Source organism: Streptomyces sp. NPDC058373, assembly GCF_042723275.1.
In the GTDB taxonomy this organism is placed as follows: Bacteria; Actinomycetota; Actinomycetes; order Streptomycetales; family Streptomycetaceae; genus Streptomyces.
In genome coordinates this window covers 1-41,560 of the sequence record NZ_JBHXJE010000053.1, presented here as the reverse complement: position 1 = coordinate 41,560, position 41,560 = coordinate 1, and the positions used below count along the sequence as shown (strand labels likewise).

Genomic DNA, 41,560 nt, shown 5'->3' with positions numbered 1-41,560 from the left:
CCTCTCCAAGCGCCGCGACCCCCGGGGTCCGCCTCACACGCGGGGGGGTGGGCGGGGGGCACCCGAATGGCGGTGGGGGCCGAGGCTGTTGAGCCTCGGCCCGCACCGCCTTCGGGCGGATGCCCCGGTGCCGGGCGTCCGGGTCAGCCCTCCAGGAAGGCCGTCAGGGCGTTGGCCAGAAGGAACGGGTCATCGGCTCCGCACAGCTCGCGGGCGCTGTGCATGGAGAGGATGGCGACGCCGATGTCGACCGTCTTGATGCCGTGGCGGGCGGCGGTGATCGGGCCGATCGTCGTGCCGCAGGGCATCGCGTTGTTGGAGACGAAGTTCTGGAAGGGCACGCCGGCCTTCTCGCAGGCCTCGGCGAAGACCGCCCGGCCCGAACCGTCCGTCGCGTAGCGCATGTTGACGTTGACCTTGAGGATCGGTCCGCCGTTGGCGCGCGGGTGGTGGGTCGGGTCGTGGCGCTCCGGGTAGTTCGGGTGGACCGCGTGGCCGGTGTCCGAGGAGAGGCAGATGGTCCCGGCGAGGGCGCGGGCGCGGTCCTCGGGGGAGCCGCCCCGGGCGAAGACCGAGCGCTCCAGTACGGAGCCGAGGAGCGGGCCGTCGGCGCCGGTGTCGGACTGCGAGCCGTTCTCCTCGTGGTCGAAGGCGGCCAGCACCGGGATGTACGGCAGCTCTCCGGTGGCGGCGGCGGCCGCGAGCGCGGCGGTGCCGGCGTGCACGGAGAGGAGGTTGTCCATCCGGGGCCCGGCGGCCAGTTCGCGGTCGCGGCCGAGGTATGCGGGGGCTTCCACCGGGTGCGGCATGAGGTCCCAGCCGACCACGTCGGCGGCGTCGACTCCGGCCTCCTCGGCGACGAAGGCGATGAGGTCGCCCTCCTCGACCTCCCCGAGGCCCCAGATCGGCTGCATGTGCTTCTGGCGGTCCAGCTTCAGACCGTCGTTGGCACTGCGGTCCAGGTGGATGGCGAGCTGCGGGACGCGCAGCAGCGGCCGGTCGATGTTGACCAGGACGTCCCGGCCGTCCTTGAGCGTGATCCGCCCGGCGAGGCCGAGGTCCCGGTCGAGCCAGGTGTTGAGCAGCGTGCCGCCGTAGAGCTCCACGGCGACCTGCCGCCAGCCCGCCGCACCGGTGTCCGGCAGCGGCTTGACCCGCAGGTTCGGGGAGTCGGTGTGCGCGCCGACGATCCGGAAGGGGGTGTGGGGCTCGGCGCCCTCCGGGACGAACCAGGCGATGAGGGCGCCGCCCCGCAGGACGTACTTGCCGCCGCTGGTCCCGTCCCAGGCGTCGGTCTCCTCGACCTTGCGGAAACCGGCCTTCTCCAGCCGCTCGGCCGCGTTGGCCACCGCGTGGTACGGGGACGGGCTCGCCGCCAGGTAGGTGAGGAGGTCGTCGGTGTGGCCGCGGTCGAAGCGGGCGGGTCTGCTCATACGTCCAGCCTAACCAGCCGTCTCGCCCTGTGGACCGGGGGCGGCGGAGACCAGGCGAGTTCGGCGGGAAGCGCCATGAAGAGTGAGGAAAGGCCTTTTGGGGCGCTTGAGCGGCCCTTGGGTGTACGGCCTCTCTCGGGATGTTTCACGTGAAACATCGCACCGAGTACGCGAGGAGGCGAGCGATCGTGAAACGGCATGTTTCACGTGAAACATGCCGGGTGGCCGCAGGCAGGGGGCCGCCCGCCGATGACCGGGGCGGCGGAGTATTGCCACCTCCGCGCCGGGGCCGTGTACCGCCGTGTGCGCCTCGGTCAAGTCGATGCTCACTCCCGGGTGTTCACCCGCCTGCCCCGGCGTTGTCAGTACCCCGTGCAAGCATCGCGGCAGGCGCGTGGGGCCGGGAAGGTCGGGGGTCCGGCCCGGTCCCGCGCGCTGTCGGCCCACCACCGGAGGCGGGCCGGCGGTGACCGCCGACCGAGGGGGGACCAGGTGACCTCGCAGACCTACCATTCCGCGTACACCGCCCGTGAGCCCGGCGCTGTCCGGGCTCTGCCCGAGAGCTCCCGGAGGCGGCCGCCCGCCTCCCGCCACCGTGTGGCACCGGAGCGCTCCCCCTCGGACCCCGGCGCCGTGGTCCCGCAGCAGGCGGGCCCGCCGCCCGGCCCCGCCTGCCCGGCCTGCGGGGCGCCCGGTGCGCGCTGGCACGGCCCGCTGGAGCTGCCGCTCTGCCCCAGTTGCACGGGCGCGGCCTCCCCGGCGCCGGCCGGTGACCCGGTCCGGCTGGGCGATCTGCTGCCGGTGACCACCGCGACGCTGGTCCGTGCCGAGCACGGCCAGCCGCTCGCCGAGCGCCCGAAGGTGCCCTCCCCGGGCGAGGGCAAGCCGATGACGTGCCGGTACTGTTTCGCCCCCGGCCGCTGGCACACCACGGTCGGCGGTGCCTGGATACCGATGGAGCCCGACCCCTTCCCCGCCTACCGCGTCCCGCCCCGGCACCGGTGGCGGATCGCCCCGGACGGCACGGCGCTCCCGCTGGGCCGCGCGGTCCCGGCGGACACCTGCCGGGTCAGCCACTTCTCGGTCTGCCCGGCCCGCCCGGCCCCCCTGGAGTCCCCAGAGCTGATGGCCCGCCGGCGCGCCCACGGCGGACGGGGCTGACCCCGTACGACGCGTGCGCCCGACCCGTACGGCCCGTACGACGGGACCGGTACCAGCCGTACGACCGGTGCGCCCGTACGAGCAGAGGCGGTTCGCGGCCCGGGGTCCAGGGGCTGAGGGCCCGGGCCCAGGGGATCAAGGGACCAGGATGACCTTTCCCGTGGTCCGGCGGGCCGCCATCTCCGCGTGGGCGTGGGCCGCGTCGCTGAGGGCGAAGGTCTGGTAAGCGGCCTCCAGGCGGCCGTCGGCGCCGGCTTCCAGGGCCCGGGTGCGGGAGAGGCGGCGGTCGGTGGGCTGGGCGGCCCACCGCTGGATGGCCGGGACGACCGTCACCGAGCGGGCGGCGGCCTCGTCCGGGTCGGGGGCGAACCATGCGCCGGAGGACGAGCCGATGGTCACCAGCCGCCCGCCGTCGGCCATCAGTCCGTACGCCTCGGCGGCCTTCTCCCCGCCGACCCCGTCGAGGACGGCGGTGACGGGCCGGCCGGTGCCGAAGTGGGCGCGGACGGCCTCGCTCCACCCCGGCTGGTCGTAGTCGACGGCGAGGTCGGCGCCGAGGCCGCGTACCGTCTCGGTCTTGGCGGGGCCCCCGGCCGCGCCGATCGCGGTGGTGCCGAGCCGGCGGACGTAGGGGATGGCGAGGCGGCCGATGCCACCGGCGGCCGAGAGGACCAGCAGGACGTCGTCGGCGACGGGTTCGAGCTGGTCGAGGAAGTCCAGGGTGATGGCGCCGGTGCCGATGAGGGTGACGGCGGCCTCGTAGCCGATGGACTCCGGCAGTGGGTGGAGCTCGGAGACGGGCGAGGTGACCACCGAGGCGTAGCCGCCGGGGCTGGGGGAGCGGGTGACGACGCGCCGCCCGAGCCACTCGGAGCCGACGCCGTCGCCGACCGCGTCGACCGTGCCCGCCGTCTCGCTGCCCATGATCGCGGGCAGCTCGGGAGCGGGCGGCATGCCCTCGGCGCCCCCGGCCCGCAGGAGGCCCTCGATGAAGTGGACGCCGGACGCCCGTACGGCGATCCGTACCTCTCCCGGGCCCGGTAGGGGGTCGGGCATCTCCTCGTACCGCAGCACCTCGGGTCCGCCGTACTCGCGTATGACCACTGCCTTCATCGTGCTGTCCCCTCGTCCGTCCGGGCGTGCGTCGGGTCTGCGACCGGTCTGTGGCGGTCGTCCCGGTACTCACCCTCGGACCTCAAGCGGAGTTCAGGTCAAGGGCCGCAGGTGTGCGCGGTGGTGGGGGGCGCGCAGAAGGGCGCGAAAACGGTCCGGAGCGGGGGCGGCGGGCGGATACCGTCCTTCCATGCCGCAGCTCATCGCTCCCTCCCCCACCCTGCACGCCTCCTGGCTGGCCGCCCGCGCCGAGTGGGAGGCGCTCGGCGCCCAGGACGGGGCCGGGCTGCACCTCGTACCGGACCAGGGGCTGGAGACGGCGGAGGGGTTCCGGCTGTGGACGGAGACCCTGCGGGAGCAGGAGACCAACCCGGTCGGCGGCTACGTGCCCGCCACCCACCGGTGGATCGTGGAGGACGGAACCTTCCTCGGCGCCATCGACCTGCGCCACCGGCTCAACGGCTTCCTCTTCGACGCGGGCGGCCACATCGGCTACTCGGTCCGCCCCTCGGCGCGCGGCCGGGGCTTCGCCACCTGGGCGCTGGGCGAGATGCTGAAGGAGGCCAGGGAGCGCGGGATCGACCACGTACTGATCACCTGCGACGAGGACAACGAGGCCTCGGCGCGGGTCGCCGAGCACCACGGCGCGGTGCTGGAGGACATCCGGGACACGGTGCTGGGCCGCAAGTGCCGGTTCTGGATCGACCTCGCCGGCTGAGAGCCTCGACGGCTGAGAGGCACGGCTCGCGGGGCCCGGACAGGACGAAGGCCCGCCCCCCGGAAGGAGCGGGCCTGTCACACCCGGTACTGCTACGACCCGGCGCGGGCCGTGAGGCGGCGGATCAGAAGGACGCCTCGTCCAGCTCCATGACGTCCAGGTCGACGGCCTCGGCGAGGGCGCGGGCCTGGGCGACGCCGGGCAGGACGTTGGCGGCGAAGAACTTCGCGGCCGCGATCTTGCCCTCGTAGAACGCCTTGTCCTTGGCGGAGGCGGTCTCCAGCGCGGCGGCGGCCACGGCGGCCGACTTGACCAGCAGGTAGCCGACGACGACGTCACCGGAGGCCTGGAGCAGGCGCGTGGTGTTCAGGCCGACCTTGTAGATCGCCTTGACGTCCTTCTCGGTGCCGGCGAGGTCGGTCAGCATGACGCCGACCAGCGCCTCCAGCTCCACGGCGGCCTTGGCGAGCTGCTCGCGGGCACCGGCGAGCGCCTCGCCACCGGTGGCCTCGGCGAGAAAGCCCTTGATCTCACCGGCGAGGGTGTTCAGGGCGGCGCCCTGGTTGCGGACGATCTTCCGGAAGAAGAAGTCCTGGCCCTGGATCGCGGTGGTGCCCTCGTAGAGGGTGTCGATCTTGGCGTCGCGGATGTACTGCTCGATCGGGTACTCCTGCAGGTACCCGGAGCCGCCGAAGGTCTGCAGCGACTGCGCGAGCTGCTCGTACGACTTCTCCGAGCCGTAGCCCTTCACGATGGGCAGGAGCAGGTCGTTCATGGCGTGGTCGGCCGTGGCGTCCTCGCCCGCGGTCTCCTTCGCCTGGATGGTGTCCTGCACCGAGGCGGTGTAGAGCACCAGCGAGCGCATGCCCTCGGCGTACGCCTTCTGCGTCATGAGGGAGCGGCGCACGTCGGGGTGGTGGGTGATGGTGACCTTGGGCGCGGTCTTGTCCATGAACTGCGCGAGGTCCGGGCCCTGCACGCGCTCCTTGGCGTACTCCAGGGCGTTGAGGTAGCCGGTGGAGAGGGTGGCGATCGCCTTCGTGCCGACCATCATGCGGGCGAACTCGATGATGCGGAACATCTGGCGGATGCCGTCGTGCTTGTCGCCGATGAGCCAGCCCTTGGCGGGGTGCTTGTCGCCGAAGGTCATCTCGCACGTGTTGGAGGCCTTGAGGCCCATCTTGTGCTCGACGTTGGTGGCGTAGGCGCCGTTGCGCGCGCCGATCTCGCCGGTCTCCCAGTCGAACTCGTACTTCGGGACGAGGAAGAGCGAGAGGCCCTTGGTGCCCGGGCCGGCGCCCTCGGGGCGGGCGAGGACGTAGTGGAGGATGTTCTCCGACATGTCGTGCTCACCCGAGGTGATGAAGCGCTTCACGCCCTCGATGTGCCAGCTGCCGTCCGCCTGCTCGACGGCCTTGGTGCGGCCGGCGCCGACGTCCGAGCCGGCGTCCGGCTCGGTCAGGACCATCGTGGAGCCCCACTGGCGCTCGACGGCGATCTCGGCGGCCTTCTTCTGGACCTCGTTGCCCTCCTCGAAGAGGATGCCGGCGAAGGCGGGGCCGGAGGAGTACATCCAGATGGCCGGGTTGGCACCGAGGATCAGCTCGGCGTGGGCCCAGATGAGGGAGCGGGGCGCGGTGGTGCCGCCGATCTCCTCGGGAAGGCCCAGACGCCAGTACTCCGACTCCATGAAGGCCTTGTAGGACTTCTTGAAGGACTCGGGCAGCGGCGCGGTGTTCGTCTCGGGGTCGAAGACCGGCGGGTTGCGGTCCGCGTCCGCGAAGGAGTCGGCCAGGTCGTTCTCCGCGAGGCGGGCGACCTCCTCCAGGATGCTCTTGGCGGTGTCGACGTCCATCTCCGCGAACGGGCCCGTGCCGTACTGCTTGTCGCGACCGAGCACCTCGAAGAGGTTGAACTCGATGTCGCGGAGGTTCGACTTGTAGTGGCCCATGGCGCAAGGCTCCGTTTGGCTCGGGAGGCAAGATCCTCGATGCAATACCGGGTGGTAACTACCGATGATGCTACCCGTCAGTAATAAGAAGCAACCCCTAACCGCCCATCTGTGACTCGATACTCGTTACCCTTCTGAACATGTACGGCTACGACCAGAACGCGGGCGCCCAGCAGCACTACGCTCCGCCCCAGGCGGGCGGCTACGGCGACCCGCAGCAGGCCGGTGGGATCGGCGGGTACGGGCAGCCGCAGCAGCCGCTCTACCCGGAGCCGTCGCCGCCCTCGCTGGCCGAGGCCGTGCGCGCCTTCACCACCGGGGCGATGGGGGCGGAGGACTTCCAGCAGGTCTTCGCGACGTCGAAGGTGTACTGCCCTCGGGGGGACAACCCGGGGTTCCTCGCGCTGCACAACACCCAGCAGCCGGTCATCCCCATGTTCACCTCCCTGAAGGAACTCCGCAGGTACGCGGGGAAGGACTCCAAGTACTTCGTGATCACCGGGGCCGAGGTGATCGACCTGCTGCCGACGGGGTACGGGTTCGTCCTCGACATGGAGGGGGAGCACCGGATGGTGTTCGACGCCAAAGCCGTCGAGGAGATGGTGGACTTCGCCATGCGGCGGATGTACGGGTAGCGCTGCGCGCGGCTCCGTCTGCTTCCTTGCTTGCCCCTGCGGGGGCTGGGCTCAAACGCCGCCCGGGCTGGGGGTGCCCCTTGGGCGCGGCTTGCCGGGGCCTTGCTCGGCCTGCGGCCTCGCTCGTCCCCAAGCGCCGGACGGGCTGGGTGTCCTCATGCGCCGGACGGGCTGGTTTTCGGGCTGGGCATCGGTCTTCGGTGTCCGGCCCGCTCGGGTTTCTGGGGGTGTCCCCAAACGCCGGACGGGCTGGTGAAGGGGCTGGGCGGGGCGCTCGGGGGCGCCTGGTCGGTGCGGGCGGGGTGCCCGGTCGGAGGGGCGGGGGCGCCCGGTCTGGGTGGCGGGGTGCCCGGTCGGTACGGGTCGGGGGGCTTCGAGTGGGTGCGGGTGGGTGGGAATGGTTCCGGGCCCGGAGGGGTTGAGGCTGGCGAGTAGTTCATTCTTCAACTACTCTGAGGTCGGCCTAGGAGGTTCCCGAGATGCCCGCAGTGACTGTTGAGAATCCGCTGACCCTGCCGCGTGTGGTGGCTGGTGCCGATGCCGTGCAGCGGCCGGTGCTGGCTGTGACGACCGCGCCGAGCGGGTTCGAGGGGGAAGGGTTTCCGGTGCGCCGCGCGTTCGCCGGGATCAACTACAAGCACCTCGATCCGTTCATCATGATGGACCAGATGGGTGAGGTGGAGTACGCGGCGGGCGAGCCGAAGGGGACGCCTTGGCACCCCCACCGCGGTTTCGAGACGGTCACCTACATCATCGACGGGACCTTCATCCACCAGGACTCCAACGGCGGTGGCGGCACCATCACCAACGGCGACACCCAGTGGATGACCGCCGGGTCGGGGCTGCTGCACATCGAGACGCCGCCGGAGTCGCTGGTCATGTCGGGCGGGCTCTTCCACGGGCTCCAGCTCTGGGTCAACCTGCCGGCCAAGGACAAGATGAAGGACCCCCGCTACCAGGACATCCGCGGTGGCCAGGTCAAGCTGCTGACCACCGGTGACGGCGGCGCGCTGCTGCGCGTCATCGCGGGCGACTTCGACGGGCACGAGGGGCCGGGCATCACCCACACCCCGATCACCATGATCCACGCCTCCGTCCGCCCCGGCGCCGAGGTCACGCTGCCCTGGCGCGAGGAGTACAACGGCCTCGCGTACGTCCTCGCCGGGCGCGGCAGCGTCGGCGCCGACCAGCGCCCCGTCCACACCGGGCAGACGGCGGTCTTCGGCACCGGCTCGGCGCTGACCCTGCGGGCCGACGAGAGCCAGGACGCCCACACCCCCGACCTGGAGGTCGTCCTCCTCGGCGGCAAGCCGCTCCGCGAGCCGATGGCCCACTACGGCCCCTTCGTCATGAACACCCGCGCCGAACTCCAGCAGGCCTTCGAGGACTTCCAGGCGGGTCGCCTGGGCTCGGTACCGGCGGTCCACGGCATGTGATCCCGCCGGGCGCGACGGTGGCCGGGATCATCGGAGTGCTGCTCGCGGTGCCGGCCACCGCCGCCGCCTTCGGCATCGCGGCCGAGCTGCGCGAGCGGTACGCGGGCAACGGCGCGACGGACGCCTCGGCCGCGCAGAGCGGTCCCGCGGGGGAGCCCGGGGCCGTCTGATCCGCGCGCCGCGCCCTCAGAGATTCTCGGCGGCCTCCGCCATCCGGTCCAGGGCGGCCTCGTCGAGCTCCGGGATCTCGTCCTCCCCGGCGCCGTCGGAGCCGGGCTCGTGCTCGGCCATCTCGAACCAGATGCACTTGCCCGTGCCCTGCGGGTCGACGCCCCAGGAGTCGGCGAGCAGGTCGAGCAGGACCAGGCCGCGGCCGGAGGAGGCCAGCTCGCCGGGTGTCCGCTTGTGCGGCAGGTCGTCGCTGGGGTCGGAGACCTCGATGCGCAGGCGGCGGGAGCCGGGCGGGCCGAGGAGCTCGGCGGCGAGCAGCCCGTCGCCGTCGGTGTGCACCAGGACGTTGGTGAGCAGCTCGGAGAGGAGCAGCACGGCCGAGTCGGCCTGGTCCTCGTCGGACCAGTCGTGCAGGACGGCGCGCAACTGCTGGCGGGCCTCGGCGATCCGCTCCCCCTCGTCCTGCCGGATGGTGACGACGGTCCGCCGCCCGGCCGTGACGGGCCCGCCGGTGGCGTGCAGGTCGCGGTGCATGAGCAGCACCGCGATGTCGTCCTCCCGCCGGTCCACCAGCGGGCCCGGCCGGTGGTACGAGGGGGGGCCGTGGACGGCCTGTACGAGGCGGTCGGCGAGGTCTTCGAGGCCGTCGCCGCTGAGGGGATCGCGGGCCGGGCCCCGGACGCCGTCCGAACCGTCCGTACCCTCCTGGCCTCCCGTGGGAACGGAGGCGGGGGGCCGCTCCATGACCGCCCGGACCCGGTCGAAACCGGTGGCGAAGTCGTGGCCGCCCGTCTCGATCAGGCCGTCGGTGCAGAGCATGATCGTTTCCCCCGGTTCGAGGACGATCCGGGTGGTCGGGTAGTCGGCGTCCGGGTCGATGCCGAGCGGCAGGCCGCCGGTGGTGGGCCGCAGCAGGACGGTGCCGTCGGGCATCCGGATGACCGGGTCGGGGTGGCCGGCGCGGGCCACCTCCAGGACGCCGGTCGCCGGGTCGGCCTCGATGTACAGGCAGGTGGCGAAACGCCAGTCGGCGTACTCGTCCACCGGCAGGGCGCCGTCCTCGCCCTTGTTGCCGCCGCCCGAGGAGCCGTAGATCCGCGAGGTCATGATCCCGGAGAGGAAGCGGGTGGCACGGGCGAGGACCGCGTCGGGGCGGTGGCCCTCCGCGGCGTACGCGCGCAGGGCGATACGGAGCTGGCCCATCAGCCCCGCCGCGCGCACGTCGTGGCCCTGGACGTCGCCGATGACGAAGGCGTACCGGTGGTTGCCGCCGGTCTCCTCGCCGTGCCCGGCGCCGGGCAGCGGGATCATGTCGTACCAGTCGCCGCCGACCTGGAGGCCGCCGCCGGTCGGGACGTACCGGGCGGCGACGCTCATGCCGGGGATGGAGGGGCCCAGCGTCGGCAGCATGGTGCGCTGGAGGCCCTCGGTCAGCTCGCGGGCCGATTCGGCGGCGCCCGCGCGGGAGAGGGCCTGGGCGAGCATGCGGGCGACGGTGGTGAGGACGGAACGCTCGTCGGGGGTGAAGTAGACCCGGTAGGTGAAGGCGGCCATCCAGGCGCCGATGGTGCGGCCGCCCGCCACCAGGGGCAGGAACGCCCAGGACTGCCGGTTGAAGCGGCGGGCGAGGGGCCAGGTCAGCGGATAGCGCTCGCGGTACTCGCCGGGTGAGGAGAGGTAGACGGCGCGGCCGGTGCGGACCACGTCGGCGGCCGGGTACGGGGTCTCCAGGGACATGTCGACGAACGGTTTCTCGTCGCCGATCTGCTGGCCGTGGTGGCCGACCACGGTGAGCTGGCCGCCCTTGATGCCGAAGACGCCGAGGCCGTCGGGGGAGAAGCCCGGCATGGACAGGCCCGCGGCGACCCGCAGCACCTCGTCGGTGGAGCGGGCCTCCGCCAGGGCGCGGCCGGCGTCCAGCAGGAAGGCCTCGCGGGAGCGGCGCCAGTCGCCGGTGACGGCGGCGCGGGAGCCCGCCGGGGGCTCGCTGACCTCCTGGAGGGTGCCGGTCAGCAGGACGTCGCGGCGTTCCGGGCCGATCCGCTCCGGCTTGGAGCGGCTGCGTACGGTCCTGAGGACGCGGCCGTCGCCGTCCATCACGCGCAGGCGGACCTCGGCGAGGGTGCCTTCGGTGAGGGCGAGGGAGACGACGCCGTTGATCTCGTTCCAGTCGACCGGGTGGAAGCGGGCGCGGATGACCGTCTCGGGGAGGACCGCGGCCTCCTCGGGCAGGTTCAGGAGGCGTGCGGCTTCCGCGTCGACGGTGACGACGCCTCTCGCGTTGTCCCAGCGCCACAGGCCCGTGGCCACAGCGGCCAGGACGTCCCTCACGTCGGGGAGGGAATCCTCGGTGCGCATTGCCCCACTTTATTCCGCTGAGGCGGGGGCGCGAGCCGGGGTTTGCTCCGGGTGGGGCTGGGGGTCCCCCAGGTGGGCCTATCTTCCGCCGCCCGCGGCTTTCCTTGCCGCCCGCGGCCGGGGGTGCCTCAGGCGCCGGCTGGGCTGCCCTCCCGGCCGCGGCCCGGCTTTCCCGAGCCGGTCACTGATTGGCCTCAGGCGCCGGCCGGGCTGGGTATCGGGTGCGGTGCGTCTCGCCCGTGCCGGTCCAAGATGGCCTCAGGCGCTGGCCGGGCTGGGTTTTGTTGCCGGTGGCCTTGGGTGTCGGCCTTGCTGGGGTTTCGCGGTTGCCCCGGGTGCGGCCACACTCGCGCCACCCAGCGGACGTACAGCGAAATCCAAGCCCGGCCGGCGTTTGAGGCCGTCTTGGACCGGCGCGGTCGGGATGAGTCGCACGCACTCCAAGCCCGGCCGGCGTTTGAGGCCATCTGTGACCGGTACGGTCGGGATGAGTCGCACGCACTCCAAGCCCGGCCGGCGTTTGAGGCCATCTGTGACCGGTACGGTCGGGACGAGTCGCACGCACTCCAAGCCCGGCCGGCGCTTGAGGCCATCTTGGGCCGGCACAGGACAGCCGGGCCGCAGCTCACAAGCAGCCCGGCCGGCGCTTGAGGCCGGCAGGGGGGCCGAGGGAGGGCCCAGCCCAGCCCCACGGATATCCCAGCGAGGGGCCGAGCCCCGAGCGGTAACCTGGGACCCCGCAGCCCAACCCCCCGAAGACTGGATGAACGACGATGCACCGGTACAGGTCCCACACCTGCGGCGAGCTCCGCGCCTCTGACGTCGGCTCCGACGTCCGGCTGAGCGGCTGGCTGCACAATCGCCGAGACCTGGGCGGCATCCTCTTCATCGATCTGCGCGACCACTACGGCATCACGCAGCTCGTCGCCCGCCCGGGCACGCCCGCCGCCGAGCTCCTGGACAAGCTGTCCAAGGAGACCGTGGTCCGCGTCGACGGCCAGGTCGTCTCGCGCGGCGCCGAGAACGTCAACCCGGAGCTTCCCACCGGCGAGGTCGAGATCGAGGTCTCCGAGGTCGAGGTGCTCGGCGAGGCCGGCCCGCTCCCCTTCACCATCAACACCGAGGACGGGGTGAACGAGGAGCGCCGTCTGGAGTACCGCTTCCTCGACCTGCGCCGCGAGCGCATGCACCGCAACATCATGCTGCGCACCGCCGTGATCTCGGCGATCCGCCACAAGATGACGGCGCTCGGCTTCAACGAGATGGCGACCCCGATCCTCGCCGCCACCTCCCCCGAGGGCGCCCGCGACTTCGTCGTCCCCTCGCGCCTCAACCCGGGCAAGTTCTACGCGCTGCCGCAGGCCCCGCAGCAGTTCAAGCAGCTGCTGATGATCTCCGGCTTCGACCGGTACTTCCAGATCGCCCCCTGCTTCCGCGACGAGGACGCCCGTGCCGACCGCTCGCCGGGCGAGTTCTACCAGCTCGACGTCGAGATGAGCTTCGTCGAGCAGGAGGACGTCTTCCGTCCGATCGAGAAGCTGATGACGGAGCTGTTCACCGAGTTCGGCGGCGGCCGCGAGGTCACCTCCCCGTTCCCGCGCATCCCGTTCCGCGAGTCGATGCTGAAGTACGGCAACGACAAGCCGGACCTGCGCGCCCAGCTGGAACTGGTCGACCTCACCGACGTCTTCGCCGACTCCGGCTTCAAGGCGTTCGCGGGCAAGCACGTCCGCGCACTGCCGGTGCCGGACACCGCCGGGCAGTCCCGCAAGTTCTTCGACGGCCTCGGTGACTACGCCGTCGAGCAGGGCGCCAAGGGCCTCGCCTGGGTCCGCGTCGGCGACGACGGCGCCCTGAGCGGCCCGATCGCCAAGTTCCTCACCGAGGAGAACGTCGCGGTCCTCACCGAGCGTCTCGGCCTCAAGCCGGGCCACGCGGTCTTCTTCGGCGCGGGTGAGTTCGACGAGGTCTCCAAGATCATGTCGGCCGTCCGCGTGGAGGCCGCCAAGCGCTCCGGCCACTTCGAGGAGAACGTCTTCCGCTTCTGCTGGATCGTCGACTTCCCGATGTACGAGAAGGACGAGGAGACCGGCAAGACCGAGTTCTCCCACAACCCCTTCTCGATGCCCCAGGGCGGCATGAAGGACCTGGAGGAGAAGGACCCGCTTGACATCCTGGCGTGGCAGTACGACATCGTCTGCAACGGCATCGAGCTCTCCTCCGGCGCCATCCGGAACCACGAGCCCGACGTCATGCTGAAGGCCTTCGAGATCGCCGGTTACGAGCGCGAGACCGTCGAGCGCGAGTTCGCGGGCATGCTCCGCGCCTTCCGCCTCGGCGCCCCGCCGCACGGTGGCATCGCCCCCGGCGTCGACCGCATCGTGATGCTCCTCGCCGACGAGCCCAACATCCGCGAGACCATCTCCTTCCCGCTCAACGGCAACGCCCAGGACCTGATGATGGGCGCCCCGACCGAGCTGGAGGAGTCCCGCCTCCGCGAGCTGAACATCCAGCTCCGCAAGCCGGTCGCGGACAAGGACAAGGACAAGGACAAGTAGTCCGTCCGTCTGTACGGCGGCAGGGCCCGGCCTCCTCTCGGGGGGCCGGGCCCTGCGTCGTACGTACGGGGCGGCGGGCGCGGGTCGCGCCGGGGTCAGGCCGCCGGGGTGGGGCCGCCGCCCCGGGTGATGTGGTGGCAGGCCCGGCACTCCAGGCTGCCGTCGAGGGCGTCGTCCGTGGTCAGCAGGCGGGTCCGCTTCGAGCCGCAGTGCACGCACCGGCCGGGTGTGCCCCGGGCGATCCGGCGGGAGATGAGCCAGGCCGGGCCCCGGCTGTCGAGGCGGGCCAGCAGGACGACCCCGCCGACGACGAGGACGGCGAGGACGGCGACGGTGAGAACGGTGACCAACGGGACCTCGCGATGCGGAGAAGCCGGTGACGGGGCGGCCGGGGCCGCGGACGGCATCCTGTCAGCCCCGGAACTCCCTGGCCAGCATGGCGTAGACGTACTCGCTGCCCCAGGTGCCGGTGGCCGGGTTCACGTCGCTGTCGACCAGGTACGCCTCGCGTCGCATGCCGAGCCGTTCGCAGACCCGCCAGGAGGGCTTGTTCTCGGCGTCCAGCCGTGCGTGGACCCGGTGCACCTTGAGCGGGCCGAACGCCGCGGCCAGGACCGCCCGGGCCGCCTCGGTGGCGTATCCGTGCCCGGCGTACTCCGGGGCGAAGACCCAGCCGATCTCCGCCTGCGCGGCCTCGGCCGAGGTGAGCCGTAGCCCCGTCTCGCCGATCAGCTGCCCCCGCAGGCAGACGGCGAGGCCCAGATCGGCCCCCTCGGTGCCCCACTCCGGCGACTCCGTGCTGCGCGCGATCAGCCGCGCGCACCCGGCCCGGTCCAGCGGCGGCCGGTACAGGTACCGCGCCACATCCTCCCGCCGCTGGTAGGTGTGGACCGCGTCGGTGTCCTCCGCCCGCAACGGCCGCAGCACCAGCCGCTCGGTCCGTATCGGCATCTCCACGCGCACGCTCCCCTGCTCGGCCGGAACGGGAAGCTTAGGTGGGGGGAGGGGAGGGTGCGAGGCAATTGCGGCGTCGGCTCATGCCTCGTGCGCCGCCCCGATCTGCTCCTGGAGCCGGTGGCGCAGAGCGGTGGACGGCGGGTCCGGGAAGTCGGCGAGAAGGGCGACGGCTTCGGCGCGGTGCCGTCGGGCGTCCTCGGGACGGTCGTCGTCGGCCACTGCCTCGGCGAGGTGGACCAGCGCCTGGGCGAGGTCCCAGGGGTGGAGGGGGTCACGGAGGATGCGGGCGGCCGTGGTGTGGCAGCGACCGGTACAGCTCGGCGCGCGCTTCCAGACCGGCCGGAACCGCCGGGCCCGGCACACCGAGAGCCCGCAGGAACCGCTCCAGTACGGCCGCGGGTTCCTGGGGCGGCCCGGTGTCGTAGCCGCGCAGGTTGACGAACAACTGGCCGTCGGGGAAGTGGGGACTCACCTGGTGGGCGAGGCGGACGGCGAGCGAGGTCTTGCCGACCCCGGCGGTTCCGGCGATCACCACGACCGGCACGTGCTCGTGAGGGCTGCCGTCACCGCCCAGTACGGCTTCCAGCTCGGCGAGTTCGTCGGATCTGCCGACGAACCCGGAGACGCCGGAGGGAAGCTGGTGCGGCAGGGGGACCTCCCCGCTCACCGGGGCCGCCGCGTGGAAGTGCAGGTCACCGTGGACATGCCCGGCCTGCAGGACGTCACGCGCCGATCCCGACAAGTTCGACGACACGCGCCGGTCGGTAGCCCCGCCCCCCGACCTGCTGGATCGGTCATCCCCCACCACCCGTTTCCCCCTCCACGCCACCGGCGCCCAGCGCCGGGAGAGGAGCGGTACGCCCTTCACAGTTCCCCAACTTCACATACCTGGCCCCGCCTGTCACCACGGCCTCGGTCGGCGGCCCGGGCCGCGCCGGCTTTGGGGCGGCCCCGGCGGAGAGGACCCCTTTCCGGCGTGCTCCGGGGCCGGTCAGAGGATCGGCGGGCGCCCCAGCCGGGTCATGCGCCAGACGGTGCGCCAGGACATCGGGCCGCGGGGGCGGTGCCGTCTCGCGGACCAGCTCGGTCGCCTCGGCGGCGAGCCGGGTGTCCGGCAGGTGCACCCCCGCGACCTCCGGTTCGGCGTTCTCGTACCCGGCCATGGCGCACCGCTCACCCGCTGACGTACCCCCCCGCCGCGCGTCCAGTGGAGGGCGCCAAGGGGGAGCGCCGCGCGGGTGGCGCGAGCCCTGGGCGCGCCGGTCCGTCAGGCGGCGGGGCGGGTCAGCCGGGTCAGGACGCGGGAGCGCAGCAGTTCGTACTCCTCTCGCAGGCGGGCGAAGTGGGCCGGGCGGGGGACGGCTTCGCCGTCGGAGACGATCTCCTCGGGGGCGAACTGCTCGCGGGTCAGGTCGATCTCGACGCCCGCGCCGAGCCGGTTCCACCAGTGGAAGTCGGTCTGTACGCCGTCCACGCGGACCACGCCCCGGATCAGCTCGCCCCCGAGCAGGTCGTGCAGGACCATCGCGGTCACCCCGCACTGGTCGCGGGCCGGGTTGTCCGGGCTCCAGTGCGGGCGGTGGTTCGGGGTGGTGGTGTCCGCGCCCCAGCTCGCGCGGATGGCGGCCTCGATGTCGGTGAGGAGGAAGGGGCGCGGGTCGGCGGGCGGGGCCGAGGTGGTTGCGGCGGTCGGTGCGGGCTGGGTCTCCGGGGCGGTCGTCATGAGGCCGGAGTGTGGCAGGGGCCACTGACAGTCAGGGGCCGGGCGCGGACGAGGGTCCCGCCTGCCCGTGGGCGGAGGGTCGGCGTCCGGTGGACGGGGATTTTGGCGCATCATCCAAGGTGGTTGGTGTCTGCCCCCACAATTCGCGGTTCCGCATTGCAGATGAGAGGGGAAGCGCCATACCGTGCCGCACATGCAGTCCTACACCATCGGCCAGGCGGCCCGTCTCCTCGGCGTCAGCCCCGACACCGCGCGCCGTTGGGCCGACGCCGGACGGGTCGCCACCCATCGCGACGACAACGGCCGCCGGGTCGTCGAGGGGCAGGCGCTCGCCGCCTTCGCCGTGGAGGTGGGGCAGCAGGGCGCGGACGACGAGGAACCCTCGTACACCACCGCCCGCAACGCCTTTCCCGGCATCGTCACCGGCGTGAAGCTCGGCGACGTCGCGGCGCAGGTCGAGATCCAGGCGGGGCCGCACCGGCTGGTCTCCCTGCTGACCCGGGAAGCGGTCGAGGAACTGGGCCTGGAGGTCGGCATGCGGGCCATCGCACGGGTCAAGTCGACCAACGTGCACATCGACCGGGCCTGAGACGCGGGCCGCGGGCCGCTCGCCGGCCGCACCGTCGCGCACCGGCACCGCCCCCAGCACCGTCAGCCCGACCAGCCGCGACCGGCCTGATCAGCACGGTCGGCCGAGCCGCCCGGACCAAGGAGTCACGAGCCCCATGGCCACTTCCCTCACCACCCGCTCCGCCCGCCGCCGCGCCCTGGCGGCGGTGGTCACCGCCGCCGTGCTGATACCGCTCTCCGCCTGCGGGGGCGGCGGGGAGAAGGAGGAGGGCGGTGGGGCGTCGGCCGGGGCGGAGAAGAACACCCGGTTGACGGTGCTCGCCGCCGCTTCCCTGACCGACGTGTTCGAGGAGGCCGGGAAGGCGTACGAGAAGGAGCACCCGGGCGTCGAGGTCGACTTCTCCTTCGCCGGATCGCAGGAGCTGGCGGCGCAGGTCAAGCAGGGGGCGCCCGCCGACGCGCTGGTGACCGCCGACACCAAGACCATGGACGGCCTGGCCGCCGAGACCGGCAAGCCCACCGTCATCGCCAAGAACCGCCTGGTCATCGCCGTGGAGGAGGGCAACCCGAAGAAGGTCGACTCCCTCAAGGACCTCACCGACTCCGACCTCAAGGTGGTGCTCGCCGCCGAGGAGGTGCCGGTCGGGCGGTACGGCAAGCAGGTGTTGGACGCGCAGAAGCTGACGGTGAAGCCGGTCTCGCAGGAGGTCAGCGTCCGCGCCGTGCTGAGCAAGGTCGAGCTCGGTGAGGCCGACGCCGGGCTCGTCTACAAGACCGACGCCGAGACGGTCCCGGACAAGGTCGACGCCGTCGACATCCCGGACGCGCAGAACGCCGTCGCCTCCTACCCGGCGGCCACTCTCAAGGGGTCCGAAAACGCCGAGGAGGCGGCCGACTTCGTGAAGTGGCTGTCGTCCGACGAGGCGCGGGTGCTGCTGCGGAAGGCCGGATTCCAGCAGCCCTGACGTGTGCGTCGGCACGGTCGAGGGGGCGCACTCCGGCGCTCGGGACGGGCCGGGCGCTCGATCGTGTGTTCGTGTGCGCCGCGTGCTCCTGTCGGTCCGGCGGGTCCGTGTGGCGCGTGGACGGCCGGGGGATGCCGTCAGTGGAGCGCGCCGCGTGAGGTGTGCGGGGCGTGGTTGACGGAGGAGTGCGGGTGCGAGGCGGGAGCGGGGTGAGGCAGGCGTGAAGCGGGAAGTCGGGCGCGGGCGGGTGCGGTTCGGGAAGGCCGATGCGGGGGCGGGTGGCGCGGTGCGCCGTGGTCTCCCGGCGGGGCTGATGGTCCCGGCGCTGATCGGTGTCGCCTTCCTGCTGCTTCCGCTGGTCGGGGTGCTGGCCAGGACGGACTGGCCCTCCCTGGTCCGCCACCTGACCGCCCCGCAGGTGACCGAGGCGCTGCGGCTGTCGCTGGTCGTCTCCGGCTGGGCGCTGCTGCTCTCCCTGGTGATGGGCGTGCCGCTGGCCTGGCTGCTGGCCCGCGTGCCGTTCCCCGGCAAGGCGCTGGTCCGCTCGCTGGTGCTGCTGCCGATGGTGCTGCCGCCCACGGTCGGCGGCGTGGCACTGCTGCTCGCCTTCGGGCGGCGCGGGGTGCTCGGGCCGTGGCTGGAGTCCACCTTCGGGCTGACGCTGCCCTTCCACACGGCGGGCGCGGTGGTGGCCGCCGCCTTCGTGGCGATGCCGTTCCTGGTGATCAGTCTGGAGGGGGCGCTCGCCGGGCTGCGCCCGTCCCTGGAGGAGACGGCCGCCTCGCTCGGCGCCGGACCGCTGCGGGTCTTCACCACGGTGACGCTGCCGCTGCTCGCCCCGGCGCTGGCCGCCGGAGCAGCACTGACCTGGGCGCGGGCCCTGGGCGAGTTCGGGGCGACGATCACCTTCGCGGGGAACCTGCCGGGCGCGACGCAGACCCTCCCGCTCCAGGTGTACCTGCTGCTCCAGGATTCCCCCGAGGCCGCCACCTCGGTCTCGCTGCTGCTGCTGGTGATCGCGATGGCGGTCCTGGTGGCGCTGCGGGGCCGGTGGACGGGCGGCGCGGTGCGCGAGGCCAGGACCGCCCCGGGCGGAGGCGCCGACGCGACGCCGGCCGGCGTGGCCACCCCCACCGACCGGGCCGGTGCGGGCGGCGACGACACCACCCCGGAGACCGATTCCCTACGCCCCGGCGCCTCCGTCCCCGCCGACGAGGGCTGGGACCTGCGCGCCGAGCTCTCCGGCTACACCCGGTTCTCGCTCACCGCGCCCGCCGGGACCACGGTCGCGGTCGTCGGGCCGAACGGCGCGGGCAAGACGACGCTGCTGCGCGCCCTGCTGGGCCTGACCCCGCGCGCCCGCGCCGAGGTCCTCCTCGGTGGCCGTGACGTGACCCGCCTGCCGACCCACCGGCGCCAGGTGGCGTGGGTGCCGCAGGACGGGGCGCTCTTCCCGCACCTGTCGGCCCTGGCCAACACGGCGTACGGGCTCCGGGCGCGCGGGGTGCCGCGCGCCGAGGCCCGGCGGCAGGCGCGGGAGTGGCTGGTGCGGCTCGGCGTGGGCGAGCTGGCCGATCGGCGGCCCGCCCAGCTCTCCGGCGGCCAGGCCCAGCGGGTGGCGCTGGCCCGGGCGCTGGCGGCACGCCCCCGGCTGCTGCTGCTGGACGAGCCACTGGCGGCGCTGGACCAGACGACCAGGGCGCGGGTACGCCACACGCTGCGGCACCATCTGGCGGGGTTCGGCGGGGTCTGCCTCGTCGTCACCCACGATCCGGTGGAGGCGGTGTCGCTGGCCGACCGGGTCCTGGTGCTGGAGGGCGGCGAGGCGGTGCAGGACGCTCCGCCCGCCGAGGTCACCCGGCACCCGCGCTCCCCCTGGGTGGCCCGGATGCTCGGCGGCAACGCCTGGCAGGGCACGGCGGGACCGGACGGCACGGTCGAGATGGCGGGCGGCGGCCTGCTCACGACGGCACCGGGGGACGAGGGCCCGCCGCAGCAGGGCGCCCCGGTCCTGGCGGTGATCGCCCCGGAGGCGGTCTCGCTCCACCTGGCCCGCCCGGAAGGCAGCCCGCGGAACGTCTGGGCGGGGACCGTGCGGGAGCTGACGGCGGTGGGCAGCAGGCTCCGGGTGCTCCTCATCTCCCCGGAAGTGCCGGACCTGGTCGCCGAGATCACCCCGGCCGCGGCGGCCGACCTCGGGCTGACGGACGGTACCCGGGTGTGGATGGCGGTCAAGGCTACGGAGGTGACGGTGGTGGGGCTGTGAGGGGCCGGGGGCCGGGTGAGCGCCCAACGGGGGAACGAGGGACGGGAGTTCATGGGCCTCGGTCGGGACGGCTTGGTGAAGCGTGTCGGGTGCCGGGTACATCAGCCCGCGCGCCGGTGGGCGGTCGGAGAGCCGCGTACGACAGATGGCTCGTAACCGATCCCGGTGGGTGGGGCGTTGCCCGGCGTCCTGTTCGGCGGGCTGGCAGGGCCCTCCTGCTGGGCCCTGAACACCGGCTACCGCCAGCCCCGGTGCGGGGCGTGCCGGTCGAGGCCGGGCCGGGTCCCGGGAAAGGGCGGCGAAGAGGCGGGGTGTCGGGTTCCGGCCGGGTCCGAAGGGCCGGGCGGCGCACCATGGAGCGGATGCGGGGATCTGCATAAAGTCTTTACATGCACAGCAACGGAACCGGTGGAGCCCCGCACCGCACCCCGACAGCCGCACCGCACCCCGCCACCGACCCGACGGGCGGGCCCGTGCCAGGCCCCCCAACCGCCCCCAGGGGCCCGGCCGTCGATGAGCACGCCGTGCTCGACGGCGGCCCGGCGCACGGCACCCGCCTGCGGGTCGTCGACCGCCCGGCGGTGGTGCAGGTGACGTACCCGTGCCGGGCGGTCGACGGCCCCACGCCGTTCCGCGCGGACGCGCTGTACGTGTACCGGCGCGACCCCCGCGTCCACCACGAGCCGCTCCGCTACGGCTACGACCACGCGAGTCCCTGACCCGCCGCACAGCCACGGCATGCGGGCCCTGCCAAGTCCCCGGGCGCCCGCGTCGTTCTCCCTGGCGGGCTCACGCCCGGTGGACCGGACCCGTCCGGGCGGCCGAGACCGGGAAGGACTCCCCGCGCCCGACTTGAGTGGCTACATTGCGCAACGTCGTACAGATACGGCGACGGGTCGAGAAGGGGAGTGACGGGATGACCGGCAGCCGACGGCGCGAACCCGGGGACGGGGGCGCGGAGAGCGGCGGGCGCGCGCCGGAGCAGGGCTCGGCGCGGGGGCCCGAGGGCCGCCGGAAGGCGCGGCCCGTCCTGGTGCTCGGCCTCTCCCTGGCGCTGCTCGCCACCGCGGGCGGCGGCTGGCTCTACCTCAAACTCGGCGGCAACCTCGGCACCTTCGGCCAGGAGGGCGTCTCGGACAACCGGCCCCCGGACACCTCGGCCGGGCAGAACATCCTGCTCCTCGGCTCCGACAGCCGGACCGGGGGCAACGCGGAGCTCGGCGGCGGCGACAAGGACGACATCGGCCGTTCCGACACCGCGCTGCTGCTGCACGTCTACGCCGACGCCCAGCACGCCGTCGCGGTCTCCATCCCGCGCGACACCCTCGTCCCCATCCCGAGCTGCCGCCTGCCGGACGGCTCGTGGACGCAGCCGCAGCAGCGCGCCATGTTCAACACCGCGTACACCGTGGGGGAGACGCCCGAGGGGAACCCGGCCTGCACGCAGAACACCGTGGAGCAGTTGACCGGGCTGCGCGTCGACCACACCCTCGTCATCGACTTCAAGGGCTTCTCCGACCTGACCGAGGTGGTCGGCGGGGTCCGCGTCTGCGTCCCGCAGGACATATATGAGCGCGACCTCAACCCCAAGCGCGCCACCCGCGGCGCACGGGTCTTCGAGCGCGGCGAACAGGACGTCGCCGGGCAGCGGGCGCTGGACTACGTCCGCATCCGGCACGGCATCGGCGACGGCTCCGACCTCGGCCGCATCAAGCGCCAGCAGGCGTTCGTCGGCAGCCTGATGAAGAAGATCAAGGACGACGGGCTCACCCCCGGCAAGCTCCTGCCCCTCGCGGACGCCGCCACCAGGTCGATGACGGTCGACCCGGGCCTCGGCTCCGCCGACAAACTCCTCAGCTTCGCCATGGGCCTGAAGAACATCGACCTCGACAACACCAAGTTCCTCACCATCCCCTGGCGTTACGAGGGAAACCGCGTCGCCGTCGTCGAGCCGGACGCGGCCGCGCTGTGGCACGCGCTGAAGAACGACCGCACCCTCGACGGCAAGGACGCCGGAGGCCGCCGCACGGCCCGCCCGGCCGCCGACGCCTCCCCCGCGCCGACCGGGCCCGTCGACGGCACCGGCACCACCGTCACCGTCCACAACGGCACCACCACCGGCGGCCTCGCCGCCCGCGCCGCCACCCGCCTCACCGCGCACGGCTTCACCGTCAGCGGCTACGGCAACGCGCCCCGGCAGGACCACGGGGGGACGGTCGTCACCCACGGCCCCGGCGAGGAGAACCGCGCCCGGACCGCGGCGCGGCTCTTCCCCGGCGCCCGCCTCGTCCTGGGCTCCGCCCCGGGCATCGACATCACCGTCGGCAGCTCCTACGCCGCCGACCCCGACGCCGAGCCGGAGGCCGCCGCCTCGCCGGAGCCGACCGGTGTCCCGGCCGAGGTGGCCGACGGCGCCCGCTCGGCCGACGACGACCTCTGCGACGACCTCTCGTACGGGTGAGCCGGCGGCCGGTGCGCGGAGCGCCGGGCCGGGGCCGCGCTCAGCCGCGCCCGGCGCCGGTGATCCGGTCGAGGTCGAGGTTGCCCTCGGGCCCCGAGGTGCCGGGGGGCAGTTTCAGCGCGGTGCCGACGGCCGGGGGGAGCGGGCCGTAACCGAGGAGGCCGGTGACCAGGTCGGCGGTGAGCCGGTGCCAGACCGGGGCGCGGCGGAGCATCGCGTGGTCGCTGCCGCGGATCGTCACCGAGCAGGTGCGCGCCCCGGCGCGGCGGGCGCGGGTCGCCGTGGTCTGCGAGGCGAGCGGGCTCGTGGTGTGGTCGCGGTCGCTGTGCAGCAGGACCACCGAGCGGTCGGCGAGTTGGGTCACCGGGTCGCCGGGCGGGCACCAGGGGGCGAGGCCGACGACGCCGCGGACCAGCGGGTGTCCGGCGGCGCGGAGGGCGGCGCGGCCGCCCATGGAGTGGCCGACGAGGATCACCGGGACCTCGCCGTACTCCTCGGCCAGCGCGTCCAGGGCCCGGTCGGTGTCCCGCAGCGGATCCTCGCGGGTGCCGTTCCAGCCGCGGTGGGTGTAGCGGACGGCGGTCAGCTGGACCTGGCGGCCCCGGGTGGCGCGGGCGATGGACCGGGCGAAGGGGCGCATCCGCAGGCCGGGCAGGTTCCACGGCGGGGGAGCCTCCAGGCCCGCCTCCCGGCCGCCGTGGAGCAGCATCACCACGGCGCGGGCTCGGCCCCGGCCGCCGCCCTGGCGCGGGAGGCCGTCGTGGCCGGGTTGCACGGCGGCGCCTCCCTCCTGATCCGGGGCCGGGGGCTCCGGGTCGGCGGCCGTGCGGGGCGGCTCGGCGTCCTGGGCCCGCTCTGTCCTCATGTCGGTATCTCCCCCATGTGCCTGTGCCGGCGGCTTCCCGCGTCTGTCTGCGGGTCTGCGGCTGCGGCGGTGTTCGTGCGGTCCGGGTCGTAGGTTCGGCTGTCGGTGCTGTCGGTGCTGTCGGTGCTGTCGGTGCTGTCGGCGGTGGTGGGGTGGCGGGCCTCGGCGGTCGGCGGTCGTTCGGTTCGGGGTTCCCGGCGGGCGGGGCCGGGACGGTGGCGGGCGCCGTCCTTCCTCCCGCCCTCGGCCTCGCCCCTTGTTCGGGCCGGCGGGCGGTCCGGATTGGTTCCGCGTGTAGGGGCCAGGCCCCTCCGGCCGGGCGGGGAGGCCGGGCTTGGCCGGGCCTGTCGGGAGGGGCGGGCGGGGCCTCCTGCAGGGCCGGGCGTTCCGGGCACCGGGCGCGGTCGGTGGTCGTGGCCCGGTGTGCGGGCTGAGCCGACATCAGAGCACGCCCGCCCGCCGCGTTACCAGCCATGGCCTCAGGTTGCCCTTGCGGGGTGGAGGTAGGCTCCGCGCGGCCAGGTTCGGGCAGGGCCAGGGAGAGGCGCCAGGGTGTGCTCACAGGGGGCTTCCGTGCCGACTTCCGCCCCACCCGGCGGGCGACGAGGGGGCGGCGGCCCCGGCGGAGGCGGTAGGTCACGGCATTAAGGACGCGTAAAGATTGCCGGTGATCGGCAATGTCTTTTCCGCCAGGCCTATGGGAGCATTCAGGAGAGTCACGGCACCGGCTTCTCACCCTGTCACACGCATCAGGAATGCGGAGCGGCCCCGGAGCGGCAAGGCGGAAATCAGGTCCGCCCGTTCCAGCACGGGCGGACCCCTGCGAGCGGGCACGGTGGCGTGGGAGAGAAACGGCGACACGGGGAGGGATCAATCGTGACCCTGTTTCTTGGTCTGGGAATCGCGGGAATCGTCCTGCTGGTTCTTTCGCTGATCTTCGACGGCGTCCTGGAAGGATTCTTCGGGGACTTCCTCGACGGTCTGCTCTCCCTGCCCGCCATTGCCGGGTTCGTGTCGATGCTCGGCTTCGGCGGAGTGATCGTCCTGGGAACCACCGAACTCGGCGTGGTCGGCGCGACGGTCATCGGCGTCCTCGCCGGGCTCGTGACCGGCTGGGTCGTGCTCAAGCTGAGCAAGGCGCTGATGCGCGACCAGACCGACGCGACACCCCGCTCGGCCGATCTGGTGGGCACGGCCGGTTCCGTGGTCACCTCGATTCCGGCGGACGGGTACGGCGAGGTGCTGGTGTACCTCGGCGGCCAGCCGCTCAAGCTGTCCGCCAAATCCACCGCTCCCCTCACCAGGGGAACCGAGATCTGGGTCGAGTCATCTCTCTCCTCGACCTCTGTCTCCGTCCGCCCCGTCGAACGCTGACGGCGGCGGGACCGGGCCGGGAGAGCCACCGGCAGCCGACCGCTTTCCGAGCCGGCCGATGTTTCACGTGAAACATCCGGACGTTTCACGTGAAACGTCGCCATAGGGCCGCCGGGTGTGACCACTGGTGTTTTACGTGAAACATCGGCCGGCGCCGGAGGGCGGCAGCGCCGCCGGAACTCCACCCGACCGCACTGTCCGCACTATCCGCCGTCCCCCGGACGGCTTGGGGGAAGCCCAATGAGTCCAGTTGTCTCCGCCGTCGTAGGAGCCGTGGTGCTCCTCGTCCTGCTCGCTCTGGTGGTGATCACCCGGTACAAGGTCGCCGGGCCCAGCGAGGCGTTCATCATCACCGGCCGTCGGGGCAAGAAGTCCACCGACCCGAACACCGGCCGGGTCATCACCGACAACAGCGGGCAGAAGGTCGTCGTCGGCGGCGGTGTCTTCGTCATCCCGTTCGTGCAGCAGCGCTTCACGCTCGACCTCTCCAGCCGCCACATCCCGGTCTCCGTCCGGGGCGCGGTCACCCTGCGTGGCGTCAAGGCCAACCTCGAAGGCGTCGCCATCGTCAAGGTCGGCGGCAACGAGGACGCCATCCGCGCCGCCGCCCAGCGCTTCCTCCAGCAGCAGGGCGGCATCGTCGGCTTCACGCAGGAAGTGCTCTCCGGCGCCCTGCGCGCCATCGTCGGCCGGATGTCGGTCGAGGACATCATCCGCGACCGCGCCACCTTCGCCGGGCAGGTCGCCGAGGAGGCCGAGACCAGCCTCTCCGGCCAGGGCCTGATCCTGGACGCTTTCCAGATCCAGGACATCACCACCGAAGGCTCCTACCTGGAGGACCTCGGCCGCCCCGAGGCCGCCCGCGCCAAGCAGGAGGCCGACATCGCCGAGGCGATCGCCAAGCGCGCCTCGGAGCAGGCCCGACTGAAGGCCGCCGAGGAAATCGCCATCGCGGAGCGGACCTTCTACCTGAAGCAGGCCGAGATCAAGGTCGAGACGGAGGCGGCCGGCGCCAAGGCCAACGCCGCCGGTCCGCTGGCCGAGGCCGCTCGCCAGCAGGAAGTCCTGATGGAGCAGGAGAAGGTCGCCGAGCGCCAGGCCGCCCTGACCGACCGCGAGCTCGACACCAAGGTCCGTAAGCCTGCGGACGCCGCTCGTTACCAGGCCGAGCAGGAGGCGGAGGCCCGCCGCATCGCCCAGGTCAAGGAGGCCGAGGCGGACGCCCAGCGGGCCCGCCTGACCGGTGAGGGCGAGAAGGCGCACCGCGCCGCGCTCGCCGACGCCGTCCGCATCGAGGGTGAGGCCGACGCTGCCTCCATCGCGGCGAAGGGCTCCGCCGAGGCCGAGGCCATGCGGAAGAAGGCCGACGCGTTCTCCCAGTACGGCGACGCGGCCGTCCTCCAGATGCTGGTCGAGGTGCTGCCGCAGGTCGTCGCCAAGGCGTCCGAGCCGCTCAGCGCCGTCGACAAGATGACGGTGATCTCCACCGACGGTGCCTCCAAGCTCTCCCGCACTGTCGCGGACAACGTCGCCCAGGGCATGGAGCTGCTCCAGTCCACCACCGGGATGGACCTGACCAGCGTCCTCAAGGGCATCACCGCCAAGGAGGGCACCTCCGCCGGGCCCGCGCAGGCGCCCGCCCAGGACGCCTCGGCCGCCAAGGGCGCGGCCGCGGGTGAGGGCGAGCAGAAGATCGACATCCGCGACTGACCCTCGCCTCCGCGCACGGAAATGGCTCCGGCCGCCCTCGGGCGCCGGAGCCATTTCCGTGTCCGTCTTCTCCCGGTGTCATCCTGGGAGGGAACACCTACGAAGGAGCCCTCGTGCAACTGGAACTCGCCGAGTCGGATCTGAAGGCCGTGCTGAACCGTCTCAAGCGGGCCCAGGGCCAGATCGCGGGCGTCGCCCGCATGATCGAGGAGGGGCGCGACTGCGAGGACGTCGTCACGCAGCTGGCCGCGGCCTCCCGCGCGCTGGACCGCGCCGGGTTCGCCATCATCGCCACCGGCCTCCAGCAGTGTCTGACCGACGACCCCCAGGACGGGGAGAACCCCACCACCCCGGAGTCCCGCGAGGAGATGCGCGCCCGTTTGGAGAAGCTCTTCCTCTCCCTGGCCTGAGCCGGGGCGGCCCCGGCGGGCAGCGCCGGTCAGCTCCCGGGGACGATCACGGCCCGGCCGCGTACCTCGTTGGCGTGCAGCCGCTCGTACGCCTTCGGGGCCTCGTCCAGGCTGTACGTCTCGACGTGGACGGTGATGTCGCCGTCGCGCGCCAGGTCGTAGACCTCGATGAGTTCGCTGCGGCTGCCCCAGTACGGGGCGGTGACCACCGTCTCGTACGCCGTGGTGCCGAAACCGACCTCGACCGAGCCGCCGCCGATGCCGATGATCGTCACGTCGCTCTCGACCCCGGCGCACTGCTGGGCGATGGCGGTGGTCGGCGGAACGCCGGCGAAGTCGAAGACGGCGTCCGCGCCCTGCCCGCCGGTCAGTTCGCGGATGCGCTCGGCCGCCTCGGCGTCGGAGATCAGCGTCTCGTGTGCGCCGACCTCGCGGGCCAGCGCCAGCTTCTCCTCGGAGATGTCCAGCGCGATCACCCGGCTCCCGGTCATGGCCCGCAGCAACTGGATGCCCACATGGCCGAGGCCGCCCGCCCCCAGGACCACCGTGGTCGAGCCAGGCACCAGCTTCGGCATCGACCGCTTGATCGCGTGGTACGGGGTGAGTCCCGCGTCGGTCAGCGGCACGGTCCGTACCGGGTCGAGGTCGCCGAGCGGGATCAGGTGCCGGGGACTGTCGACGATCATGTACTCGGCCATGGCGCCGGGCGCGCCCAGCCCGGGCGGGAAGATGTTCAGCTCCGTGGCGCGCAGGCAGTAGTTCTCCTTGCCTTGCGCGCACTTCACGCAACTGCCGCACCCCCACGGGCCGTAGACGACCATGGCCTCCCCCAGCTCCACCGTGTCGACGCCCTCGCCGACCTCCGCCACGACCCCGGCGCCCTCGTGGCCCAAGGTCAGCGGCAGCGGGAAGGGCACCTGCTCGGCGGGCCAGCTCATCACCGCGATGTCGGAGTGGCAGACACCGGCGGCGGTGACCTTGAGCAGCACCTCTCCCGGGCCCGGGCGGGGCACGGGTACCTCCACCACCTCGGGGCTCGTGCCGACCTCGCGGTACTGGACCGCCTTCATCGTCTCGGGGAGCTTCTGGGGCTGGCTCATGTCTCTCCTTCGCGTCTGTGCGCTGTCCGGGCCTCCGGTGGGGGCCCGGCCGATGCGGTTCTCCCGGCGGGGCCGGGCGGCCGGGAGAGGCGCCGCTCGGGGGGCGGCGGGGGGCGTCAGGACGTCCGCCGGGAGCTCGCCGGCGCCGTGCCCGCTCGTCGGCGGTCGCTCCTCCCAGCGTCGCGCCTCCTCCCCGATCCCGCGATCCGGGGCGCGCGGTGCCGGTGGCCGGTCACGGAAACTCTTCCCGCTGCGGCTCCACCGGCAGCGGCTTGAGGGCCAGGACCGTCAGGTCGTCCGCCTCCCAGCGCGAACCGCTCACATGGCGCTCCACGGCGTCCCGGACGTAGCGGACCAGCCGGTCCGGCCGGGCGAGGCCGGGGTCCTCGACGACCGCGCGCGCGAGGTCCTCGTGGAGCGAGTAGAAGGCGCCGTGCCGGTCGCGGGCCTCGGTGACGCCGTCGGTGAAGAGCAGCAGCGTCTCCCCGGGCTCCAGCCCGCCGCGGACGATCCGGGGTCCGCCGTCCTCGGGCACGTCGCAGGCCAGCTCGCCCATGCCCAGCGGCACCCCGTCCGAGGAGGGCAGCGGACGCACCCCGTCCGGGCCGACCGCCAGCGGCGGTTCGTGGCCGAGCGTCACCAGGTCCAGCCCGGAGGTGCCGCTGCGCACGGTGCCCGGCTCGACCGGGTCGAAGGAGAGCACCACCGCTGTCGCGAACCGGTCGCCCTCGTCCTGCCCGAGGAAGCGGGAGTACACCTGCTGGCGCTTCATCCGGGTCTCCAGCCGCCGCGCCACGTCCCGCAGTCTTCCCTCGTGGTACCCGGCCTCGCGGAACGTGCCGAGCAGCACCGCCGCCGCGGCGACCGCGCCGAGCCCTTTCCCCTGCACGTCGCCGAGGACCCCCCGGGTGCCGTGCGGGCTCGGCTGGAGGTCGTAGAAGTCGCCGCCGACCCGCGCGACGTGGTCGGCGGTCACGTACAGCGCCGACCAGTCGAGGCCGCCCCAGTGGAAGGGAAGAGGCCGCAGCACGGTGTCGCGGACGACGTCGGCGGCGAGGCTGAGCCTGCGCGCCCGCCGCTCATTGGCCTGGCGGACGCCGCAGGCCGCCACCGACACCACGCTCGCCGCGACCAGCAGCAGGAGGCCCGGCAGTCCGGTCTCCGGCCCGGGGCTCAGGACCCCGTCGACCAGCAGGTAGGCGAGGAGGGACAGCACCGAGAAGACGACGGTCGCCCCCACCCCCGCGAGCGCGGCGGTCAGGGCGGGCACCATCACCACCCAGGCGATCATCCGGAAATCGGTGCCGGTCCACAGGTCGCCGAAGACGATCAGGACCAGCAGCAGCGCCGGCAGCGCCCAGACGGCGTGCCGGCCGCGCAGCCACGGCAAGGGGCGGTCGCCGGCGCGGCCGGGACGCGTCAGCGTCGTCGCGTCTCCCTGCACCCGCCGCATCGCCTGTCCTCCCGCCTGCTTGTCGCCACCACCGCCACCGCCGCCGGGCCGATCGCCGTCAGTACGCCACCGAGATCCGGGTGCGCGGGTGGCGGTGGTTCTCGGCCTCGTCGACCACGGCCACCGCGAAGTCCTCGGCGCTGATCCGCGAGGCGTGGCTGCCGCCCGCCCCCTCGGCCGTCAGCAGGGTGTCGCCGCCGATCCGGTAGTGGCCGGTCCGCTCGCCGGGGGCGATCTCCGGCGCCGGGGAGATGTACGTCCAGTCGAGCCCCGGGTCGTCGATGTCCCGGTAGAACCAGAGGACGTCCTGCTGGGCCAGGGCCTCCGGCCGGTACGCCTCGGGGAACCCCTCCTCCTCGACCAGCGGCCGGTCCGGCGCCACCTCCAGGGTGCCCGCGCCCCCGACCACCACCAGTCGCCCGGCGCCGGAGCCGGTCGCCGGGCCCGGCGTGGTGGCGGCGGCCGCGCTGACGCCCTCGGCCAGGGCGACGTTGACCGCGAGGAAGGCCTCGCCGGGGTCGGAGCCGTCGCGGGGCGGGGCGACGGCGGAGATGACGGCGTCGGCGCCCGCCGCCAGTTCGCGCACCCGTTCCGAGTCGGCCGCGTCGCCCGCCGTGACCACCGCGCCGGGCACGGGGGCGCCACCGCTCCGGCTCACCGCCAGCACTTGGTGGCCGCGGTGGACCGCCTCGGCGGCGATCCGGCTGCCGACCATGCCGGTCGCCCCGAACACCACCCACTTCATCGCGACCTCACCCTCACGCGCCTCCACCCGGAGCTCAAGAACCTCGCGATCGTCATCTGGCCGCCTTCCACTCCGTCGTTCCGGCTGTCACGGCTCGGCGCACGGGGTCGGCCGCCCGAGCCGTCTCGTGCCCAACCGCCCGGCTCCCGCCCATGTTTCACGTGAAACATCCGCGCGCCGCGGTCCGGCCGACTCTCTCTCCGTCTCACCGCACTGCCGGGCCACAAGGCCACGTCTCCACGGCCTGCCCGCACTCCGGTGCGGGCGTCACGCCCGTCTCCTGCGAGCGGGTCGCGGTGCCGCGTACCGGCCGCTTCGAACCGCCCGTGGGCAGCACCGCCGCCGCCCACCGATTCCGCCAGCGAACCACGCCACCCCCACCCCCGCACCTCGTACGCCCCGCGCGCGCACCCCTCGTACGAACCGCCCTCGGGGCTGCCTTCACCGCACGCCCCTCTCCCCGAGTTGCCGCTGTCCGTCCGCCGGTGTGACCTGGAAGGAGGCCGTACACCGGTCGCCCGGAGCCGCGCCTCGGCTGCACGTCCGCCCGGGCCGCCGGGGCAGCGCGTACCGCGCGGTCCGCGGCTCACCGGCTGAGAGGAGCCCGTCATGTCGCACGCCGCCCCGGTCAGGGGAACCGCCGGACGCTCCCGCGCCCCCGCCCGCCACACCCCGACGAGCAGGGCGGCGATCGGCTGGCCGCTCGTCCTCGCCGTGCTCTACGGCTGCTGGGGCGCCACCATGCAGCGTGACGCGGGCCCGATCACCTGGCGCAACGTCCTCTTCGGTATCGGCTCAGGACTGGTCGTCGGGGTCGTCGCCTACGTCCTGCACCAGGTGATGACCCCGGCCATCCCCCGCGAGGTGCGGGCGGCGATCTGGGGCGGCTTCGGCGGGGCGATCTTCGGCTTCCTGCACAGCCTCAGCGACGCCAGCGTCCTGCGGTGCGTGGGACTGGGCCTCGCGCTGGGGCTGGTCGTCTTCGTCTCGGTCTTCTACCGGTACTACACCAAGGAGTAGCGCCACCCGTGGGGAGCACGCCGGTGACCCGATGAGCCCCCCACGGGTGGCGTCGGCCGCGCGGCACCGCTTCGCTGGACCCCGTGAGCACCGCCGACGCAGAGCGTCCCGCCCGAGCCCCGTCCCGCGCACGCCGCGCCGGGCGGGGTTTCTCGGCGGCCGCCTCCGGGGTGCTGCTGGTCGTCACGGCACTGCTGGTGCCGCTCGCCATCCTCTCCGGGTGGGCGCGGCTCGACATCGGCGACGTGGACGAGTACGTGGGGACGATGGCGCCGCTCGCCTCCGACGAGCACGTCCAGGACGACATCGCGGCGGCCGTCACCGACCGGGTGATGCGGGAGCTGGACACCGGCCCGCTCCAGGACACGGTCGCCGAGTTCGTACAGAGCGCCATCCGCTCGTTCACCACCACGGAGACCTTCCGCACCGGCTGGAACGCCGCCAACCGCGAGGCGCACGCGGCGGTCCAGCGCGCCCTGCGCGAGGGGGACGGGAACGGCGCGGTCACCCTCAACCTGGCCCCCATCACCCAGCAGGTGAAAGACCAGCTGGAGGCGGACGGGGTGCCGTTCGCCGACCGGGTGCCGGTGGAGGACGTCGAGGTGACGATCCTGGAGGCGCACCGCTTCCCGGCGGCCCGGCAGAGTTTCCGCCTGCTCCAGGAGGCCGGGCTCTGGCTGTCGGCGGCCGCCGTGGTGACCGCCGCGGTCGGCCTCTTCCTGGCCCGGCGCCGGGCCAGGGCCGCCGTCCTGACCTGCCTGGGCGGGGCACTGACCTGCGGCGCGCTGCTGACCGGCATCATGATCGGGCGGCGTGCGACCCTGGACGAGCTCCCCCCGGACGTCTCGGAGGGGTCGGCCGCCGCCGTCTTCGACGCCCTGACGAGCGCGCCGAGGACCCTGGCGTGGGCGGTCCTCGGCGGCCTGCTCGTCCTGGCGCTGGTCGTCGCGGTCCTCGCCGGGCTCAGGCGCGGCCGCCCTGCCCGGCGCTGACCCGGCGACGCACCCGGCTCACACGCCGATGTCGCCCCCGTCGGCGCGCCACACCGCGACCACCGACGGGCGGACGATGCGCCCGGGGCCGTCGGGCCACTGCGAGGCGGGCTTCTCCACGGAGGCGCCGTCGACCTCGCCGGGGTGCTGCACCGCGACCAGGACCCGCCGGTCCTGGATGACCGGGCCGCAGGTCTCGGCGCCGTTCGGCACGGTGAGGAACTGCTTCAGCTCCCCCTTGCGCGGGCCGCTGGTGGCGACGCCGAAGAGGCCGTCGTGGGAGCCGAGGGCGTTGCCGTCGGTGGAGATCCAGAGGTTGCCGTGCGGGTCGAAGGCGACGTTGTCCGGGCAGGAGATCGGGCTGACCTTCTCCTTCGGGAACCCGGCGAAGTACGTGGCCGGGTCCTCGGGGTCGCCCGCGACGAGGAAGAGCGACCAGGCGAACCGGGTGCTCGTCGGGTCCTCCCGGTACTCGGTCAGCTCCAGCACCTGGCCGTGCTTGTTGGCGTTGCGCGGGTTGGCCTCGTCGGCCGGGGCCATGCCCTCCTTGCCGCGGTCGCTGTTGTTGGTGAGCGCGATGTAGACCTTGCCGGTGCGCGGGGAGGGCTCGACGTCCTCGGGGCGGTCCATCTTGGTGGCGCCGACCTTGTCACCGGCGAGGCGGGTGAAGACGAAGACCTCGGCGGCGCTCATCCCGGGCACGTGCGAGACGTTCCCGCGCGGGCCCGCCGTGGCCAGTGGGATCCACTGGCCGCTGCCGTCGAACTCGCCGTCGGCGGGGAGCTTTCCGGTGCCGTCGATCTGGTCGGCGGGAGAGTCTCCGGTGAGCTTGGCGACGTAGAGGGTGCCCTCGTCCAGCAGCGTCAGGTTGTGCTCGCGGGTGGCGCGCGAGTCACCCTTCCGCATCCGCTTGGAGGAGACGAACTTGTAGAAGTAGTCGAACTTCTCGTCGTCGCCCATGTAGACGACGGGCCGCCCGTCGCGGGTCAGCCGGGGCTGCGCCGCCTCGTGCTTGAACCGGCCGAGCGCCGTCCGCTTGCGCGGCGTCGACTCCGGGTCGTATGGGTCGAGTTCGACCACCCAGCCGTGGCGGTTGGCCTCGTTGGGCTCCTTCGAGAGGTCGAAGCGCCGGTCGAACCGCTCCCACTTGCGCTCGGAGGCGCCGCCGGAGATGCCGTACCGCTTGAGGCGGGCCGCCGTCTCGGGGTCGGTGACCTTCTCGGCGTGGGCGAAGTACTGGTTGAAGTTCTCCTCGCCGTGCAGTGTGGTGCCCCACGGGGTGGTGCCGCCCGCGCAGTTGTTGAGCGTGCCGAGGACGGTGGTGCCGCGCCGGTCGGCGCTGGTGCGCAGCAGCGGGTGGCCGGCGGCGGGGCCGGTGACCTCGAAGCGGCTGGTGGTGGTGAGGCGGCGGTTGAGGCGGTGGCGGCGGACCGGGGCGAGCCGGCCGGAGCGGCGTTCCTCCTCCACGACGACCACCGAGAGGCCGTGCGCGGCCCAGGCGATCTCGACCTGCTCGCGAGTGGGGTTCTCCGGGTCGTACCCGGCGAACATCAGGACCTCGTCGGTGTACTCGTGGTTGGCGACCAGCACCTGGCGGCGGGCCCCGCCGTGCTCGCGGCCGCGCTCGTCCAGCGGGAGCAGCGAGAGGAAGTCGTTGTTGTAGCCGAACTGCCCCGCCTGAGCCCTGGCGGTGTGGCGTTTCTCGTCGAACTCCGGCGCGCCGCGCAGGATCGGGTCGCCCCACCGGATGACGACGTCCTGCGCGTACCCCTTGGGGATGCTGACCTGGTCCAGCTTGTTGGGGGCGACCGGGGTGAACCGCAGGCCGCGCGCCCCCTGTCCGCTCCCCGAGCCGGGGTGGTGGCCCCCCTGGCCCGGGCGCCCGCCGTGCGCTACGGCCTGGTCGGCGCCGGGGCCGACGACGGCGGCGCCCGCCGCACCCGCGACGGTGACGACGGCGGCCGCCCGCAGGGCCGACCTTCTGGAGACGACACCGGCGATGACGTCGCCGACGTACTCGTTGCCGCTGGTGTTGGGCGTCTCGTGGAAGCAGGCGTCTCCGCAGCGGAAACGGCAGGTCAGTGCCGAACGCCCGCCAGGGTGCGATCCGATCAGCGGAAGCAGCTTGCGCATGGTCTCCTCCGTCCGGGCCCCGGCACCGGCGCCCGTCTGCGCCGGCCCACCGTGAAAGCCCCGGTCGGGCGCGACGCTAGGAGGGCAGACGGGCAACGCGGCGGCCGAGAGTTGAACGGAGCATGAACCCCCGGCGCACGCCCCCCCGGTTGCCCTGTGGTGGAGTACGCCGGGGCGCCGCCCGGCGCACTGCGGACGACCCTCCCCAAGATCACCTGTGCGGGCGGCTAACCTTACGTGTCCGCCCTGGCCAGAACCGGGGGCCCGGGCGCGCCCCGGGACTTCACAGCGACGGGGACCAACTCACGCGAAGGGTTGCGCAGGTGACTCCGGTGATTTCGCCGCCGCGTGCACGCGCGGGCTTCCACCGCCGGGGGGCCGGTGGTGCCGTCCCGACCTGTCCGACCTGCCCGGCCTCCTCGAACTGCGGCGTCCTGGAGGCCCCCACCGTTCTCATCGGTCACACTTCCTGAACCTGATGTCCCCCCGCCCCCTCGCCCCCCTCCCAGGCTCCGTGTCCCGCCGGACGCGGGACCGCGACGCACGTGCAAGATCGGCTGCCGCGCCCTTCGTGGCGCAGGGCTGGATTCGATCCCCCCACCGGCTGGAGCCGGTGGCCCCCTCGAAAGGAACCTGATGGGCATTCTCAGTCTCCTGCGGAACGCGCTCGGCCGGTCACGTAAGAACCGGGACGCATCCGAGGACGGTTCCGGCACCGGGACCGAGAACACCACGGCGGTCCCCCCGGCCCGTACCGAGGACGCGTCCCCCGCCGCCCCCGACACCGCCGGCACCCCGGCCGTCCCGGAGGCCCGCACCGAGCAGGCCGCGCCCGCCGGCGAGCCGGGCACCACCCCCGACCTGGTGGCCGCCGCCTTCGACCGCGACCCGGTCACCGTGCCGAGCCCCCAGCGCTCGCCCGAGGACGCCCCGGACTCCGAGGTGAAGGCGGAGCCTGCCACTCCGGCCGAGGAGGCCCCTGCGGCGCCCGAGGCCGAGCCGAAGGCCCCCGCCCCGGCCGAGGAGGCGCCCGCCGCCGAGACCTCGGCCGCCGAGACGAAGGCCGGCCCCGCGCCGGAGAAGGCGGCCGGCGCGGACGCGGACGACGACGCGAAGTCCACCAGTACGACCGCCGCGGCCGACCCCGCAGAGGCGGCGCCCGCGACGGCCGACGAGGCCGCTCCGGACGAGCCGGTCGTCGTCGCAGTCCCGGCCGATCCGGAACTCCCCGAGGCCCTGATCACGGAGCCCTCGATCTTCGACCCGAAGCCGGCGGCGGCGGAGCCCGCAGCCGAGCCGAAGGCGGAGCCCGTGGCTGAGCCGGAGCCGGTCGCCGAGGCCGAGCCCGAGCCCGTGGCCAAGCCGGAACCCGACCCCGAGCCGGTGGCCGAGGCGACCCCGGAGCCGGAAGCCAAGCCCGCCCCGGGACCCGTAGCCGCCCCCACCGAGACGGCCAAGCCGGCCAGGACTGCCAAGCCGGCCAGGACGGCCAAGCCGGCCAGGACGGCCGAGTCCGCCCCCACCGAGCCGGCCAAGCCGGCCAAGTCCGCCCCGGCCAAGACGGCCAAGACGGCCAAGACGGCCAAGACGGCCAAGACGACCAAGACGGCCAAGACTGCCAAGGCGGCCGAGCCGGCCAAGCCCGCCAAGGCGGCCAAGTCGCAGGCGAGCGAGGTGAGCAAGGCGGGCCAGGCGTCCCCCCTGCCCCTCCAGGACGCCGCCCAGGCGCTCGCGGACGCCGGGCTGACCGGGGCGAAGGCCAAGGTCTACCTGGTCCTCGACCGTTCCGGTTCGATGCGCGGCTACTACAAGGACGGCAGCGCCCAGTGCCTCGGTGAGCAGGTGCTGGCGCTGGCCACGCACCTCGACCCGGCCGACGCCCCCGCCGTCCAGGTGGTCTTCTTCTCGACCGACATCGACGGCAAGGGCGAGCTGACCCCGGACGCGTACGAGGGCCGGATCGACGAGCTGCACGCGGAGTGCGGCCGGATGGGCCGGACCAGCTACCACCGGGCGATCGAGGAGGTCACGGCGCTCCACGAGAGCTCCGGGGCGACCGAGCCCGCGCTGGTGATCTTCCAGACGGACGGCCCCCCGGACGCGAAGACCGCCGCGACGCAGGCGCTGAAGGCCGTCTCGGGTGCTCCGCTGTTCTGGCAGTTCGTGGGCTTCGGCGAGAGCGAGCACAAGAACTTCGAGTACCTGCGGAAGCTGGACACCCCGCACACCGGGTACTTCCCGGCCGGTCCCGCCCCGCGCGAGCTGACCGACGCCGAGCTGTACGCCGGGCTCCTCACCGCCTTCCCGGCGTGGCTGGCGGCCCGCGCCTGACCCCGCCCGACCCGTGCGGCCCCTGGTCCGAGGACCGGGGGCCGCCCGCGTTCCACGCCCTGAAACGCGGTGAAGCGACCTTCGGCGGGCCGTTAGGATTTCGACCATGGCGGCCAATGGAAACGAGAAGCAGGGGGCGAAGGCGTTCTACGTCACGACCCCGATTTACTACGTCAACGACGCTCCTCACCTGGGCCACGCCTACACGACCGTCGCAGGCGACGTGCTCACGCGCTGGCACCGTCAGCGCGGCGAGAAGGTGTGGTACCTCACCGGCACGGACGAGCACGGTCAGAAGATCATGCGCACCGCCGACGCGAACGGCGTCAGCCCGCTGGAGTGGTGCGACAAGCTCGTCACCCAGGCGTGGAAGCCCCTGTGGGAGCACCTGGAGATCGCCAACGACGACTTCATCCGCACCACGGAGAAGCGCCACACCGACCGCGTCCAGGAGTTCGTCCAGGACCTGTGGGACAAGGACGAGATCTACAAGGGCGGTTACGAGGGCCCGTACTGCGTCGGCTGCGAGGAGTACAAGCTCCCCGGTGAGCTGCTCGACGGCGAGGGCGACTTCGCGGGCGAGAAGCTCTGCCCGGTCCACAAGAAGCCGGTGGAGATCCTCAAGGAGGAGAACTACTTCTTCAAGCTGAGCGAGTACGCCCAGCGCCTCCTCGACTTCTACGAGGCCAACCCGGGCTTCATCCAGCCCGAGTCCGCGCGGAACGAGGTCGTCAACTTCGTCCGCCAGGGCCTCACCGACCTGTCGATCTCCCGCTCCACCTTCGACTGGGGCGTCAAGGTGCCCTGGGACGACAAGCACGTCATCTACGTGTGGATCGACGCCCTGCTGAACTACGCCACGGCCGCCGGTTACGGCTCCGACCAGGCGCGGTTCGACGCCACCTTCCCCGCCGACGTGCACCTGGTCGGCAAGGACATCCTCCGCTTCCACGCGGTGATCTGGCCCGCCATGCTGATGGCGCAGGGCCTCCCGCTCCCCGGCCGGGTCGTGGCCAACGGCTGGCTGCTGGTCGGCGGCGAGAAGATGTCCAAGTCGAACCTGACCGGCATCAAGCCGCAGGACCTCACCTCGCACTTCGGCGTCGACGCGTACCGCTGGTACTTCCTGCGCGCGATCTCCTTCGGCCAGGACGGCTCGTTCTCCTGGGAGGACTTCTCCGCCCGCTACACCAGCGAGCTGGCCAACGACTACGGCAACCTCGCCTCCCGCGTCGCCGCGATGGTCGGCAAGTACTTCGGCGGCGAGCTGCCCGCCGCGACCGCCGCCGGGGACGCCGAGCAGGCGGTCCAGGAGGGCCTGGCCAAGGCCGTCGCCGCCGCCGACCGCGCGATCGGGGAGGAGCTGGACTTCCAGTCCGGCATCCTCGCCATCTTCGACTTCGTCAAGCAGGTCAACGGCTACATCACCGAGCAGGAGCCCTGGAAGGTCGCCAAGGACGACAGCGAGGAGGGCCGCGCCCGCCTCGCCACCATCCTGTACACGGCCGCCGAGTCCCTGCGCGCCATGGCCGTCCTGCTCAACCCGGTGATGCCCGACACCTCCCAGAAGCTCTGGGACTCCCTCGGCGCCGAGCCGCACCTCGGCGCGCTCGCCGGGCAGCGCGTCGACGAGGCGGCCGACTGGGGCCGCCTGCCCGCCGGGGCGACCGTCACCAAGGGCGCGGTGCTCTTCCCCCGCCTGGAGGAGAAGCCGACGGCCTGACCAGCCGTCCCCGCCCTGCGAAGCGGCCGGTCCCCTCACCGGGGGGCCGGCCGCTTCGGCGTCTCCCGCCGTGCTCGCCGCGCTTGACATAGGTATGACACCATACTTATTCTCCTCCCCGTGGACACGACAGCGCGCACGCCGGACGGGACGACGCCGGCCGAGGGCCCCGCCGACCAGCTCGCGCGGCAGCTCACCCGCGTCCTCCCCGCCCTCCACCGCGCCCTGGACCGCCGCGTGGACGCCGACTTCCCGCACCCCAAGCCCCCCGAGGGCCAGATCGCCCTGATGCGGCTGATCCGCGACTGGGAGGGCATCACCGTCCGGGAGGCGGCCGAGGTGCTGCTGGTCAAGCCCAACAACCTCAGCGCGACGGTGACCCAGATGGCCGCCGCGGGGCTGGTCGAGCGCCGCCGGGACCCCGACGACAGGCGCGTCACCCACCTCCACCTCCCCCCGACCGCCGCCGAACGCACCCAGGCCGTCGACGAGTTGATCGGTGGGTACGTCGAGCAGGCCCTGGCCGGCCTCAGCGACGGCGAGCGGGGCGCACTCGGCGCCGCCGTCGGCGCCCTGCACGCACTGGAGCGCGGACTCCACCCGTCCGCCTCCTGACCCCGCGCCACCGGCCCGTACGGCCTCCGTCCCCCTGCGAGGAACACCCATGTCCACCCGGACCCCCGAAGCCCCGCCCGAACCGGCACCCGCACCCCCGACGCCCACCCGGCGCGGCAACCCGTGGCTGACCCTCATAGCCGTCGCCTTCGGGCTCTTCATGGTGGCCCTGGACGGCTCGGTCGTCTCCATGGCCAACCCGGAGATCGGCCGTGACCTGAACGCCGGCACCGCCGACCTCCAGTGGGTCACCAACTCCTACCTGCTGGCGCTCGCCGCCGCCCTCATCCTCGGCGGCAAGCTCGGCGACCGCTTCGGCCGCCGCACGTACTACCTGATCGGCGTCGCCGGCTTCACCCTCGCCTCGGTCGCCATCGGCCTGGCCGGGTCGATCGAGGGCGTCATCGCCTTCCGCGCCGTCCAGGGCTTCTTCGGCGCGCTGCTGATGCCGAACACGCTCGGGCTGCTGCGCGCGGTCTTCCCGCCGAAGAAGTTCGGCATGGCGGTGGGCATCTGGGCGATGGTCTCCTCGGTGTCGACCGCGCTGGGCCCGATCGTCGGCGGCCTGCTGGTCGAGCACGTCAACTGGGAGTCGGTCTTCTTCATCAACGCCCCCGTCGGCGTCCTCGCCCTCGCCTTCAGCGCCTGGGTGCTGCCGCAGGCCAAGGGCGAGGAGGGGCGCGGGACGCGGTTCGACATCCCCGGAGTGGTGCTGCTCGCCCTCGGGCTGCTGCTCGTCGTCTTCGCCGTCGTCAAGGGCGAGACCTGGGGCTGGGCTTCCCCGGCCACCGTGCTGACCCTGCTCGCCGGCCTCGCGGTCCTGGTCGCCTTCGGCCTCTACGAGAACCGGGTCGAGCACCCGCTGCTGCCGATGCGCCTCTTCCGCAACCCCGCGCTGACCGTCGGCACCGTCATCACCGCCGTCAACTTCTTCGTCCTGCTCGGCGTGATCTTCTTCGTCATGCTGTACCTGCAGAACGTGCGCGGCTACAGCCCCGTCGAGTCCGGCGTACGCACCCTCCCGCTCAGCCTCGCCTCGGTCGTCGCGGCCCCGCTCGGCGCCGCCCTCACCGGCCGCTTCGGCGCCCGCCTGACGATGCCCCTCGGCATGCTGCTCCAGGCCGGCGCCTCCCTCGGCATCCTCGGCTGGGGCCTGGACACCGCCTACGCCGTGCTCTGGCCGCCCTTCGTGGCGCTCGGCCTCGGCATCGGCATGGTCATGGCCGCCTCCTCGGACGCCATCGTCGGCAACGCGCCCGTGCGGGACGCGGGAGTCGCGGGGGGCCTCCAGTCCACCGCCCTCCAGGTCGGCGGGGCGCTGGGCACCTCCGTCCTGATCTCCCTGATCAGCAGCAGGGTCTCCGCGACCTTCCCAAGCGAACTGGCCTCCGCCGGAGTCCCGGCCCCGGTCGCCGCCTCCCTCACCGAGGCCAAGGACGCCGTCGCCATGGGTGTCGCCCCGGTCGGCCCCCACCTCCCCGAATCCCTCCACGGCCCCGTCACGGAGGCCGTCGGCCAGGCATTCCTGAACGGCGTCCACGCGGCGGTCTGGGTCACGGCTTGCCTGTGCGTGGCGGGGGCGGGGGCTTCGGCTTGGGTGCTGCGGCGCCGCACGCCCGCCTCTGCGAACTAGGCGCAGGGCTCAGGCCCTCGCCCGGTACTCGTCCCAGACCCTTGCTGCCGCTTCCAGTCTGGTCGTCCACGGATCGGGGTCGCTCGTGCTGATCTCGGTCCACAGACGATGGCTGGCGGCGGCGAAGGCGGTGATTCCTGGAGCGGGGGCCGCGGCCCAGGCGAGAGTCCGGGCCGCCCAGCTTTCCGCCGAGTCGGGGGTGTGGCCGGAGGCGATGAGCCAGATGACCCAGTAGGCGGCGTCGAGCCAGGCGGCCCCGCGCGTGACCCAGGCCCAGTCCACGAGACGGGCTTCCTCGGCGACGAGGACGTTGGTGTTGTTCAGATCAGTGTGCAGAAGATGGTCGCCGGAGAAGAAGGCCAGGTCGGCCGGGTCCCCGGCGTACTCCTTCAGGCGTTGCTCCGCCTGGCGGAGCGGAATGTCGGGGCGGGGCGTTCCGCCGAGCCGGTTCAGCAGGGCGACGACCTTCGGCAGGTCCGGGGAGCCGGGCGCGTAGTCGGCGTGGTGGTGGTCGGTCAGAGCTTGGAAGCCGAGGAGGTCCCAGCCGTGGCTCACGACATGCCAGCGCAGTGCGGGAGCCAGCCCGGTGAGGAAGGGGGCGACCGCTGCCTCGCGGTCCTGGGTCCAGACGCGGGGGTGGTCGGTGCGCAGGCCCTTGACGTGCCAGGTGCCGGAGGCCGAAGTGAGGCGTACGGCGATTTCGCTGTTGAATCCCTCGCCCACTTCGTCGGCGTGGAGCAGCGGTCCGGTGTGCTCCTCGACAGCAGCCCGTACGGCGGACGGAAGTTGGTCGACAGAGAAACGGGCAGTGGGCATGCGGCGCCTTTCCTCGGTTTGCCGGTGCGTCGGCCGGGGGGGGGCGGGCCCCAGGGGGGGGGGCCCCCCCCGCAGGCCCGGCCGATCCCCGACCGCGGGGGGGGGGGGGGGGTGGCGCCCCCGGGGGCGCCCCCCGGCGGCCGGGCCCGCGGGGGGCGGGGTAA

Annotated in this window: 35 protein-coding genes; 20 read left to right on the top strand and 15 right to left on the bottom strand. The window is 73.3% G+C overall.

From position 1 onward, the window contains the following. Positions 1–143: 143 nt before the first annotated feature. Entirely contained in the window at positions 144–1,433 is a 1,290-nt protein-coding gene (locus ACFWMZ_RS24485) for a M18 family aminopeptidase (protein WP_383172237.1), read from the bottom strand. Positions 1,434–2,030: 597 nt separating this feature from the next. Between ACFWMZ_RS24485 and ACFWMZ_RS24480 the strand changes: the two genes are divergently transcribed. Beyond that, entirely contained in the window at positions 2,031–2,594 is a 564-nt protein-coding gene (locus ACFWMZ_RS24480; RefSeq protein ID WP_383204101.1) for a DUF6083 domain-containing protein, read from the top strand. 135 nt (positions 2,595–2,729) lie between these two features. On the opposite strand, the gene ACFWMZ_RS24475 is transcribed toward ACFWMZ_RS24480, so the two are convergent. Continuing rightward, a complete protein-coding gene (locus ACFWMZ_RS24475; protein WP_383204098.1) occupies positions 2,730–3,707 on the bottom strand; it encodes a zinc-binding dehydrogenase in 978 nt (325 codons plus the stop codon). 190 nt (positions 3,708–3,897) lie between these two features. On the opposite strand from ACFWMZ_RS24475, the gene ACFWMZ_RS24470 reads away from it, so the two are divergent. Next, the gene (locus tag ACFWMZ_RS24470; protein ID WP_383204096.1) at positions 3,898–4,425 is read left to right on the top strand and encodes a GNAT family N-acetyltransferase; all 528 of its coding nucleotides are present in this window, start codon (positions 3,898–3,900) and stop codon (positions 4,423–4,425) included. A 124-nt stretch (positions 4,426–4,549) separates the two neighbouring features. Here ACFWMZ_RS24470 and ACFWMZ_RS24465 read toward each other — a convergent pair whose 3' ends face one another. After that, the gene (locus ACFWMZ_RS24465; protein ID WP_383204093.1) at positions 4,550–6,376 is read right to left on the bottom strand and encodes an acyl-CoA dehydrogenase; all 1,827 of its coding nucleotides are present in this window, start codon (positions 6,374–6,376) and stop codon (positions 4,550–4,552) included. A 140-nt stretch (positions 6,377–6,516) separates the two neighbouring features. Here ACFWMZ_RS24465 and ACFWMZ_RS24460 point away from each other — a divergent pair, with 140 nt between their 5' ends. The 3 genes from ACFWMZ_RS24460 to ACFWMZ_RS24450 all read left to right on the top strand — a co-directional run bounded on the left by ACFWMZ_RS24460 (position 6,517) and on the right by ACFWMZ_RS24450 (position 8,617). Next, positions 6,517–7,011 carry an SseB family protein gene (locus ACFWMZ_RS24460; protein ID WP_383172227.1) on the top strand — a complete coding sequence of 165 codons (495 nt, stop codon included), beginning with the start codon at positions 6,517–6,519 and terminating at the stop codon, positions 7,009–7,011. 479 nt (positions 7,012–7,490) lie between these two features. Further along, positions 7,491–8,447, top strand: coding sequence for a pirin family protein (locus tag ACFWMZ_RS24455; RefSeq protein ID WP_383172225.1), 957 nt, complete (start codon positions 7,491–7,493; stop codon positions 8,445–8,447). A 17-nt stretch (positions 8,448–8,464) separates the two neighbouring features. Further along, positions 8,465–8,617 (top strand): hypothetical protein, encoded by a 153-nt coding sequence (locus ACFWMZ_RS24450; protein WP_383204090.1) that lies wholly within the window; start codon positions 8,465–8,467, stop codon positions 8,615–8,617. Positions 8,618–8,633: 16 nt separating this feature from the next. On the opposite strand, the gene ACFWMZ_RS24445 is transcribed toward ACFWMZ_RS24450, so the two are convergent. Next, positions 8,634–10,976 (bottom strand): SpoIIE family protein phosphatase, encoded by a 2,343-nt coding sequence (locus ACFWMZ_RS24445; RefSeq protein ID WP_383172221.1) that lies wholly within the window; start codon positions 10,974–10,976, stop codon positions 8,634–8,636. Between the two features lie 773 nt (positions 10,977–11,749). Here ACFWMZ_RS24445 and aspS point away from each other — a divergent pair. Beyond that, complete coding sequence (aspS, locus tag ACFWMZ_RS24440) at positions 11,750–13,534, top strand: aspartate--tRNA ligase (RefSeq protein WP_383204088.1); 1,785 nt, start codon at positions 11,750–11,752, stop codon at positions 13,532–13,534. Positions 13,535–13,629: 95 nt separating this feature from the next. Here the strand turns inward: aspS and ACFWMZ_RS24435 are convergent, their stop codons facing one another. From ACFWMZ_RS24435 to ACFWMZ_RS24415, 5 genes are all read right to left on the bottom strand, one after another. Then, positions 13,630–13,884, bottom strand: coding sequence for a hypothetical protein (locus ACFWMZ_RS24435; RefSeq protein ID WP_383204085.1), 255 nt, complete (start codon positions 13,882–13,884; stop codon positions 13,630–13,632). A gap of 61 nt (positions 13,885–13,945) precedes the next feature. Continuing rightward, the gene (locus ACFWMZ_RS24430) at positions 13,946–14,497 is read right to left on the bottom strand and encodes a GNAT family N-acetyltransferase (protein ID WP_383204082.1); all 552 of its coding nucleotides are present in this window, start codon (positions 14,495–14,497) and stop codon (positions 13,946–13,948) included. Positions 14,498–14,569: 72 nt separating this feature from the next. After that, positions 14,570–14,710, bottom strand: a complete 141-nt coding sequence (locus ACFWMZ_RS24425) for a hypothetical protein (RefSeq protein ID WP_383204079.1) — start codon at positions 14,708–14,710, stop codon at positions 14,570–14,572. A gap of 52 nt (positions 14,711–14,762) precedes the next feature. Then, entirely contained in the window at positions 14,763–15,245 is a 483-nt protein-coding gene (locus ACFWMZ_RS24420; protein WP_383172206.1) for an AAA family ATPase, read from the bottom strand. Between the two features lie 513 nt (positions 15,246–15,758). Next, positions 15,759–16,214, bottom strand: coding sequence for a hypothetical protein (locus tag ACFWMZ_RS24415; protein ID WP_383204077.1), 456 nt, complete (start codon positions 16,212–16,214; stop codon positions 15,759–15,761). A 193-nt stretch (positions 16,215–16,407) separates the two neighbouring features. Between ACFWMZ_RS24415 and ACFWMZ_RS24410 the strand changes: the two genes are divergently transcribed. The 5 genes from ACFWMZ_RS24410 (at position 16,408) to ACFWMZ_RS24390 (ending at position 22,476) form a co-directional block, all read left to right on the top strand. Beyond that, positions 16,408–16,803: a molybdopterin-binding protein gene (locus ACFWMZ_RS24410; protein ID WP_383172201.1), complete on the top strand. Its 396-nt coding sequence runs from the start codon at positions 16,408–16,410 to the stop codon at positions 16,801–16,803. Between the two features lie 136 nt (positions 16,804–16,939). Next, the gene (gene modA / locus ACFWMZ_RS24405) at positions 16,940–17,749 is read left to right on the top strand and encodes a molybdate ABC transporter substrate-binding protein (protein WP_383204074.1); all 810 of its coding nucleotides are present in this window, start codon (positions 16,940–16,942) and stop codon (positions 17,747–17,749) included. A gap of 313 nt (positions 17,750–18,062) precedes the next feature. Beyond that, on the top strand, positions 18,063–20,015 hold the full coding sequence (locus ACFWMZ_RS24400) for an ABC transporter permease (protein ID WP_383204106.1): 1,953 nt from the start codon (positions 18,063–18,065) through the stop codon (positions 20,013–20,015). Between the two features lie 389 nt (positions 20,016–20,404). Next, a complete protein-coding gene (locus tag ACFWMZ_RS24395) occupies positions 20,405–20,734 on the top strand; it encodes a hypothetical protein (RefSeq protein ID WP_383204071.1) in 330 nt (109 codons plus the stop codon). A gap of 197 nt (positions 20,735–20,931) precedes the next feature. Next, complete coding sequence (locus tag ACFWMZ_RS24390; RefSeq protein ID WP_383172195.1) at positions 20,932–22,476, top strand: LCP family protein; 1,545 nt, start codon at positions 20,932–20,934, stop codon at positions 22,474–22,476. A 40-nt stretch (positions 22,477–22,516) separates the two neighbouring features. Here the strand turns inward: ACFWMZ_RS24390 and ACFWMZ_RS24385 are convergent, their stop codons facing one another. After that, positions 22,517–23,341 (bottom strand): alpha/beta hydrolase, encoded by an 825-nt coding sequence (locus ACFWMZ_RS24385; protein ID WP_383204068.1) that lies wholly within the window; start codon positions 23,339–23,341, stop codon positions 22,517–22,519. Between the two features lie 876 nt (positions 23,342–24,217). On the opposite strand from ACFWMZ_RS24385, the gene ACFWMZ_RS24380 reads away from it, so the two are divergent. The 3 genes from ACFWMZ_RS24380 (at position 24,218) to ACFWMZ_RS24370 (ending at position 26,835) form a co-directional block, all read left to right on the top strand. After that, positions 24,218–24,715: a hypothetical protein gene (locus tag ACFWMZ_RS24380; RefSeq protein ID WP_383172192.1), complete on the top strand. Its 498-nt coding sequence runs from the start codon at positions 24,218–24,220 to the stop codon at positions 24,713–24,715. A 240-nt stretch (positions 24,716–24,955) separates the two neighbouring features. Then, positions 24,956–26,425, top strand: coding sequence for a flotillin family protein (locus tag ACFWMZ_RS24375; protein ID WP_383172191.1), 1,470 nt, complete (start codon positions 24,956–24,958; stop codon positions 26,423–26,425). A 113-nt stretch (positions 26,426–26,538) separates the two neighbouring features. Beyond that, positions 26,539–26,835: a metal-sensitive transcriptional regulator gene (locus ACFWMZ_RS24370; protein WP_383172189.1), complete on the top strand. Its 297-nt coding sequence runs from the start codon at positions 26,539–26,541 to the stop codon at positions 26,833–26,835. 29 nt (positions 26,836–26,864) lie between these two features. On the opposite strand, the gene ACFWMZ_RS24365 is transcribed toward ACFWMZ_RS24370, so the two are convergent. The 3 genes from ACFWMZ_RS24365 to ACFWMZ_RS24355 form a co-directional block, all read right to left on the bottom strand. Further along, on the bottom strand, positions 26,865–27,905 hold the full coding sequence (locus tag ACFWMZ_RS24365) for an NAD(P)-dependent alcohol dehydrogenase (protein WP_383204103.1): 1,041 nt from the start codon (positions 27,903–27,905) through the stop codon (positions 26,865–26,867). Positions 27,906–28,167: 262 nt separating this feature from the next. Next, complete coding sequence (locus ACFWMZ_RS24360; RefSeq protein WP_383204065.1) at positions 28,168–29,388, bottom strand: PP2C family protein-serine/threonine phosphatase; 1,221 nt, start codon at positions 29,386–29,388, stop codon at positions 28,168–28,170. 58 nt (positions 29,389–29,446) lie between these two features. Continuing rightward, on the bottom strand, positions 29,447–30,133 hold the full coding sequence (locus ACFWMZ_RS24355) for an NAD(P)-dependent oxidoreductase (RefSeq protein ID WP_383172185.1): 687 nt from the start codon (positions 30,131–30,133) through the stop codon (positions 29,447–29,449). Between the two features lie 609 nt (positions 30,134–30,742). Between ACFWMZ_RS24355 and ACFWMZ_RS24350 the strand changes: the two genes are divergently transcribed. Both ACFWMZ_RS24350 and ACFWMZ_RS24345 read left to right on the top strand, forming a co-directional pair. Then, positions 30,743–31,153 carry a hypothetical protein gene (locus ACFWMZ_RS24350; RefSeq protein ID WP_383172183.1) on the top strand — a complete coding sequence of 137 codons (411 nt, stop codon included), beginning with the start codon at positions 30,743–30,745 and terminating at the stop codon, positions 31,151–31,153. Positions 31,154–31,236: 83 nt separating this feature from the next. Continuing rightward, the gene (locus ACFWMZ_RS24345; RefSeq protein WP_383172181.1) at positions 31,237–32,145 is read left to right on the top strand and encodes a hypothetical protein; all 909 of its coding nucleotides are present in this window, start codon (positions 31,237–31,239) and stop codon (positions 32,143–32,145) included. An 18-nt stretch (positions 32,146–32,163) separates the two neighbouring features. On the opposite strand, the gene ACFWMZ_RS24340 is transcribed toward ACFWMZ_RS24345, so the two are convergent. Beyond that, on the bottom strand, positions 32,164–34,278 hold the full coding sequence (locus ACFWMZ_RS24340; protein WP_383204062.1) for a PhoX family protein: 2,115 nt from the start codon (positions 34,276–34,278) through the stop codon (positions 32,164–32,166). Positions 34,279–34,914: 636 nt separating this feature from the next. Between ACFWMZ_RS24340 and ACFWMZ_RS24335 the strand changes: the two genes are divergently transcribed. From ACFWMZ_RS24335 to ACFWMZ_RS24320, 4 genes are all read left to right on the top strand, one after another. Then, positions 34,915–36,609 (top strand): VWA domain-containing protein, encoded by a 1,695-nt coding sequence (locus ACFWMZ_RS24335; protein ID WP_383204059.1) that lies wholly within the window; start codon positions 34,915–34,917, stop codon positions 36,607–36,609. Positions 36,610–36,715: 106 nt separating this feature from the next. Beyond that, on the top strand, positions 36,716–38,332 hold the full coding sequence (gene metG, locus ACFWMZ_RS24330) for a methionine--tRNA ligase (RefSeq protein ID WP_383204057.1): 1,617 nt from the start codon (positions 36,716–36,718) through the stop codon (positions 38,330–38,332). 120 nt (positions 38,333–38,452) lie between these two features. Beyond that, positions 38,453–38,947 (top strand): MarR family winged helix-turn-helix transcriptional regulator, encoded by a 495-nt coding sequence (locus tag ACFWMZ_RS24325; protein WP_383172173.1) that lies wholly within the window; start codon positions 38,453–38,455, stop codon positions 38,945–38,947. A gap of 49 nt (positions 38,948–38,996) precedes the next feature. Next, complete coding sequence (locus tag ACFWMZ_RS24320; protein WP_383172171.1) at positions 38,997–40,580, top strand: MFS transporter; 1,584 nt, start codon at positions 38,997–38,999, stop codon at positions 40,578–40,580. A gap of 9 nt (positions 40,581–40,589) precedes the next feature. Here the strand turns inward: ACFWMZ_RS24320 and ACFWMZ_RS24315 are convergent, their stop codons facing one another. Then, on the bottom strand, positions 40,590–41,396 hold the full coding sequence (locus ACFWMZ_RS24315) for an aminoglycoside phosphotransferase (RefSeq protein WP_383204054.1): 807 nt from the start codon (positions 41,394–41,396) through the stop codon (positions 40,590–40,592). Positions 41,397–41,560 lie beyond the last annotated feature (164 nt).

Coding starts and splice junctions, on each gene's coding strand:
- ACFWMZ_RS24485 (WP_383172237.1), bottom strand. CDS start 1,433: ATGAGCAGACCCGCCCGCTTCGACCGCGGCCACACCGACGACCTCCTC.
- ACFWMZ_RS24475 (WP_383204098.1), bottom strand. CDS start 3,707: ATGAAGGCAGTGGTCATACGCGAGTACGGCGGACCCGAGGTGCTGCGG.
- ACFWMZ_RS24470 (WP_383204096.1), top strand. CDS start 3,898: ATGCCGCAGCTCATCGCTCCCTCCCCCACCCTGCACGCCTCCTGGCTG.
- ACFWMZ_RS24465 (WP_383204093.1), bottom strand. CDS start 6,376: ATGGGCCACTACAAGTCGAACCTCCGCGACATCGAGTTCAACCTCTTC.
- ACFWMZ_RS24460 (WP_383172227.1), top strand. CDS start 6,517: ATGTACGGCTACGACCAGAACGCGGGCGCCCAGCAGCACTACGCTCCG.
- ACFWMZ_RS24455 (WP_383172225.1), top strand. CDS start 7,491: ATGCCCGCAGTGACTGTTGAGAATCCGCTGACCCTGCCGCGTGTGGTG.
- ACFWMZ_RS24445 (WP_383172221.1), bottom strand. CDS start 10,976: ATGCGCACCGAGGATTCCCTCCCCGACGTGAGGGACGTCCTGGCCGCT.
- aspS (WP_383204088.1), top strand. CDS start 11,750: ATGCACCGGTACAGGTCCCACACCTGCGGCGAGCTCCGCGCCTCTGAC.
- ACFWMZ_RS24415 (WP_383204077.1), bottom strand. CDS start 16,214: ATGACGACCGCCCCGGAGACCCAGCCCGCACCGACCGCCGCAACCACC.
- ACFWMZ_RS24410 (WP_383172201.1), top strand. CDS start 16,408: ATGCAGTCCTACACCATCGGCCAGGCGGCCCGTCTCCTCGGCGTCAGC.
- modA (WP_383204074.1), top strand. CDS start 16,940: ATGGCCACTTCCCTCACCACCCGCTCCGCCCGCCGCCGCGCCCTGGCG.
- ACFWMZ_RS24400 (WP_383204106.1), top strand. CDS start 18,063: ATGGTCCCGGCGCTGATCGGTGTCGCCTTCCTGCTGCTTCCGCTGGTC.
- ACFWMZ_RS24395 (WP_383204071.1), top strand. CDS start 20,405: ATGCACAGCAACGGAACCGGTGGAGCCCCGCACCGCACCCCGACAGCC.
- ACFWMZ_RS24390 (WP_383172195.1), top strand. CDS start 20,932: ATGACCGGCAGCCGACGGCGCGAACCCGGGGACGGGGGCGCGGAGAGC.
- ACFWMZ_RS24385 (WP_383204068.1), bottom strand. CDS start 23,341: ATGAGGACAGAGCGGGCCCAGGACGCCGAGCCGCCCCGCACGGCCGCC.
- ACFWMZ_RS24375 (WP_383172191.1), top strand. CDS start 24,956: ATGAGTCCAGTTGTCTCCGCCGTCGTAGGAGCCGTGGTGCTCCTCGTC.
- ACFWMZ_RS24365 (WP_383204103.1), bottom strand. CDS start 27,905: ATGAAGGCGGTCCAGTACCGCGAGGTCGGCACGAGCCCCGAGGTGGTG.
- ACFWMZ_RS24360 (WP_383204065.1), bottom strand. CDS start 29,388: ATGCGGCGGGTGCAGGGAGACGCGACGACGCTGACGCGTCCCGGCCGC.
- ACFWMZ_RS24355 (WP_383172185.1), bottom strand. CDS start 30,133: ATGAAGTGGGTGGTGTTCGGGGCGACCGGCATGGTCGGCAGCCGGATC.
- ACFWMZ_RS24350 (WP_383172183.1), top strand. CDS start 30,743: ATGTCGCACGCCGCCCCGGTCAGGGGAACCGCCGGACGCTCCCGCGCC.
- ACFWMZ_RS24340 (WP_383204062.1), bottom strand. CDS start 34,278: ATGCGCAAGCTGCTTCCGCTGATCGGATCGCACCCTGGCGGGCGTTCG.
- ACFWMZ_RS24335 (WP_383204059.1), top strand. CDS start 34,915: ATGGGCATTCTCAGTCTCCTGCGGAACGCGCTCGGCCGGTCACGTAAG.
- metG (WP_383204057.1), top strand. CDS start 36,716: ATGGCGGCCAATGGAAACGAGAAGCAGGGGGCGAAGGCGTTCTACGTC.
- ACFWMZ_RS24320 (WP_383172171.1), top strand. CDS start 38,997: ATGTCCACCCGGACCCCCGAAGCCCCGCCCGAACCGGCACCCGCACCC.
- ACFWMZ_RS24315 (WP_383204054.1), bottom strand. CDS start 41,396: ATGCCCACTGCCCGTTTCTCTGTCGACCAACTTCCGTCCGCCGTACGG.